The 55,673-nt window shown below is 68.8% G+C and carries 51 protein-coding genes (2 of these 51 only partly in view); 23 read left to right on the top strand and 28 right to left on the bottom strand.

The window, feature by feature from the left end; translation table 11 throughout:
• The 9 genes from BYZ73_RS08875 to argE all read right to left on the bottom strand — a co-directional run.
• Positions 1–180 carry the 5' end (the start) of an ABC transporter ATP-binding protein gene (locus BYZ73_RS08875; RefSeq protein WP_112315690.1) on the bottom strand. 1,491 nt of this gene lie to the left of the window's left edge, so only the first 180 of its 1,671 coding nucleotides appear in the window; it begins with the start codon at positions 178–180; its stop codon lies off the left edge, out of view.
• A complete protein-coding gene (locus BYZ73_RS08870) occupies positions 180–1,025 on the bottom strand; it encodes an ABC transporter permease (protein WP_112315689.1) in 846 nt (281 codons plus the stop codon). The genes BYZ73_RS08875 and BYZ73_RS08870 overlap by 1 nt, the downstream gene beginning before the upstream one ends.
• A complete protein-coding gene (locus BYZ73_RS08865) occupies positions 1,025–1,984 on the bottom strand; it encodes an ABC transporter permease (protein WP_112315688.1) in 960 nt (319 codons plus the stop codon). The genes BYZ73_RS08870 and BYZ73_RS08865 overlap by 1 nt, the downstream gene beginning before the upstream one ends.
• Before the next feature lie 82 nt (positions 1,985–2,066).
• The gene (locus tag BYZ73_RS08860; protein ID WP_112315687.1) at positions 2,067–3,677 is read right to left on the bottom strand and encodes an ABC transporter substrate-binding protein; all 1,611 of its coding nucleotides are present in this window, start codon (positions 3,675–3,677) and stop codon (positions 2,067–2,069) included.
• A 99-nt stretch (positions 3,678–3,776) separates the two neighbouring features.
• Positions 3,777–4,517: an HAD-IA family hydrolase gene (locus BYZ73_RS08855; RefSeq protein ID WP_112315686.1), complete on the bottom strand. Its 741-nt coding sequence runs from the start codon at positions 4,515–4,517 to the stop codon at positions 3,777–3,779.
• Positions 4,518–4,791: 274 nt separating this feature from the next.
• Positions 4,792–5,700: a 2-hydroxyacid dehydrogenase gene (locus BYZ73_RS08850; protein ID WP_112315685.1), complete on the bottom strand. Its 909-nt coding sequence runs from the start codon at positions 5,698–5,700 to the stop codon at positions 4,792–4,794.
• The gene (locus BYZ73_RS08845) at positions 5,700–7,076 is read right to left on the bottom strand and encodes an aspartate aminotransferase family protein (RefSeq protein WP_112315684.1); all 1,377 of its coding nucleotides are present in this window, start codon (positions 7,074–7,076) and stop codon (positions 5,700–5,702) included. Before BYZ73_RS08845 ends, BYZ73_RS08850 begins: the two co-directional genes overlap by 1 nt.
• Positions 7,077–7,094: 18 nt before the next feature.
• The gene (locus BYZ73_RS08840; protein WP_112315683.1) at positions 7,095–7,907 is read right to left on the bottom strand and encodes a GNAT family N-acetyltransferase; all 813 of its coding nucleotides are present in this window, start codon (positions 7,905–7,907) and stop codon (positions 7,095–7,097) included.
• A gap of 164 nt (positions 7,908–8,071) precedes the next feature.
• Complete coding sequence (gene argE, locus BYZ73_RS08835) at positions 8,072–9,181, bottom strand: acetylornithine deacetylase (protein WP_112315682.1); 1,110 nt, start codon at positions 9,179–9,181, stop codon at positions 8,072–8,074.
• 225 nt (positions 9,182–9,406) lie between these two features.
• On the opposite strand from argE, the gene BYZ73_RS08830 reads away from it, so the two are divergent.
• Complete coding sequence (locus tag BYZ73_RS08830) at positions 9,407–10,072, top strand: haloacid dehalogenase type II (RefSeq protein ID WP_112315681.1); 666 nt, start codon at positions 9,407–9,409, stop codon at positions 10,070–10,072.
• 13 nt (positions 10,073–10,085) lie between these two features.
• Positions 10,086–11,363: an NAD(P)/FAD-dependent oxidoreductase gene (locus BYZ73_RS08825; RefSeq protein ID WP_112315680.1), complete on the top strand. Its 1,278-nt coding sequence runs from the start codon at positions 10,086–10,088 to the stop codon at positions 11,361–11,363.
• Here the strand turns inward: BYZ73_RS08825 and BYZ73_RS08820 are convergent.
• Positions 11,333–12,523, bottom strand: a complete 1,191-nt coding sequence (locus BYZ73_RS08820) for an MFS transporter (protein ID WP_112315679.1) — start codon at positions 12,521–12,523, stop codon at positions 11,333–11,335. The two genes, BYZ73_RS08825 and BYZ73_RS08820, sit on opposite strands and share 31 nt — an antisense overlap.
• Before the next feature lie 286 nt (positions 12,524–12,809).
• On the opposite strand from BYZ73_RS08820, the gene BYZ73_RS08815 reads away from it, so the two are divergent.
• From BYZ73_RS08815 to BYZ73_RS08805, 3 genes are all read left to right on the top strand, one after another.
• Positions 12,810–13,814, top strand: a complete 1,005-nt coding sequence (locus BYZ73_RS08815) for a DctP family TRAP transporter solute-binding subunit (protein WP_112315678.1) — start codon at positions 12,810–12,812, stop codon at positions 13,812–13,814.
• Between the two features lie 87 nt (positions 13,815–13,901).
• Positions 13,902–14,396 (top strand): TRAP transporter small permease, encoded by a 495-nt coding sequence (locus BYZ73_RS08810; RefSeq protein ID WP_108027594.1) that lies wholly within the window; start codon positions 13,902–13,904, stop codon positions 14,394–14,396.
• The gene (locus tag BYZ73_RS08805; RefSeq protein WP_108027593.1) at positions 14,389–15,717 is read left to right on the top strand and encodes a TRAP transporter large permease; all 1,329 of its coding nucleotides are present in this window, start codon (positions 14,389–14,391) and stop codon (positions 15,715–15,717) included. Before BYZ73_RS08810 ends, BYZ73_RS08805 begins: the two co-directional genes overlap by 8 nt.
• A 90-nt stretch (positions 15,718–15,807) precedes the next feature.
• On the opposite strand, the gene BYZ73_RS08800 is transcribed toward BYZ73_RS08805, so the two are convergent.
• The gene (locus BYZ73_RS08800) at positions 15,808–16,134 is read right to left on the bottom strand and encodes a hypothetical protein (RefSeq protein WP_245943098.1); all 327 of its coding nucleotides are present in this window, start codon (positions 16,132–16,134) and stop codon (positions 15,808–15,810) included.
• The gene (dapD, locus tag BYZ73_RS08795) at positions 16,127–16,954 is read right to left on the bottom strand and encodes a 2,3,4,5-tetrahydropyridine-2,6-dicarboxylate N-succinyltransferase (RefSeq protein ID WP_108027592.1); all 828 of its coding nucleotides are present in this window, start codon (positions 16,952–16,954) and stop codon (positions 16,127–16,129) included. The genes BYZ73_RS08800 and dapD overlap by 8 nt, the downstream gene beginning before the upstream one ends.
• A gap of 91 nt (positions 16,955–17,045) precedes the next feature.
• On the opposite strand from dapD, the gene BYZ73_RS08790 reads away from it, so the two are divergent.
• The gene (locus BYZ73_RS08790) at positions 17,046–17,864 is read left to right on the top strand and encodes an LOG family protein (RefSeq protein ID WP_112315677.1); all 819 of its coding nucleotides are present in this window, start codon (positions 17,046–17,048) and stop codon (positions 17,862–17,864) included.
• On the opposite strand, the gene BYZ73_RS08785 is transcribed toward BYZ73_RS08790, so the two are convergent.
• Complete coding sequence (locus tag BYZ73_RS08785) at positions 17,861–18,781, bottom strand: DMT family transporter (protein ID WP_245943097.1); 921 nt, start codon at positions 18,779–18,781, stop codon at positions 17,861–17,863. The two genes, BYZ73_RS08790 and BYZ73_RS08785, sit on opposite strands and share 4 nt — an antisense overlap.
• 104 nt (positions 18,782–18,885) lie before the next feature.
• The gene (rlmN, locus tag BYZ73_RS08780; protein ID WP_112315676.1) at positions 18,886–20,109 is read right to left on the bottom strand and encodes a dual-specificity RNA methyltransferase RlmN; all 1,224 of its coding nucleotides are present in this window, start codon (positions 20,107–20,109) and stop codon (positions 18,886–18,888) included.
• A 200-nt stretch (positions 20,110–20,309) separates the two neighbouring features.
• Between rlmN and BYZ73_RS08775 the strand changes: the two genes are divergently transcribed.
• On the top strand, positions 20,310–21,278 hold the full coding sequence (locus BYZ73_RS08775) for a VPLPA-CTERM sorting domain-containing protein (RefSeq protein WP_112315675.1): 969 nt from the start codon (positions 20,310–20,312) through the stop codon (positions 21,276–21,278).
• 60 nt (positions 21,279–21,338) lie between these two features.
• Here BYZ73_RS08775 and BYZ73_RS08770 read toward each other — a convergent pair whose 3' ends face one another.
• Positions 21,339–21,872, bottom strand: coding sequence for an invasion associated locus B family protein (locus BYZ73_RS08770; protein ID WP_108027588.1), 534 nt, complete (start codon positions 21,870–21,872; stop codon positions 21,339–21,341).
• A 200-nt stretch (positions 21,873–22,072) separates the two neighbouring features.
• On the opposite strand from BYZ73_RS08770, the gene BYZ73_RS08765 reads away from it, so the two are divergent.
• The 3 genes from BYZ73_RS08765 to BYZ73_RS08755 all read left to right on the top strand — a co-directional run bounded on the left by BYZ73_RS08765 (position 22,073) and on the right by BYZ73_RS08755 (position 25,392).
• Positions 22,073–23,068, top strand: coding sequence for an asparaginase (locus tag BYZ73_RS08765; RefSeq protein ID WP_112315674.1), 996 nt, complete (start codon positions 22,073–22,075; stop codon positions 23,066–23,068).
• A gap of 66 nt (positions 23,069–23,134) precedes the next feature.
• On the top strand, positions 23,135–24,409 hold the full coding sequence (locus tag BYZ73_RS08760; RefSeq protein WP_112315673.1) for an aspartate aminotransferase family protein: 1,275 nt from the start codon (positions 23,135–23,137) through the stop codon (positions 24,407–24,409).
• A complete protein-coding gene (locus BYZ73_RS08755; protein ID WP_112315672.1) occupies positions 24,406–25,392 on the top strand; it encodes a phosphotransferase enzyme family protein in 987 nt (328 codons plus the stop codon). Before BYZ73_RS08760 ends, BYZ73_RS08755 begins: the two co-directional genes overlap by 4 nt.
• Positions 25,393–25,526: 134 nt before the next feature.
• Here BYZ73_RS08755 and pncB read toward each other — a convergent pair whose 3' ends face one another.
• Both pncB and pncA read right to left on the bottom strand, forming a co-directional pair.
• Positions 25,527–26,819 (bottom strand): nicotinate phosphoribosyltransferase, encoded by a 1,293-nt coding sequence (pncB, locus tag BYZ73_RS08750; RefSeq protein ID WP_112315671.1) that lies wholly within the window; start codon positions 26,817–26,819, stop codon positions 25,527–25,529.
• Positions 26,820–26,822: 3 nt separating this feature from the next.
• A complete protein-coding gene (gene pncA / locus BYZ73_RS08745; protein ID WP_112315670.1) occupies positions 26,823–27,431 on the bottom strand; it encodes a bifunctional nicotinamidase/pyrazinamidase in 609 nt (202 codons plus the stop codon).
• A 228-nt stretch (positions 27,432–27,659) separates the two neighbouring features.
• Here pncA and BYZ73_RS08740 point away from each other — a divergent pair, with 228 nt between their 5' ends.
• Complete coding sequence (locus BYZ73_RS08740) at positions 27,660–28,346, top strand: hypothetical protein (RefSeq protein WP_112315669.1); 687 nt, start codon at positions 27,660–27,662, stop codon at positions 28,344–28,346.
• A 72-nt stretch (positions 28,347–28,418) separates the two neighbouring features.
• On the opposite strand, the gene BYZ73_RS08735 is transcribed toward BYZ73_RS08740, so the two are convergent.
• On the bottom strand, positions 28,419–29,744 hold the full coding sequence (locus tag BYZ73_RS08735; RefSeq protein WP_108027581.1) for a UDP-glucose dehydrogenase family protein: 1,326 nt from the start codon (positions 29,742–29,744) through the stop codon (positions 28,419–28,421).
• A 195-nt stretch (positions 29,745–29,939) separates the two neighbouring features.
• On the opposite strand from BYZ73_RS08735, the gene BYZ73_RS08730 reads away from it, so the two are divergent.
• A complete protein-coding gene (locus BYZ73_RS08730) occupies positions 29,940–31,016 on the top strand; it encodes an AbrB family transcriptional regulator (RefSeq protein WP_112315668.1) in 1,077 nt (358 codons plus the stop codon).
• Between the two features lie 16 nt (positions 31,017–31,032).
• On the opposite strand, the gene BYZ73_RS08725 is transcribed toward BYZ73_RS08730, so the two are convergent.
• Both BYZ73_RS08725 and BYZ73_RS08720 read right to left on the bottom strand, forming a co-directional pair.
• Positions 31,033–33,555 carry an ABC transporter permease gene (locus BYZ73_RS08725; RefSeq protein ID WP_112315667.1) on the bottom strand — a complete coding sequence of 841 codons (2,523 nt, stop codon included), beginning with the start codon at positions 33,553–33,555 and terminating at the stop codon, positions 31,033–31,035.
• A complete protein-coding gene (locus tag BYZ73_RS08720) occupies positions 33,552–34,247 on the bottom strand; it encodes an ABC transporter ATP-binding protein (protein ID WP_112315666.1) in 696 nt (231 codons plus the stop codon). Before BYZ73_RS08720 ends, BYZ73_RS08725 begins: the two co-directional genes overlap by 4 nt.
• Positions 34,248–34,323: 76 nt before the next feature.
• On the opposite strand from BYZ73_RS08720, the gene BYZ73_RS08715 reads away from it, so the two are divergent.
• Both BYZ73_RS08715 and BYZ73_RS08710 read left to right on the top strand, forming a co-directional pair.
• On the top strand, positions 34,324–34,944 hold the full coding sequence (locus BYZ73_RS08715) for an arylesterase (protein ID WP_245943096.1): 621 nt from the start codon (positions 34,324–34,326) through the stop codon (positions 34,942–34,944).
• Between the two features lie 187 nt (positions 34,945–35,131).
• On the top strand, positions 35,132–36,550 hold the full coding sequence (locus BYZ73_RS08710; protein WP_245943095.1) for an FAD-binding oxidoreductase: 1,419 nt from the start codon (positions 35,132–35,134) through the stop codon (positions 36,548–36,550).
• 119 nt (positions 36,551–36,669) lie between these two features.
• Here the strand turns inward: BYZ73_RS08710 and hemC are convergent, their stop codons facing one another.
• A complete protein-coding gene (hemC, locus tag BYZ73_RS08705; protein ID WP_112315664.1) occupies positions 36,670–37,614 on the bottom strand; it encodes a hydroxymethylbilane synthase in 945 nt (314 codons plus the stop codon).
• A gap of 104 nt (positions 37,615–37,718) precedes the next feature.
• Here hemC and hemE point away from each other — a divergent pair, with 104 nt between their 5' ends.
• Positions 37,719–38,750: a uroporphyrinogen decarboxylase gene (hemE, locus tag BYZ73_RS08700; protein ID WP_112315663.1), complete on the top strand. Its 1,032-nt coding sequence runs from the start codon at positions 37,719–37,721 to the stop codon at positions 38,748–38,750.
• Positions 38,751–38,903: 153 nt separating this feature from the next.
• Complete coding sequence (locus tag BYZ73_RS08695) at positions 38,904–39,521, top strand: TetR/AcrR family transcriptional regulator (protein WP_112315662.1); 618 nt, start codon at positions 38,904–38,906, stop codon at positions 39,519–39,521.
• 21 nt (positions 39,522–39,542) lie between these two features.
• Here BYZ73_RS08695 and hemF read toward each other — a convergent pair whose 3' ends face one another.
• Positions 39,543–40,427 (bottom strand): oxygen-dependent coproporphyrinogen oxidase, encoded by an 885-nt coding sequence (gene hemF / locus BYZ73_RS08690; RefSeq protein ID WP_112315732.1) that lies wholly within the window; start codon positions 40,425–40,427, stop codon positions 39,543–39,545.
• A gap of 131 nt (positions 40,428–40,558) precedes the next feature.
• Here hemF and BYZ73_RS08685 point away from each other — a divergent pair, with 131 nt between their 5' ends.
• Complete coding sequence (locus tag BYZ73_RS08685; protein WP_146176274.1) at positions 40,559–40,972, top strand: hypothetical protein; 414 nt, start codon at positions 40,559–40,561, stop codon at positions 40,970–40,972.
• Between the two features lie 17 nt (positions 40,973–40,989).
• Here BYZ73_RS08685 and BYZ73_RS08680 read toward each other — a convergent pair whose 3' ends face one another.
• The 3 genes from BYZ73_RS08680 to clpS are packed head-to-tail and all read right to left on the bottom strand — an operon-like array spanning position 40,990 to position 43,181.
• The gene (locus BYZ73_RS08680) at positions 40,990–41,799 is read right to left on the bottom strand and encodes an SDR family NAD(P)-dependent oxidoreductase (RefSeq protein ID WP_108027571.1); all 810 of its coding nucleotides are present in this window, start codon (positions 41,797–41,799) and stop codon (positions 40,990–40,992) included.
• 39 nt (positions 41,800–41,838) lie between these two features.
• Positions 41,839–42,840, bottom strand: a complete 1,002-nt coding sequence (locus tag BYZ73_RS08675; RefSeq protein WP_112315661.1) for a class I SAM-dependent methyltransferase — start codon at positions 42,838–42,840, stop codon at positions 41,839–41,841.
• Positions 42,841–42,860: 20 nt separating this feature from the next.
• Positions 42,861–43,181, bottom strand: coding sequence for an ATP-dependent Clp protease adapter ClpS (gene clpS / locus BYZ73_RS08670; protein ID WP_075787469.1), 321 nt, complete (start codon positions 43,179–43,181; stop codon positions 42,861–42,863).
• Positions 43,182–43,321: 140 nt separating this feature from the next.
• Between clpS and BYZ73_RS08665 the strand changes: the two genes are divergently transcribed.
• The 6 genes from BYZ73_RS08665 to BYZ73_RS08640 all read left to right on the top strand — a co-directional run bounded on the left by BYZ73_RS08665 (position 43,322) and on the right by BYZ73_RS08640 (position 51,540).
• Positions 43,322–44,023: an HAD family hydrolase gene (locus BYZ73_RS08665; protein ID WP_112315660.1), complete on the top strand. Its 702-nt coding sequence runs from the start codon at positions 43,322–43,324 to the stop codon at positions 44,021–44,023.
• Positions 44,024–44,198: 175 nt separating this feature from the next.
• A complete protein-coding gene (locus BYZ73_RS08660) occupies positions 44,199–45,785 on the top strand; it encodes a D-alanyl-D-alanine carboxypeptidase family protein (RefSeq protein WP_181498004.1) in 1,587 nt (528 codons plus the stop codon).
• 7 nt (positions 45,786–45,792) lie between these two features.
• Positions 45,793–46,479 carry a fumarylacetoacetate hydrolase family protein gene (locus BYZ73_RS08655; RefSeq protein WP_112315659.1) on the top strand — a complete coding sequence of 229 codons (687 nt, stop codon included), beginning with the start codon at positions 45,793–45,795 and terminating at the stop codon, positions 46,477–46,479.
• A gap of 135 nt (positions 46,480–46,614) precedes the next feature.
• Positions 46,615–47,754, top strand: coding sequence for a succinyl-diaminopimelate desuccinylase (gene dapE / locus BYZ73_RS08650; RefSeq protein ID WP_112315658.1), 1,140 nt, complete (start codon positions 46,615–46,617; stop codon positions 47,752–47,754).
• 66 nt (positions 47,755–47,820) lie between these two features.
• Positions 47,821–50,076 carry a ribonuclease R gene (rnr, locus tag BYZ73_RS08645; protein ID WP_112315657.1) on the top strand — a complete coding sequence of 752 codons (2,256 nt, stop codon included), beginning with the start codon at positions 47,821–47,823 and terminating at the stop codon, positions 50,074–50,076.
• A gap of 117 nt (positions 50,077–50,193) precedes the next feature.
• Positions 50,194–51,540, top strand: coding sequence for a lytic murein transglycosylase (locus tag BYZ73_RS08640; RefSeq protein ID WP_425451072.1), 1,347 nt, complete (start codon positions 50,194–50,196; stop codon positions 51,538–51,540).
• 22 nt (positions 51,541–51,562) lie between these two features.
• On the opposite strand, the gene BYZ73_RS08635 is transcribed toward BYZ73_RS08640, so the two are convergent.
• From BYZ73_RS08635 to BYZ73_RS08625, 3 genes are all read right to left on the bottom strand, one after another.
• Complete coding sequence (locus BYZ73_RS08635; RefSeq protein WP_112315655.1) at positions 51,563–52,561, bottom strand: hypothetical protein; 999 nt, start codon at positions 52,559–52,561, stop codon at positions 51,563–51,565.
• Positions 52,562–52,689: 128 nt separating this feature from the next.
• The gene (locus BYZ73_RS08630) at positions 52,690–55,551 is read right to left on the bottom strand and encodes an error-prone DNA polymerase (protein ID WP_112315654.1); all 2,862 of its coding nucleotides are present in this window, start codon (positions 55,549–55,551) and stop codon (positions 52,690–52,692) included.
• A gap of 57 nt (positions 55,552–55,608) precedes the next feature.
• Positions 55,609–55,673, bottom strand: partial view of a LysR family transcriptional regulator gene (locus tag BYZ73_RS08625; RefSeq protein ID WP_220086815.1) — the final stretch only. Its footprint extends 823 nt past the window's final position; the window shows 65 of its 888 coding nt (coding positions 824–888); its start codon lies off the right edge, out of view; the stop codon is at positions 55,609–55,611.

The raw sequence follows: 55,673 nt of genomic DNA, 5'->3' as shown, positions 1-55,673 counted from the left end.
CATCAGCGACAGCGCGATGGTGGTCTTGCCCGACCCGGATTCGCCGATCAGCGCGACGAATTCGCCGGGCTGGATGTCGAAGGACACGCCCTTGATGATCTCGACCTGTCGGCCGGAATCGGTGACCGCGCCGATATGCAGGTCGCGGACGGTGACAAGAGGCTGGCTGGCGTCGGGCATCAGGCGCTCCTGTCGCGGATACGGGTGGGCAGGTTGTCGATGAAGAGGTTCATCGAGATCGTCAGCGAGGCGATGGCCAGCGACGGGAACACCACCGCAGGCGCCCCGAAGCTAAGCGCGCCGATATTCTCGCGCACCAGCGCGCCCCAGTCGGCATTGGGCGGCTGCACCCCGAGCCCGAGGAACGACAGGCCCGACAGCACCAGCACGATGAAGACGAAGCGCACGCCCAGATCGGCCAGCACCGGGCCGAGGATGTTGGGAAAGATCTCGCGCGCGATCAGATAGGGGGTCCGCTCGCCCCGCGCCCGGGCGACCGTGACGAAATCCATGGTGTTGACGTTCACCGCAAGCGACCGGGCAAAGCGGTAGGCTCCGGGCATGTAGATCGTAGCCAGCGTCAGGATCAGCACGGTCAGCGACGAGCCGACGGCGGCGGCGACCACCAGCCCGAAAAGAAGCCCCGGAATGCCGTTGATCGCATCCAGCAGCCGCGACAGTCCCATGTCGAAGATCCCGCCGACCACGGCGGCGATCATCCCCAGCACCACGCCCACCGAACAGGCGATGGTGACGGCCGCCAGCGAGATGCCCACCGTATAGCGCGCGCCCATCAGGATGCGCGAAAGCATGTCGCGGCCCAGATAATCGGTGCCCAGCAGAAATTTCTGCGACATCGGACCGAAATAGTCCCAGTCGACGATCTCGCCCACCGGATAGGGGGTGATCAGCGGCCCGACCAGCGCCACCGCCCCCCAGAGCAGCACGATGGCCAGGCCGATCCGGCCGGCCCAGTTGAAGCGGAAGCCATGGCGGGCGGGCGACAGGAACATCGGTTTGGGCATCAGCGGCGGAGCCTCGGATTGGACAGGATCGCGACCAGGTCGGCCAGGGTGATGAGCGTCAGGTAGCTGACGCAGAAGATCATCGCGCAGGACTGGATCAGCGGCAGGTCGCGGGTCGCGACCGCGTCGACCATCAGCTTGGCGACGCCCGGATAGTTGAAGATCGTCTCGACGATGATGACCCCGCCGACGAGGTAGGACAGCGACAGCGCCATCGCATTGGCGATGGGCCCCAGCGCGTTCGGCAGCGCGTGGCGCAGCACCTGGCGGATGCGGCCCGCCCCCTTCAGCCGCGCCATCTCGACATAGGGGGTGTCGATGGTCTCGATCAGGGCCGCGCGGGTCATGCGGATCATCTGGGCCGAAACCACGAAGGTCAGGGTGATGACCGGCATGGTATAGGCTTTCAGCAGCGCCCAGAAGGTGCCGACCTCGGCCCCGAAGCTGAGCGCGGGCAGCCATTTCAGCCAGACCGCGAAGATCAGAACGGCCAGCGTCGCGACCATGAATTCGGGCACCGAGATCACGGTGATGGTCAGCGCGGTCACCATCCGGTCATAGACCGAGCCGCGCCACATCGCCGCGGTGATCCCGAGAAACAGCGCCAGCGGCACCGAGACGGCCGTGGTGACGCCTGCCAGTTTCAGCGAATTCGCCAGCCGGCCGCCGATCAGGTCGGCCACGGGCATCTGGTTGACATAGGAGGTGCCCAGATCGCCGGTAAAAAGCCCGCCGAGCCAGCCCAGGAAGCGCAGGAAGGCGGGCTGGTTCAGCCCCATCGCCTCGCGCAGCCCCGCGACCGCCTCGGGGGTGGCGGCCTGCCCCATCAGGATCTCGGCCACGTCGCCGGGCAGAAGGTCGGTGGCGAAGAAGACGGCGAAGGACACGATGATCAGGGTGATCAGCGCGATGCCCAGCCGCCGGGCGACGAGGATATAGGGGATCAGGGATGCCTGCACGGACGTGGCTCTCCTCCTGCGTGGGGCGTCGACGAGGGGCGCGGGAGGGATCGCCTCCCGCGCCCGCGTTCAGGGGCGGCTCCTAGGCGTCGAGCCAGACATATTCGGCGAAGGCATAGCCCATCATCCCGCCCAGCGGGTTCGGCCTGAGCCCCTTCACCTTTTCCGACAGCCCGTCGACGTTCGAGATATAGGCGGGGATCAGCGTGCCCGCCTGGGTCGCGACCATCTCCTGCATGTCCCAGTAGATCTCGGTCCGCCGCTCTTCGTCCAGCGACCCGCGGGCCTCGACCAGCAGGCTGTCGAATTTCTCGGACGCATAGTGGCTTTCGTTCCAGGGCGCGTCCGAAGCGTAAAGCAGAGAGAACAGGATGTCGGGGGTCGGGCGCGGGTTGATGTTGCCGAAATGGACCGGCGCCTTCAGCCAGTAATTCGACCAGTAGCCGTCCGAGGGCACGCGCTGCACGTCGAGCTTCATGCCGATTTCGGCGCCCGCCTGCTGGACGACAGTCGCCATGTCGACCGACGACATGGCCGCGTCCGAGGCCACGACCAGGATCGAGGTGCCCAGAAGCCCGGCCTTGTCGAAGATGTGCTTCGCCTTGTCGGGGTCGAATTCGGCCGGCTTGAGGTTGGGGTTGTGATAGCGGTTCGCGCTGGACACGGGCTGGTCGTTGCCGATCTCGCCCAGGCCCCGCAGCACCGCCTTGACGATCTGTTCGCGGTTGATGAGGTGGCGCATCCCCTCGATGAAGCCGGCCTTGGTGCCGGGGTCCATGTCGAGCCGGATGTTCAGATCGGTGTAGTTGCCCGCGGTGGTGACCGACTTGACCACATGGGGCTGGCTGTCGATCAGCCGGATCGACCGCGGGTTGAGCTGGGCCGCCAGCTGGATGTCGCCCGACAAAAGCGCGTTGACCCGCGCGCTGTCGTCCGAGATCGCGAAGAACTCGAAACTGTCCAGATAGGGGCCTTCGGCCTTGAAGTAGTTGGGGTTCTTCGTGCCGATCGAGCGCACGCCCGGCTCGAACACCTCGCAGAGGAAGGCGCCGGTGCCGTTGGCCTTGGTGAAATCGGTGGTGCCCTCGGCCAGGATCATGAAGTGGTGCAGCGACAGGATGGTCGGCAGGTCGGCATTGGGGGCTGCCAGCTCGATCCGGACGGTCAGGTCGTCGACCGCCGAGATGCCGGTCATCTGCTTTGCGATCGAGTTGGCCTTGGAGCCCACGCTGTCGTCGAGATGGCGGTTCAGCGAATAGACCACGTCGGCCGCGGTCAGGGTCTTGCCGTCATGGAAGGTGACGCCGGATTTGAGCTTGACCTGCCAGACCCTGGCGTCGTCGGTCTCGATGCTCTCGGCCAGCTCCATCTGCGCCTGTCCGGCCTCGTCGAGGAAGGTCAGGCGGTTGTAGAAGGCGCAGCAGCGCACGTAGTCGGTAGACAGCGACGCCTTGGCCGGGTCGAGCGTGTCGGCGGTCGAGGCCGACCAGCCCGCCGCGCGGAGCGTGCCGCCCGTCACCGGCGTGGCGGCCACCGCTGCCCCGGCGCGCAGCAGGATCGAGGACCCGGCCGTCGCGGCCACGCCCGAGGCCATCAGCATCTTCAGAAGCTCGCGACGCGAGGCGCCGCGCCGGATCGCATGTTCGACCGCCGCGTCGTCGCGTCCGGTCCAGTTGGTGGGCTTGAAGGTCATGGGCTTGTCGTCTCCCTGTTGGAGGGGGGCCGGACGCCTTTGCCATGCGCTTGCGGCCCGGATGTGCCGTGTCCGGGATTGCCTGTCCCGGAGGGCGGATCAGTCCGCGAAGGCCCGGTCGACGGCGTCGGCAAGGTCCGCGAGGCTGTGGAAGTGGTAGTCGGGCCTGGTGAATTCGGCGGGCTCGATGGTCCCGCCATAGCCCTTCTGGGCGTGGCGCCGCTGGATCCAGCAATTGGTCATGCCCAGCGCGCGCGAGATGCCGATGTCGTGATACTGGCTTTGCGCGGTGTGCAGGATCCGGTCCTTGCTGCCGCCGGTCGCCGCGACATGGGCGAAGACCTGTTCGAAGAAGGCCGCATCGGGCTTTTCGGTCCCGGTCTCGTCGGTGGTGAACCCGGCCCAGAACGGTTCGCCCAGCTTGGCGGCGTATTTCTCGTAGGCCCAGCGGCGGGCATTGGTCATCGCGATCAGCTTGTAGCGTCTTGCCAGCCTCGCCAGCGCCTCGGTGCTGTCGGGGAAGGGCTGTGCCTCGCCCACCGCGTCGATCATGCTCTGGCGCGCTTCGGGGGTGTCGGGCAGGCCGAATTCGGCGGCGATGCGCCCGTAGCAGCGGCCCAGGTCGTCGGGAAACTTCAGCGCGCCGGGTTCGTAGCGCGCGGCGCGGTAGACGCTCAGCGCGGCCTCGCCGTCCAGATCGATGCCCGCGGCCGTCGCGATGGCGTCGAGCCCGGCCTTGATGGCGCCCTCGAAGTCGATCAGCGTGCCGACCACGTCGAAGCTGACATAATCGAAACGGGTGAGGGGCGGCGCCTGCGTCTCGGCGGTTTGCTCGTCCATGATCGGCCTTTCCTTCACGCGGCCATGGCACCTGCCATGGAACATTCTTCTGTATGTCGCACCCGGGCACCGGGGGCGTTTTGCAAGGGCGCGTCCGGAAGGTCCGGGCCGTTTCGCCCTTGTATTTCAGGGCTTCCGCGGTCCCGGAGCGCCTGTGCCTTTCCCGAGTGTGCCGTTCGGGGGGCGAGAGGAATATTCGAAAGATCCGGACGCCGCGGCAGAAACTACCGAATCCGCCCCCCACGCGGCATATCCGGTTGCGACCCGGTCCGGCTCAGTATCCGGCCTCGGGATCGACGAGTCCCGGCAGGGTCCGGCCCGCGCGCCAGGCGCTCAGCACCGCCAGCGCATGGCGGGCGCCTTCCTCGGGATCGGTGTTGGCCGCGACATGGGGGGTGATGACGATCCGTGGATCGGCCCAGGCGGGATGGTCGGCGGGCAGCGGCTCGGGGTCGGTCACGTCGAGCATGGCCGAGGCCAGACGGCCTGCATCGAGCGCGTCCGACAGCGCCGCCATGTCAAGTTGCGCCCCGCGCCCGGCATGGACCAGATGCGCCCCCCGGGGCAGTTTCGCGAAGAGACCGGCGTTCAGCAGGCCGCGGGTGCTGCCGGTCAGCGGCAGCAGGCAGATCAGGATGTCGGTGCGCGCAAGAAAGGCGTCGAGCCCGGCCGCGCCATGGGTCTCGATCCCCGGCAGGGGCGTACCGGACCGGCTCCAGCCCGCGACCTCGAAGCCGAGGCCCGCGAGAGTTTCCGCGGCCAGCCGGCCGATCCGGCCCAGTCCCAGGATGCCGACCCGGCGCGAGGCGGCCAGCCGCACCGGGTGCTGTTGCCAGCGGCCCTGCCGGGCGCCTTCCAGATAGGTGGGCATATCGCGATGCAGCATCAGCGTGGCCATCACCACCCAGTCGCGCACCATCCGGTCGATCCCCGGCGCGACGGTGCGGACCAGCGCCACGCCCGGCGGCAGCGGTGGCATGTGGTCGACGCCCGCGCCCACCGACAGAAGCACCCTCAGGCTGGGATAGGCGGACAAGTCCGGCGGCTGCCAGCAGGCCAGATGGGTGACGGCGGCCGCGTCCCGGACCTCGTCCGTGCCGACCCACAGATCCTCGCCCGCCTCATGAAAAACGCGGCGCCAGACGGCACCGCGTTCGGGGTAGGACAGCAGAAGAAAGGCCATCAGGCCATCGCCTGCCGGATCTCGGGATCGTCCAGCGTCAGGTCCAGCACCTTGCGGGTGCGCTCGACGATGGCGTCTATCTCGGCCTCGGTGCAGCAGAGCGGCGGCGCATAGCCGAAGATCCCGTTGGCGAAGGCGCGGATTACCAGGCCCTGCTCCCAGGCGCGGTCGAAAAGCCTGGTCGCGGCGTTCAACTCGGCCGGAACCGGGGTCTTCTTGGCCTTGTCGGTCACCATCTCGATGGCGGCCAGCATGCCCCGGCCGCGCACGTCGCCGACCAGCGGGTGATCGGCAAGGCCCTGCAGCCCCGCCATCAGTCGCGCCCCCATCTTGCGGCCGTTTTCCAGCAGGCCGCCGTCCTCGTAGAGCCTGAGCACCTCGAGCGCGACGGCGGCCGAGACTGGATGCGCCGAATAGGTGAAGCCATGGCCCACGGCGGCCGCGCCCGCGCCCTCGGCGATGGTCTCGTAGACATGATCGGCCATGAAGACCGCGCCCATCGGCACATAGCCCGAGGTCAGCCCCTTGGCGGTGGTCATCAGGTCGGGGACGATCCCTTCGTCCTCGCAGGCGAACAGCGGGCCGGTGCGGCCGAAGCCGGTGATGACCTCGTCGGCGACGAACAGCACGCCATAGTCGCGGCAGGTCTGGCGCATCGCCTTGACCCAGCCCGGCGGCGGCACCAGCACGCCCCCCGAGCCCTGGATCGGTTCGACATAGAAGGCGGCGACACGCTCGGGGCCGATTTCCTCGATCTTGGCCTTCAGTTCGGCGACCGAGGCGGCGGTGATGGCCTCGGGGTCGTCGCCCACCGGGTTGCGGTAGCTGTAATGGGACGAAATCTTGTGCTGCCACTCATAGGGCACGCCAAAGCCGGTATGGAAGGACGGCAGGGCGGTCAGGCCCGCGCCCATCGTGGTCGAGCCGTGATAGCCCTGGGCGACCGAGATGAACTGGTCGCGGCCCGGCTGGCCCTTCGCATGCCAGTAGTAGCGGACGAAGCGGATCGTGCTGTCGACCGAATCCGACCCGCCGAGGGCAAAGTAGATATGGTTCAGATCGCCCGGGGCGCGCTCGGCCAGGGCGGCGGCCAGCCGGATCGGGGCCTCGGCGCCGAGGTCGAAATAGCCCGTCGCATAGGGCAGGCGGCGCATCTGCTCGGCGGCGGCCTCGACGATGCTTTCATGGCCGTAACCGGCGTTCACGCACCAGAGCCCGGCAAAGCCGTCGATCAGCTCGCGGCCTTCGGCATCGGTGACGGTGGCGCCCTTGGCCGATTGCAGCAGACGCACGCCGCGCGCCTCGTGGCCCTGCCATGAGGCGACCGGGTGGACAAGATGCGCGCGATCGAGCTCGATCAGCGAATTCGACAACATGGCTGCGGTCTCCGAAATTCAGCCCAGCGCCTGCGAGGCGAGGGCATAGGTTGTGAAACTGTCGTCGCGCCGGGGGGCGGGGCCCCGGTGCATTTCGGTCCCGCCGCCCACATGCGGCAGGCCGATTTCGTTCAGACGCGGCCCGAGGCCAAGGCCGGGCCGGGTGTCGACCCGCAAGAACCGTCCGGGCATCCCCTGGGCGGCGGCCGCGATCAGCGCCCGGGCGGTCAGCGGGCTGTCGGCCGCAAGAGGTCCCAGAACGGTGCCCCGGCCGAACGCGCGCAGCATCGCGAAGCCGCCCTCGGCCATCAGGACCTGTCCCGAGGCGGCGATCTTCGTCAGCAGCGTGCGCCGGTCGGCGCCAGTCGCGGCCCGGTCCATCGCGGCGATCCGGTCGAGGTCGTCGGCCCCGCCGGTCCGCACCGGCAGGCCCGGCGACGGCAGATGGCGAACCACCTCGCCCTGATGCTGCACGATCTCGCCCGCGGCGGCAAAGCCCAGCTTTTCGTAAAGCGGGCGGCCCTCGGGGGTTGCGACCAGCGACAGCGCGCGGTCGCCGGCAAGCGCGATCACCGCTTCCATCAGACGGCGGCCGAGCCCCTGTCCGCGCAACGCCGCATCGACGATGATCATGTTCAGCGCGGCGCGGTCCCCGAAGGCGGAGCAGAAGGCGGTGCCCACGACGCGGCCCTCGGCGTCGAGCGCAGCCACGCCGGTCGAGACCGACAGGACCAGCGCCCAGTCCTCGCGCCGATGCGGCCAGCCCGCCTGCTGCGAGAGCCGCACGCCATCCGCCAGATGGCTGTCGTCGAAAGGCACGATCGGGATCATTGAACCTCCATCCGTTCGGGCGCCGGGTCGGGTGCCGGGTCGGTCGCCGGGGCGCCCCCTGTCCCGAAGGCTAGGAGCGCGATCCCGGCAGAAGCCACCGGATCGCCGGACCGGGCGGCATTTTCCTGTCATGCGCTCGGCCCGCGCGACACGATATGCTGCGTTCAGACGGCGCCAAGCCGGTCGCCAAGCCGCAGCACCATCGCCCGCGCGGCGTGAAGTTCATCCACCGTCAGATATTCCTCGGGCTTGTGGGCACGGGCGATGTCGCCGGGGCCGCAGACGACCGATGGCACCCCCGCCGCCTGGAAAAGCCCGGCCTCGGTCCCGAAACTGACCGCGGAAAGCGGCGCATTTTCCGAGAGTTCGGCGGCGAGCACGGCCAGCGGGCTTGTTTCGTCAAGCGAGAGCGCAGGGTAGGCGGACTGAACCTCGACCGTCACGCCCTCGCCCGCGGCCGCGACGACCGGGCCCAGCAACCCCTGCGGATCGACGCCGGCGATGGCGCGCGCCTCGATCATGGCCTCGGCCGCAGCCGGCAGGATATTGACCGCCTGCCCGCCCGAAACGGTGCCGACCTGCAGCGTCGACCAGGGCGGGGCGAAATGCGCGTCCTGCGCCCCGGACTCAAGTGCGGCCGACTGCGCGCGGGCCGCGGTCAGGACCGGGATCAGCCGGTGGATCGCGTTGCAGCCCAGATCGGGGCGCGAGCTGTGCCCCGAGATGCCTTCGGCCGAGACCCGGATCGTCGCCTTGCCCTTGTGGCGCAGCACCGGCACCAGCCCGGTCGGCTCGCCGACGATACAGCCCAGAGGTGCCGCGCAAAGCGTCGGCAGTCGCTTGATCAGATGCGGCACGCCAAGGCAGCCGGCCTCTTCGTCATAGGAAAGCGCGATGTGGATCGGCGCGGCCAGCTCGCGCCGGGCCAGATCGGGCACCGCCGACAGCACGGCGGCGACGAACCCCTTCATGTCGCAGGCGCCGCGCCCGATCAGCCGTCCGGCCTCTTCGCGCAGGGTGAAGGGATCGGCCTTCCAGTCCGGCTCGCCCGCGGGGACGACATCGACATGGCCCGACAGGATATAGCCCGGCACGCCCACGGGGCCGATGCTGGCGAAGAGGTTGAACCGGTCGCCCTCGGGTCCCGCGATCACCGAAAACGGCACGCCGTTCTCGATCAGATAGTCGCGGACGAAGTCGATCAGCGCCCCGTTCGGCCGTCCGACGACGGTGCGGAAGGCGACGAGATGGGCAAGCATCAGTTCGGGGGGCATGGGGTCTTTGATCCGGTTCCGGGGTGGGGCGGGGCAGGGGCTCCGCGGCGCTGTCCCCAGAATGCCCGCAGCGCCCCGCGCGATGCGGCCGTTCTCGGCGCTCTGGCGGCACGACCTGCCGCAGCCCGGGGGTGATACGCAATTTCATGCGCCCCTGCGGGCAAAGGCGGCAAGGTCTTCCGCGGCGGCGGGCGCATGCTCTGGCCGAACTCACCGGAGACCCCCATGACCTTCCGCCCGAAATACATCACCTTCGATTGCCACGGCACACTGATCCATTTCGCGATGGCCGAGGCCGCCACCGACATCTGGGGCCCCCGCCTGTCGCCCGAGAAACTGGCGAAATTCATCAGGAATTTCGCGGCTTACCGGCTGGACGAGGTGCTGGGCGCCTGGAAGCCCTATGCCGAGGTCGTCCATAATGCGGTCGAGCGGACCTGCAAGGCCAACGGTCTGCCCTTCGACCCGGCCGAGGCCGCCAGGATCTACGATCTGGTGCCGAGCTGGGGGCCGCATCCCGACGTGCCGGCGGGGCTTTCGAAGGTGGCGCAGGAAATTCCGCTGGTGATCCTGTCGAATGCCGACAATGCGCAGATCCACCAGAACGTGGCCCGGCTGGGCGCGCCCTTCGCCCATGTCTTCACCGCCGAGGACGCCCGGTCCTACAAGCCTCGGATGCGCGGGTTCGAATACATGCTCGACAGCCTCGGCGTCGGGCCCGAGGACATCCTGCATGTGTCCTCGTCTTTCCGCTACGACCTGATGACGGCGCATGATCTGGGCATCGTCAACAAGGTCTGGGTCAATCGCGGCCATGAACCGGCGAACCCCTATTACGGCTATACCGAGATCAAGGACATCTCGGGGCTGGCCGGCGTCGTCGGGCTTTAGGCGGAGTCGGGCGATGGACTATTCCTCGTACTGGCACGAGACCGCGCCGCGCTTTGCGGGCGCCTGCCCCGACAAGGTCTCGGGGCGTTTCGACGTGGCGGTGATCGGCGGCGGCTTCACCGGGCTGAACGCGGCGCGGCAGCTGGCCAAGGCGGGCGTCAAGGTCGCTCTGCTCGAGGCCGCCCATGTCGGCGCGGGCGGGTCGGGGCGCAATGGCGGGCATCTCAACAACGGCGTTGCCCATGGCTATGCCGAGGCCAAGGCGGCGCTGGGCGCCGAGGCCGCGCACCGGCTTTACAAGGCCTATGATGCCTCGATCCGGATGATCGAGGCGATCACGCAGGAAGAGGGCATCGACTGCGATTTCCGCTGGTCGGGCAAGCTGAAGCTTGCCTCGAAACCCGGCCATGTGGACGGGCTGAAGGCGAATTACGAGCTGATCAACCGCGAGGTCGACCCCGAGACGCGATGGCTGGAACGCGCCGATCTGGCGGGCGAGGTCGGGTCCGAGGCATTTCACGGCGCGGTGCTTTATCCGAAATCGGCGATGATGCACATGGGCCGCTATGTGACCGGGCTGGCCGAGGCCGCCCGGCGCCACGGCGCGGTGATCTGGGAAGGCGCGCCGGTGACGGCACGCGAAAAGGGCGTGACGGGCTGGGCCGTGACGACGCCCAAGGGCACGCTGACCGCCGACCGGGTGATCCTCGCGACCGGCGCCTACACGCCCCGGACCTTCGGCTATTTCCGGCGCCGCATCCTGTCGGTCGGGTCCTTCATCGTCGCGACCCGGCCGCTGAGCGCCGAGGAAGCCGCGCGGGCCATGCCCGGCAACCGGACCTGCGTGACCTCGATGAATGTCGGCAACTATTTCCGGCTGTCGCCCGACAACCGGCTGATCTTCGGCGGACGGGCGCGGTTCTCGGCGGTGTCGGACCAGCGCTCGGACGCGAAATCGGGCAAGATCCTGCGCGCCTCGATGGCGGCGATCTTCCCCGATCTGGCCCGGGTCGAGATCGACCATTGCTGGGGCGGGCTCGTGGGCATGACCAAGGACCGCTTCCCGCGGGCGGGGCAGGCCGACGGCATGATCTACGGCATGGGCTATTCCGGCCATGGCGCGCAGATGTCGACGCTGATCGGCGCGGCGCTGGCCGACATCGCGATGGGGCGGGACGACACCAACCCGCTGACCGGGCTCGACTGGCCGCCGATCCCGTTCAATTCGGGCAAGCCCTGGTTCCTGCCGGTGGTGGGCGCCTATTTCCGGCTGAAGGACATGATGTCCTGACCGGCCGCCGCCACCGACCGCGGCCCCTTGCGGCCGAGCACCGGTGCAAGGGCTGCGGCCAGCAGCGCGCAAAGCCCCAGCAGCATGAAGGCCAGCCGCAGCGAGGTCGCCTCGGCGATCAGCCCGATCAGGGCCGGCCCCATCAGAACCGACCCGTAGCCCATGGTCGCGACCGAGGCGATGGCCTGACCGGGCGGGATCTCGGGGTCGGCGGCGGCGCGGCTGAAGGCCAAAGGCACCAGCACCGCAAGCCCCAGCCCCATCAGCGCGAACCCGGCCAGCGCCAGCGGTAAGCTCATCGGCCCGGTGACGAGCGTCACGCCCAGCGCCGCCGTCAGCCCGCCCGCCCGCGCGACCGGTCCCGGCCCGAGCCGGACCACCAGACGGTCGGCGCAAAGCCGCATCGCCACCATGCTGGCCGAATAAACCGTATAGCCCAGGGCCGCGCGCGCCTCGGTGGCGCCGATGCCCTCGCGCAGCAGGATCGCGCTCCAGTCGACCATGGCGCCCTCGCCGAAGCCCGAGGACAGCGCGATCAGCCCGACCAGGATCAGCGGCCCGCGCGGCAGCGCGAACACCGGCGCCCGGCCCCGGCGCGGGGCGATACGCGAGGTCCAGGGCACCGACAGGAAGGGACCCATCGCGGCTCCGACCGCCAGGGCGGCCAGCGCGAAATGCAGCCCGACCGACAGGCCGAGGCCCACCGCCGCGAGCCCCGATGCCGCGCCGATCCCGGCGCCGAAGCTCCACATCGCGTGAATCGAGGACATGACCGAGCGGCCCATCTGGCGTTCGACCTCGGCGGCCCAGCCGTTCATGGCCACATCCATCGCGCCATGGGCCGCACCGAACAGGAACAGCGCCGCGCCCAGCGTCAAGGGGTCCGGGGCCAGCCCGGCCAGTCCCAGGCTCAGCAGGTAGAGCACGGCCAGCCGCCGGGTCAGGCGCACCGCGCCGACGGCGTCGCTGAGCCGGCCGGCCAGCGGGAAGGAGACCAGTGCCCCGAGCCCCATCAGCAGGATCAGAAGGCCTAGCCCGGCCTCGGACAGGCCATGACGCTCGGCCACGGCGGGCACGCGCGAGGCCCAGGCGCCGAGAAGGAAGCCGTTCAGCGCGAAGGCCGCCGCAGCGCCGCGCCAGGGGGTGCGGAATGTGGGCATGCCGATCCTCCGGATGCGTGGGGCGCGCGGGGACCCGCGTCGTCCTTGCCCCCTCGATTGCAGGAAATGCCGCCCGAGGCAATCGGTGCCGCGCCGTCCGGGCAAGCTCTCGTCGAGGCGCTGCCCGGGCGTCCTGCGCTGACATGATGCAAGGCCCCGCACCGTGACGGGACGTCTGACGGCTTGTGCCATGGTCCGGCTTCTGGTCTTGATGTTGCCCGCGGGTCCGTGCGGTCCGCCATCGAGCACCGCGCCACAGGGCCGGGCAAAAAGACGGAGGAGAACCATGAAGGCTGCGAAACTGGGAGGGCGGGCGCTGGCCGCCCTGATTGCGGGGGCGCTGATGCTGGGAACGGCCTCGGCCGAGACCCTGCGCCTGTCGCACAATGTCGGCGACACCACGACCTGGCACAAGGGCGCCGAGAAGTTCGGCGAGCTGCTGTCCGAGGCGACGGATGGCGAGATGACCGTCCGGGTCTTCCCCAATGCGCAGCTTTCGGGCGGCGACCAGATGAAACAGGCCGAGATGGTCGGGCGCGGGGCGCTCGATCTCGTGGTGACCTCGGCGATCAACGTGACGCCGCTGGTGCCCGAGATGGCGATCTTCTCGCTGCCCTATCTGTACAGCTCCTATGACGAGGTCGACGCCACGACCCAGGGCGCGCCCGGCGAGATGATGGCGAGGATCCTGCTGGAGAAGGGGATCGTCGTGTTGGCCTGGGGCGAGAACGGCTTTCGCGAGCTGACCAACAACGTCCGCCTGGTGAAATCGCCCGAGGACATGAAGGGGCTCAACATGCGGGTTTCGGGACCGATGTATATCGACGTGATGAACGCGCTCGGCGCGAACCCGACCCAGATGCAATGGTCCGAGACGCTGACCGCGCTGCAGCAGGGCGTCGTTGACGGGCAGGAAAACCCGATCGGCGCGGTGATCATCCCGCAGCAGGTCTACGAGATGCAGAAATACCTGACCGCCTGGCATTATTCCTACGATCCGGTCTTCCTGGGCGTGTCGAAGGCGAAATGGGACAGTCTCGACGCCGAGACCCAGGAGAAGATGCGCAAGGCCGCGGTGGAGGCGATGGCCTGGCAACGCCAGATCTCGCGCGAGGCGACCGCGTCGGGCATCGCGTTCCTGCGCGAGAAGGGCATGGAGGTCTACGAACCGACCGCCGAGGAACTGCAGGCGTTCCGCGCCGCGACCAAGCCCGCCTTCGACAAATGGGCCGGGAAGGTCGGGTCCGAGATCGTCGAGGCGTTCCAGTCGGCCATCGTCGGCACCAACTGAGCCCGCTGGCGCCGGGAATCGGGGTCGCCGACAGGCGGCCCCACCCCGGCGCCTGACCGCGTTTCGTCCATTCCGGTAGGCCCGCCCATGCGCTTCCTGCTTCGAGAGGCCGAGAAGATCGTCTGCGCCCTGCTGTTTCTGGGCATGACGGCGATCGGCTTTGCCAATGTCGTGGTGCGCTACGGCACCCATTATTCGCTGGCCGCCAGCGAAGAGCTGCTGACCAACGGCTTTCTGCTGCTGACCGTCTTCGGCGCGGCCATCGCCGCGCGGCGGGGCGAGCATCTGGCGGTCACGCTGGTGCAGGACCTCTTGCCGCCCGTGCTGCGCAAGCCGATGTTTTTGCTGGCAGCCGCGCTGTCGGCGCTGCTGCTGGCGCTGTCGGCCTGGGTGTCCTGGGATGTGCTGGTCAATCTGCACGGCAACGGGATGCGGTCCTATGCGCTGGGCGTCCCGGCCTGGTACTATCAGGCGGCGGTGCCCTTCGGCTTTGCGCTGATCCTGATCCGCTATCTGCAGCATGTCCGCGAGGCGCTGGGCGGCGCCTCGGGCACGGTGTCGCCGGAGACGCCCCATGTTTGATCTCTTTCCCGGTCTCGGCGCGGGCACCGAGATGGTGATCCTGTTCTTTGTGCTGATGGCGCTGCGGGTCCCGGTCGCCTTCTCGCTGGGGCTGTCGGCCTTCTACGCGATGGGACAGATGGGCTTCGGCTTCGATCTGGCGGGCGATCTGATCGCGGCCGGCGTCACCAAGTTCTCGCTGCTGGCGATCCCGTTCTTCATCCTGGCGGGCACGCTGATGGGCACACTCGGCATCGCCGAGCGGATGATCCGCTTCTTCCGGGTGTTGATCGGGTCGATGCCGGGCGGCATGGGGGTCGTCGGCACCGTGGTCTGCCTGTTCTGGGGCGCGGTCAGCGGTTCGGGCCCGGCCTCGGTCGCGGCCATCGGGCCGATGATCGTCAAGGGGATGGAGGAAGACGGCTATGACCGCGCCTATGCGGCGGGGCTTGTCTGCACCGGGGCGGCGCTGTCCATCGTCATCCCGCCCTCGATCGGGCTTGTGATCTACGGGGTGATCGCCGAGACCTCGATCTCGCAGCTTTTCATCGCCGCCGTGCTGCCGGGGCTGTTCATGGGGCTGGTGATGCTGGCGACGCTGCCCTTCGCCGGGCGGCGCGGGGGCGGACGCGAGGCGCTTGATGCGCTGAGCCCCACGCCCCATGCCGGGCTGCCTTACCGCCAGAGGCTGGCCGCCGCCTTCCGCGAGGCGTTCTGGGGCCTTCTGACGCCTCTTGTCATTCTTGGCGGCATCTATTCGGGCGTCTTCACCCCGACCGAGGCCGCGCTTGTCGCTACCGTCTATGCGCTGGGCGTCGGCGCGCTGGCCTACCGGACCCTGACCCTTCGCGGGCTTTACGAGGCGCTGGCCGACGCCGCCGCGTCCTCGGCGGTGGTGATGCTGGTCGTGGCCTATGCCGGGCTCTTCGGCTGGGTGGTGACGGTCGAGGATCTGGTCGGCACCTATTCCGGCGCGCTTTTGGGGCTGAGCGACAACCAGTGGGTCATCCTGCTGGCGATCATGGTGATCCTGCTGGTCGCGGGCATGTTCATGGATGCGATCACGGTGATGTTCATCTCGCTGCCGATCTTTCTGCCGGTGATGCGCGAGATGGGCTGGGACCCGGTCTGGTTCGGGGTGGTAGTGATGGTCAACCTCGCCATCGGGCTTTTCACCCCGCCGGTCGGCATCAACCTTTATGTGGCGGCCAACGTGACCCGGCTTTCCATCGAGCAGATCGCGCGGGGGGCGGCGCCCTTCCTGCTGACGAGTCTTCTGGGTCTTGCCGTGGTGGCGGGCCTGCCGCAGCTGTCGCTTTTCCTGGTCGAGGCGCTGCGCTGAGGCGGGAGGGGCGGGGGCTCTGCCCCCGCACCCCCGGGGTATTTCGACCAAGAAGAAACGGGGCGCCGGGCGGTTCGGGGATCGGCGGCTCTAGTCGAAGAAAGGGTCCATCTGGGCCACGATGACCGCGTTCTCGGCCAGGGCGCGGGCCATCAGGGCCTCTTCCTCGGGGCCGATCTCGTGGCCCTCGTCGCGGCGTTCGGCCAGGGTGCCGTAGCCGGTGACGTCGAGCGGGGCGAGGCCCGCCTGTTTCAGCACGGCCACCGTTTCGCGCACCGCCTCGGCCTCGTCGACGCCCGAGGCATAGCACATCAGCCCGGCCCCGGTGGCGCCGTCGGGCAGGCCGTCATCAGGCTTGCGCCCGACCTCGACCAGCAGGGTGTAGACCTGCTGGCGGCTGCTGGGTTTCTCAGTCACGCAGAAGCTCGTTGATACCGGTCTTGGACCGCGTTTGCGCATCGACGCGTTTCACGATCACCGCGCAATAGAGGCTGACGCCGCCCTTCGAGGGCATCGAGCCCGCGACCACGACCGAATAGGGCGGCACCTCGCCATACATCACCTCGCCGGTCTCGCGGTCGACGATCTTGGTCGACTTGCCAATGAAGACGCCCATGCCGAGGACCGAGCCCTCGCGCACGATGCAGCCCTCGACCACTTCGGAGCGGGCGCCGATGAAGCAGTTGTCCTCGATGATGGTGGGGCCCGCCTGCATCGGTTCGAGTACGCCGCCGATGCCGACGCCGCCCGAGAGATGGACGCCCTTGCCGATCTGGGCGCAGGACCCGACCGTGGCCCAGGTATCGACCATCGTGCCCTCGTCGACATAGGCGCCGAGGTTCACGAAGGAGGGCATCAGGACCACGCCGGGCGCGATATAGGCCGATTTGCGCACCACGCAGTTCGGCACCGCGCGAAAGCCCGCGGCGCGCCAGTCGGCCTGACCCCAGCCCTTGAACTTGCTGTCGACCTTGTCCCACCAGCCACCGTCCTGCGGGCCGCCCTCGTGGCACTCCATGTCCTTGATCCGGAAGCCCAGAAGCACCGCCTTCTTGGCCCATTGGTTGACATGCCAGTCGCCCGAGGCCTGCTTTTCGGCGACGCGGAGCGTGCCCTTGTCCAGCGCCTCCAGCGTGGCCTCGATGGCCTCGCGGGTCTCGCCCCGGGTGGCGGACGTGATCGTGTCGCGGGCCTCCCAGGCGGCCTCGATGGCCGTTTCGAGCTGGGCGTTGGACATGGGGGTAACCTCCCGTCAAAAGGTTTCTGGTCTCGTTGGCGGTCAGGCTATAGACGCTAGTTGCTTAACGCGCAATCCAAGCGAGACCCCCATGCATGACGAAGCCCGCCGCCCGCTCCGCGACGCCCTCCGCGATATCGAAAGCGCAAGGGACAGCCCGGATACGGCGCAGGCCCGGTCGGCCTCGTACCGGCTGGCCTTTGCCGATCCCGAGTTTCTGTGCCGCGACGAGATGCGCGCGGTCCGGGTGCAGCTGGAATTGCTGAAGCCCGAGCTGATGATGCGGGATTACGGCATCGAAAGCACCATCGTGCTGTTCGGCGGAGCGCGCATCCCAGACCCCGCGCATCGCGACACCGCCCGGACCGAAACCCTGGCCGATCTGTCGAAATACTACGACGAGGCGCGGGAATTCGCCCGGCGCATGACCTTGCGGGGGCAGCAGGGCGACCGGCTTGACCATGTCATCGTGACCGGCGGCGGGCCGGGGGTGATGGAGGCCGGCAATCGTGGCGCGGCCGATGCGGGGGGCGTGTCGATCGGGCTGAACATCGTGCTGCCGCATGAACAGGTGCCGAACCCCTATGTGACGCCCGAGCTGTGCTTCAACTTCCACTATTTCGCGATGCGCAAGATGCACTTCCTGCTGCGCGCGGCGGCGATCGCGATCTTTCCCGGCGGCTTCGGCACGCTTGACGAGATGTTCGAGGCGCTGACCCTGATCCAGACCCGGCGCATGGACCCGGTGCCGTTCCTGCTGTTCGGGCGCAGCTTCTGGGAGACGGTCATCAACTGGGAGGCCCTGGCCGAGGCCGGGACCATCAGCCATGAGGACCTGCGGTTGTTCTCCTTCGTCGAGACCGCCGAAGAGGCGGTCGCAATAATCGAGGCCTGGACGCTGCCCCGCTAGCGCCGGAACAGCCGGCCGTCGACCGCCGCAAGCCCGAGCGCGATGCAGGCCATGCCGGCGAAATCGGTGGGGGCCAGCCGCTCGCCCAGAACCAGCCCGCCCAGCAGGATCGCCGAGACCGGGATCAGGAAGGTCACCAGCGACAGGCTGGTGGCCCCGGCGCGGGCGAGGATGCGGAAGTAAAGCAGATAGGCCAGCGCGGTCGACAGCACCGCCAGCCCCAGCACGGCGGCGCAGGTGGCAGTGCCCGGCATCGGCAGCGTCCAGGGCCGGTCGGCGATCAGCATCGCCGGGCTTAGCAACAGCGTCGCGGCGCCGACCTGCCCGGCCGCCGTCACCAGTGGATCGACACCCATCCGCCGAAACCGCCGCCCGAACACCGCCGCGCAGGCATAGGACAGCGCGCCGCCCAGCACCGCCAGCTGGGCCAGCGCATTCGTGCCCAGACCGGCCAGCGCGTCGGGGCCGATCATCACCGCCACACCGGCCAGCCCCGCCGCGACCCCGCATAGCTTCAGCCCGCCCGGCCGCTCATCAGCCAGCAGAAGACCTGCCACCACCACGGTGAAAAGCGGCGTGGTGGCATTGAGGATCGAGGCCAGCCCCGAGGCGATGCTGTGCTGTCCGGCCACGATTAGGCTGAACGGGATGACATTGTTCAGAAGCCCCATGCCGAGGAAGGCTGCCCAGACCCGGGGCGCGCGGGGCAACGGCCGTCCGGTCACCGCGACGGCGGCCCATAGCACGAGTGCGGCCAGTGCCACCCTCAGCCAGACCAGCGTCAGGGTCGGCAGTTCGGCCACGGCGATGCCCACGAACAGGAACGACCCGCCCCACAGCACGGACAGGGCCAGAAGCATGGCCCATTCGGCCCGCCCCATGGTCAGACGCTCCGCCGGGTCCGCGATGGTTGTCATGTTGCCCTCCTGCCACTTTCCGGCAGATTGGCGCGGCGGGCCGGGGCGCGCGACCCGAAAGCTGCGCAAACCGGCGGCCCGCGCAGGCGATCAGGTCCTCGCGCTCAGTGAACGTCGGGGGCGTCGGGGCGGCGGACGATGCGTTCGGGCTCGGGCAGGCCGGCCTCGGCCGCGATCTGGAAGCGGTTCTTGCGGGCGCGTTCAGTCGCCGATTTCAGCTGTCCGCAGGCCGCCATGATGTCCTCGCCCCGCGGGGTGCGGATCGGGCTGGCATAGCCCGCCTTGTAGACGATGTTGGCGAAGGCCTCGATCCGGTCCCAGTCCGACCGCTGATAGGGCGCGCCGGGCCATTCATTGAACGGGATGAGGTTGATCTTGGCCGGAATGCCCGAAATCAGCTTCACCAGCCGCCGCGCATCGGCATCGCTGTCGTTCACGCCTTTCAGCATCACGTATTCGAACGTGATCCGTTCCGAATTCGACAGCTTCGGATAGGCCCGGAGCGCCTCGAACAGCTGGGCGATGGGGTATTTTCGGTTGATCGGCACGATCTTGTTGCGCAGCTCGTCGGTGGTCGCGTGCAGGCTGATCGCCAGCATGCAGCCGATCTCGCGGCCCGCGCGCTCGATTTCCGGCACCACGCCCGAGGTCGACAGGGTGATCCGGCGGCGCGACAGCGAAATCCCCTCGCCATCCATCGCGATCAGCATCGCGTCGCGCACCGCCTCGAAATTGTAAAGCGGCTCGCCCATGCCCATCAGGACGAGGTTCGAGATCAGCCGGGTTTCGTCCTTCGGATTGCGGCCGGGCTTCGGCCATTCGCCCAGATCGTCGCGCGCCAGCATGACCTGACCCACGATCTCGGCCGCGGTCAGGTTGCGCACCAGCCGCTGGGTGCCGGTGTGGCAGAAGGTACAGGTCAGGGTGCAGCCCACCTGCGACGAGATGCAGAGTGTGCCGCGCCCGTCCTCGGGAATGTAGACCACCTCGACCTCATGCCCGCCCGCGATCCGCACCAGATATTTGCGGGTGCCGTCGGCCGAGACCGAGCGGGTGACGATCTCGGGTACTTCGATCGCGAAATGGTCCTTCAGCAGCGCGCGGTAGTCCTTGGCCAGATTGGTCATCGCGTCGAAATCGCGCACGCCCTTCTGGTAGATCCACTGCCACAGCTGGTTCGCCCGCATCTTGGCCTGCGCCTCGGGCGTGCCGGCAGCGATCAGCGCCTCGCGCAGACGCGGGCGGGTCAGGCCGACCAGATTGACCCGGTCGGTTTCCGGCAGCTTGCGGGGCAGCGGCAGCACATCCTGGACGATGGGCGCGGACATCGGAGGACTCCTGTTCGGAAAGCGGTACCCCTTAGCAGAGTCGCGCCCGTTTTGAAAGGGTCGCGCTTGCCTCGGGGGGCGCCGCCGCGAAACGGCATCGCGTCACAATCCGGTTAACAAAACGTTACCAGATTGTCAGGCGCCGCGCCTAACGCTGGCGGCGCCCGCACTCGGGCAGGGCTCACATTTTGGAGAGACGAATGCGTCTTCTGTTCATCACCGCCGCCGGCGTTCTGGCGGCCGGTTCGGTTCATGCCGCAAGCTGGACCCTCGACAGCTTTGCCGATTATGCCTTCCTCGACGAGAACCAGACCGGGCTTCAGATGACCCAGGGCATCGCCTGGAACGCCGCGGCCAACGAATGGGTCACCTCCTGGCAATACGGGCTCGCCCGGTTCACCGAAGACTGGCAGTTCATCGAGGCCAGCGGGCATTACGATCTTGAAACCGGTCAGGTCGTCAGCGGCATTCCGGCCGCGCTTGCCGATCGGGGCTTCGACCATATCGGCGATTTCGACATCAGGGACGGGGTCGTTCACGCGTCTCTCGACAGTGCCGAGGGCGACTATCAGAACGGGCATGTGGCCTTCTTCGATGCCACGACGCTTGCCTATGCCGGCGAGCTTCACGAAATGCTGGGCGATCCGACCAACCGGCGCGACGATGTCGCGAGCTGGACGGCGATCGATCATGCGACCGGGCTGGGTTATGGCAAGGAATGGGCGCTGGGCGACACGCTCAACGTCTACGACCTCACCGACTGGAGCTTTCTCGGCACGCTGCAGATGGATCAGGAGCTGAAGCGCGTTCAGGGGGCCAAGGTTCTGGACGGGATGATGTACCTGTCCACCGATATCGGCACGAAATCGGTCTACAGCCTCGATCTGGCGACCGGCCATGTCGAAGAGCTGTTCCAGCTGCCGATCTTCGAGGGCGACATCCGGTTCGAAACCGAGGGGCTTGCGCTCCGCGAGCTGGCCGATGGCGGCCTTGAGATGTATGTCGAGATGGTGATCGACCCGCAGGCGGTCGAGGGCGAATTCGACGCCTATACGCGGCTTTATCGCTATGTCCTGGCGGACGATCCGGCGCCCGTGCCGGTGCCGGCGACCCTGCCGCTGGTCCTGTCCGGACTGGCGGCCTTCGGCCTCATCCGCCGCCGCGCCTGACACGCGAACGCCAAGGCATCGGGGCGATGCCTTGGCGGCCTGCGATCCGGCGCGTCCGGCTCAGTTGCCCGAGCAGCGGCGCGCGGCCTCGTCCATCGCGGCAGTGAAGCCGTAAAGCGAGAAAGTGTCGGTGGTCTTCGTCCCCCGCGACGAGAAACCGACCAGTTCGGCCTCGGCGCCGCGTTTCATCGCCTCGATGATCTTGGCATCGTCGGCCTTCGAGGCCGGCCAGGCCCATTCTCCCTCGGTGAAGAGGTCGAAATTGCTGTCGCCCACGCTGAGCGCCACGGTCGAGCCGGGTTTGAACGGATAGCCGCCCGAGAACGAAACTTCGCCCGCGATACCGTCGCCGGGGCGGAAGGTCACGAACAGAAGGATCTCGCCCCGCCGCACGGACACGACCTGACCGTCGCGGGTGTTGACCGTCTTCTTGGGGGGCGACACGCTCCAGCATTCGGTGGGATCGGTCTCGACGAACACGTTCCAGTCGGTCTTGACCGCCACGTTGTTGGTCGATTCTTCCTGCGCATGCGCCGCTGTCACCGCCAACGCCAAAGCGCCGCCCGCGATGGCCGCTCGGAAAAGGGATGTCATCGTCTTACAGCCTCCAGCTGTCTTTGCCTCTCGGCCCGCCTTTTGGGGAAGCGTTTCCAGTGGCGTGGCAGGTCCGAACTCGATATGCGCAGCCTAGCCTAGGCACGCGGGGATATGAAAGTCTTCATGGCACAAAGTCAATCGGACTTGAAGGGGAGCAGGGACACGATGCCGGACCCGGACCGGATGGGAGGCAGGGAATGACCGGTGCCGTCGCCATGGTCGAGCTGCTGCGTGGGGGCATGGTCGAATCCTGCCATCGCGGCCATGCGGCGATTTGCGATGCCTCGGGTCTTGTGGCCGCCTGGGGCGATCCCGAGGCGCTGATCCTGCCCCGGTCGTCCTGCAAGATGGTGCAGGCGCTGCCGCTGGTCGAAAGCGGCGCAGCCGACGCGGCCGGTCTCGGATCCGAGCATCTGGCGCTGGCCTGCGCCTCGCATCAGGGGGCGCCGCTCCATGTGGGCAAGGTCGCGGCCTGGCTGGACGGGCTGGGTCTGGACGAAGCCGACCTGCTTTGCGGCGTGCAACCGACCCGCGACCGCGACGAGCGCGACCGGATGATCCGCGCGGGCGAACACGCCTGCCAGTTGCACAACAACTGTTCGGGCAAGCATGCGGGCTTTCTGACCCTATCCCGGCACCTGCACGCGGGACCCGACTATGTCGATCCCGCCCATCCGGTGCAGCGCGCGGTCCGCGCGGCCTTCGAAGAGGTCACCGGGAGGGCGAGCCCCGGCTTCGGCATCGACGGCTGTTCGGCGCCGAACTTCGCCACCACGGTCGCAGGGCTTGCCCGCGCGATGGCGATCTTTGCCGCCGCCCGGCCCGATGCGGGCGACGCCCGCGCCCGCGCCGCCGGACGGCTGAGCGAGGCGATGCGCCGTCATCCCGATCTGGTCGCGGGCGAGGGCCGGGCCTGCACCGAGCTGATGCGCGCGATGGAGGGCCGGGTCGCGGTCAAGACCGGGGCCGAGGGCGTCTTCGTGGCCTTCCTGCCCGGGCGCGGCCTTGGCGTCGCGCTCAAGATCGAGGACGGCGCCACCCGCGCGGCCGAGGCCGCCATTGCCGGGCTTCTGGTCCATCTGGGGGCGCTCGACCCCGCCCATCCGGCCGCGCGGAAGCGGATGGTCGGCCCGATCCTCAACTGGCGCGGGATCGAGACCGGCGCGATGCGGCTGGCGCCCGGCTTCGCCTGAAGTCGGCCTTGCATGCGCCTCGGCGCTGCGCTCTGATTGGAGCGCAGACGCCCGAGGTGCCCTTCCATGACCGACCCCCTGATCGACCGGCGCGCGCGGCTGCTCGGTCCGAACGTGCCGACCTTCTACGACGAGCCCGTCCATATCGTCCGGGGCGAGGGCGTCTGGCTTTGGGACGCCGCCGGACGGCGCTACCTGGATGCCTATAACAACGTCCCCCATGTCGGCCATTGCCACCCGAAGGTGGTCGAAGCGATCGCCGCCCAGGCCGCAAGGCTGAATACCCATACCCGCTACCTGCACGAGACCATCCTCGATTATGTCGAGCGGCTGACGGCGACCCTCGGCCATGACCTGAGCCAGGCGGTGATGGTCTGCACCGGGTCCGAGGCCAATGACGTCGCGCTTCGCATGGCCCAGGCGGCGACCGGAAAGACCGGGCTGATCGCGACAGACAACACCTATCACGGCAATACCGCCGCGGTCAGCGCGCTCTCGACCCGGCGCCCGCCGATCGGCGGCTACCCGCCCCATGTGCGGCTGGTGCCCGCCCCTGACAGCCTCGCCCCGCTTGGCGGCAGCGCCGAGGCCCAGCCCGAAGCCTTCGCCGCCAATGTCGCCCGCGCCATCGCCGAACTGGAAGAGGCAGGCCACGGCTTTGCAGGCTTCATGCTGTGCCCGTTCTTCGCCAATGAAGGTTTCCCGACGCTGGCCCCGGGCTTTCTCGATCCCACCGTCGAGGTGGTGCGGCAGGCGGGCGGGCTTATCCTCGCCGACGAGGTTCAGCCGGGCTTCGGACGGCTCGGCACCGCCTTCTGGGGCCACGAGGTGCTGGGCTTTGCTCCCGATGTCGTCACGCTGGGCAAGCCGATGGCCAATGGCCATCCGGTCGGCGCCGCCGTCACCCGGCCCGAGATCATGGCCGCCTTCCGCGGCGCCTTCGGCTATTTCAACACCTTTGGCGGCAATCCGGTCTCGATGGCCGCGGCGCTGGCGACGCTTGAGGTCATCGAGGAGGAGGGGCTGATGGAAAACGCCCGCACGGTCGGTGCCTACGCTCTGGACCGGCTTGGGGGGCTCCGCCATCCCTGGCTGGCCGAGGTCCGGGGCAGGGGGCTTTTCTTCGGCGCCGAGTTCGTCGACGAGACCGGCGCACCTGCTACCGGTTTCGCCATCCGGCTGGTCGAGGGGCTCCGCGCCGAGGGCATCCTTGCGGGGCGGATCGGGCGCGCGATGAACACGCTCAAGTTCCGCCCGCCGATGCCGTTTTCGCGCGAGCATGCCGATCTTGTGCTCGATAGTGTTGACCGGGTCCTGGCCCGTACGGAGGTGCCGAGATGACCGAGGCCGAAACCCTGTGCCTGGCCGAGGAGGCCGCCACCCATTGGGAGGGCTGCACCGCCCCCCGGCTGTTGTCGCATCGCGAGAACGCGGTTTTCGCGATCGCCTTGCCCGAGGGCCGGCGCGGCGTGCTGCGCCTGCACCGTCGCGGCTATCAAAGCGTCGACGCCATCCGCTCGGAACTGTGGTGGATGGCCGCCTTGGCACAGGCCGGAATTCCGGTGCCCGGTCCCGAGACCACCCGCGACGGCGCCCTGCTGGCCCATCTTGACGACGGGCGCGTGGCCTCGGTGCTGGGCTGGGTCGAGGGGGCGCCGCTCGGCCTCGGCGCACGGCCGCTCGACGGCTCCCCGGCCGAGCAGATGACGCGGTTCGCCGGGCTCGGGCGGGCCATCGGGCGGCTTCACGTGGCGACCGACCGGCTGACCCTGCCCCAGGGCTTTGTCCGGCTCCGGTGGGACGCCGACAGCCTCCTCGGTCCCGCGCCGTTCTGGGGCCGGTTCTGGGATCATCCCGCCGCCAGCGACGCCGAGGCGATCCTGCTGCAGGAAGCCCGCCGCTTCGCCCGCGAAAAGCTGTCGGCCTATGCCGCGGCGGGGGGCGACATGGGGCTGATCCATGCCGATCTGATGCGGGAAAACGTGCTGTTCGACGGGGCCCAGGCGCATCTGATCGACTTCGACGATTGCGGCTTCGGCTTCCGGATCTACGATCTCGGGACCGCGCTCGTGCCCAATCTCGAGGAACCCGGCCTAGACGCCATCGCGACAGGGCTCATCGAGGGCTATGCCACCGAACGGGGGCTGAGCGCGGCCGATCTGGCGATGCTTCCGGTCTTCGTCATGCTGCGGTCGCTGGCCTCGGTGGGCTGGACCATGCCGCGGCTCGACCCCCACGACCCGCGGATCCGCGCCTATCTGAACCGGGCCGTGCGCACCGCCCATGCGGTGATGGAAGGCCGCCCGCTGTTCCGGATCGGGTGAGCCGACCGGGCGGCCGCCCTGTGGCCGACGGCGCGCCTTGGGTATTTCTGCCAAGAAGAAGGAGCGCAGGTCTCTCTTCTTCTTGGCTGAAATACCCATGACGCAAGGCTTGCCACAGACGTGCCGCCGGGGTGTCAGACCACGACGTCCATCGGCGCCTGGGCGCCGACCGAGAACACCCGCTTGTAGCGCTCGATCTCGTCGGCCGGCCCCATCGCCTTGTTCGGGTTGTCGCTGAGCTTGACCGTGGGGCGCCCGTTGGCGCTGACCGCCTTGCAGACCAGGCTGAACGGCGCGAGCCCGTCGCCGGGCACGAGGCCGCGGAAATCGTTGGTCAGCAGCGTGCCCCAGCCGAAGCTGATCTTGGCCCGGCCCGCGAAACGGTGGTGCAGCTCGACGATCTTGTCGACGTCGAGCCCGTCGGAAAAGATGATGAGCTTGCGCGTCGGGTCCTCGCCGCGCGCCGTCCACCAGGCGATGGCGGCCTCGGCGCCTTCGGCCGGGTCGCCGGAATCGATGCGGATGCCGGTCCAGCCCGCCAGCCAGTCGGGGGCGTTTTCCAGGAACCCGCGCGAGCCGAAGGTGTCGGGCAGGATGATCCGCAGGTTGCCGTCATGCTCTTCGTGCCAGTCGGCCAGCACCTTGTAGGGCGCGCGGCGCAGTTCGGCATCGGTTTCGGCCAGCGCGGCCTGCACCATCGGCAGTTCATGGGCGTTGGTGCCGATCGCCTCGATGTCGTGGCGCATCGCGATCAGGCAGTTCGAGGTGCCGGTAAAGCGGGTGCCGAGCCCCTCGATCATCGCCTGCACGCACCAGTCCTGCCACAGGAAGGAATGGCGCCGCCGGGTGCCGAAATCGGCGACCTTCACGTCCTCGAGCCCGCGCAGCCGCTCGATCTTTTCCCAGAGCTTGGTCATGGCGCGCGCATAAAGCACCTGCAGCTCGAACTTGCCGAGCCGTTCCAGCACCGCGCGCGAACGCAGCTCCATCAGCACCGACAGTGCCGGGATTTCCCACATCATGACCTCGGGCCAGCGGCCCTCGAAGGTCAGCTCGTACTGGCCGTTGCGCTTTTCCAGCGTGTAGGGCGGCAGGCGAAGCTCTTCGAACCATTCCATGAATTCGGGGCGGAACATCTGGCGCTTGCCGTAGAAGGTGTTGCCACGGAGCCAGGTCGATTCGCCCCGCGTCAGCCGGAGCGTGCGGATATGGTCCAGCTGCTGGCGCAATTCGCCCTCGTCGATCAGCTCGGCCAGCCGGATATCGGTCGACCGGTTGATCAGCGAGAACCGCACCTTGGTGTCGGGATGGTTGCGGAACACCGACTGGCACATCAGAAGCTTGTAGAAGTCCGTATCCAGCAGGGACCGGACAATCGGGTCGATCTTCCATTTGTGATTGTAGACCCGGGTCGCGATGTCGGCCATCGCTCAGGGCTCCAGGACGATGTTGGCATCCAGCAGCGTAGTGCGCGCATCCTCGAGCGACCCGTTCAGGTCGATCCCGCGGCAGGCGCCTTCCAGCACCGTCACCGCATAGCCCAGCCGGTTGGCGTCGAGCGCCGAATAGAGCACGCAGAAATCGGTGGCGAGCCCGACCAGGGTCACCTTCTCGATCCCCTTGGACGACAGGTAGTCGTCGAGCCCGGTGGGGGTCTCGTGGTCGTTCTCGAAGAAGGCCGAATAGCTGTCGATGGCCGGGTTCGTGCCCTTGCGCACGACGTGATCGGCCTTCGCGACGTCGAGATCGGGATGAAACGCGGCGCCGCCGGTCTCGGCCACGCAATGCACCGGCCAGAGGATCTGCGACCCGTAGGGCATGTCGATCACCTCGTAGGGCTTGCGGCCCTCGTGGTTGTCGGCGAACGAGCCGTGATCGGCCGGATGCCAGTCCTGGGTGAAGACGCGAAGCTGGAACTCGTCGAGCAGGGCGTTGACGCGGGCAATGATCTCTTCGCCGCCCGGCACGGCAAGGGCGCCCCCGGTGCAGAAATCGTTCTGGATGTCGACGACGATCAGGGCTTCGTTGGCGGGTCGCATTGGCCTTCCTCCGGTCACTGTCGATCAGGGGTAAGGGGCTGGTCGGGTCAGGTCAATGCCCCGCTCTTGCCGCAGTCTTTCCGCGCCTCGCGGCGCGCGGCTGCCGCACCGCGCCCCGTTGGCAGCCTAACAGGCCCGTCCCGTGCCTGTCGATGGGGGGCGTCAGGCTGGACGCGGGGCCGCAGGTGGTTAGATCTAATGGAGTGACAACCTTGCGGAGTCCTGCCGATGCTTCATGTCGTGACGCCGTCGACCGTGACCAACCGGGCCGTCATGCGGATCCGGAAAGTGCCGCGCCAGCTGATCGGGCACGGGATGGGGCTGTTGCCCCACGGCTCGTTCGGGCGCGCGATCTTCTGGCGCATGGCGACCGAGATCTCGTTCCTGCGCTATTGCGCCGCGCTGACGCCGTTTCCGGTGGCGATGCTGCTGTTTCCCGAGGCGGCGCTGCCGATCGGGCAGTTTCCGGCCTTCATGTTCCTTGTCGTCTATCTGGTCGAGTCGCGGGTGCTGTCGGTCGACAATGCCGACCGGCGTCACCGGCTGATGCCCGAGGAAGAGGCCGAGCGCGGCGCCGACATCGCCCGGGTCCGGGGGCGCGAGATCCTGACCCGGATCGCCGCCCGACGGGGCATGCGGGCGGGCGATCTGCATCTGGTGATCGAACAGTCCTCGCTGGCGCGGATTCCGCCGATCACGATCGTTTCGTTGCAGACCGCGACGCCCAAGCCGCAGATCCTCGAGATGGACGAGGAGGAACGCCAGCTGATCCGCGACACGCTGTTCGACACCGAGTTCACCGAACAGCGGATGCACATCACCAGCCTCGCGCTGGGCCGCTTCCTGCATGACGTGACGCTGGATGCGCGCAGCGTCTCGGCCCATGCCCGGCTGGAGGCGCTGGCAACCGCCTGACGCATCGCGCGACCTTGCGCATCGGCGCCCCCGCCCGCCGGGCAGGGAGCGCGGAACCGGGCGGTCGGGCCGTCAGGCGTCTAGGCCGAAGCCCCGGCGGCCGACCGCGACATAGGCCTCGAACCCGGCGGCGCGCACATCCTCGGGCGGGTAGATGTTGCGCAGATCGGCCAGGCGCGGCGTCGCCATCGACCGGGCCATCTGGCCGAGGTCGAGCGCGCGGAACTCGTTCCATTCGGTCAGGATCACCAGCGCATCGGCCTCGCGGGCCGCGGCATAGGGGTCCTCGACCCAGTCGACGCCGGGCAGCAGGTGTTCACCCTCGCGCCGGCCCTGCGGATCGACCACGCGGACCTTGGCCCCGCCGCCGACGAGCGCAGGCACGATGGTCAGCGCGGGCGCCTCGCGCATGTCGTCGGTATTGGGCTTGAAGGTCACCCCCAGCACCGCGACGGTCTTGCCGTTGACCGATCCGCCGCAGAGATCGACCAGCTTGTCGATCATCCGCCGCTTGACCCGGTCATTGACCTCGATCACCGTCTCGGTGATGGCGCAGGGCGAGGCATGGTCCTGCCCGATCCGGGCCAGGGCATTGGTATCCTTGGGGAAACACGACCCGCCATAGCCGGGGCCGGCATGCAGGAACTTGTTGCCGATCCGGCCATCGAGCCCCATGCCCTTGGACACGGCCTTGATGTCGGCGCCGACCCGTTCGCACAGCATCGCCATCTCGTTGATGAAGGTGATCTTGGTCGCGAGGAAGGCGTTGGCGGCGTATTTGATCATCTCGGCCGATTCCAGATCGGTGTAGACGATTGGGAATTCGCGCAGGAAAAGCGGCCGGTAGATGTCGGACATCACCGCCCGGGCACGGTCGGACTCGACCCCCACCACGACCCGGTCGGGCCGCATGAAGTCGTCGATGGCCGCGCCCTCGCGCAGGAATTCGGGGTTCGAGGCGACGTCGAACTCGGCCGCCGGATTGGCCTTCGACACGACCTCGGCGACCTGCCGGTTGGTGCCGACGGGGACCGTCGACTTGGTGACGATGACGCAATAGCCGGTCAGCGCCTTGGCGATTTCTTCCGCCGCGGCCATCACGTAGCTTAGATCGGCATGGCCGTCGCCGCGCCGGGTGGGAGTACCCACCGCGATGAAGACGGCATCGGCCCCGGCCACGGCCCCGGCCAGATCGCCGGTAAAGGAAAGCCGTCCCGCCGCGACGTTGCGCGCCATCACCGTCTCGAGCCCGGGCTCATAGATCGGCACCTCGCCCCGCATCAGCATCTCGATCTTGCGGGGGTCCTTGTCGATGCAGACGACCTCGTGCCCGAAATCGGAAAAGCATACCCCGGAGACCAGCCCGACATAGCCCGTTCCCACCATCGCGATCTTCATGCAAAGTCTCCTCGAAACCTGTCACGGAGCCGCATGCGACGGCGCGCGGCGCAAGTCAACCGTGCTTTGCCTGCCGCTCCTGCGGCGGGGTCATGCCTGTGGTCGGCGGGGTACGAAGCGTCCGCCCGGAATTGACAATCCGGTGCCAGACAGGTTTCTGGACCCGGCAGGCGGACAACGTCTGCGGAAGCGCGCATGATATCGACCGACTCTTCGCTGAGCCCCGCTCTTCTGACCCTCGCCATTGGCGCCGCGGGCGCGGCTTTTGCCGCGCTTTTGCACATGCCCGCGCCGTTCCTGACCGGCCCGGCGCTGAGCGTGACGCTGGCCGCGCTGGCCGGCCTGCAGGCCCGGCTTCCCGACCGGTTCCGCGATGCCTGTTTCGTGCTGGTGGGCGTCAATCTCGGGGCCAGCGTCACCCCCGAGGCGATCGACACCGCGATCCGCTGGCCGCTGAGCCTGGTGGTGCTGGCGCTATCGGTGCTGGCGATCATCCTGCTGGGATCGCGCCTGCTGCGGCGCCTGTTCGGCTTCGACCGGATGAGCGCGCTGCTGACCGCGACGCCGGGGCATCTCAGCTTCGTGCTGAGCCTGTCGACCGATGTCCGGGCCGACCTGCTTCAGGTCACGATGATCCAGACGATCCGGGTGCTGGCGCTGACCCTTCTGGTGCCGTTTTTGGCGCCGCTGCTGGGCCATGGCGACCTGCCGGTGCTGCCGCCGCAAGGGGCGCCGCCGATGCCGCTCTGGATCCTGCTGCCGCTTCTGGCGCTGTCGGCCCTGGCGGGGCTTGCGCTGCAGCGGTTCAGGGTTCCGGCGGCGCTGCTGCTGGGTGGGATGGGGCTTTCGGCGCTGGGCCATGCCACCGGCACGATCTCGGGCTCGGTCCCGGCATGGCTGTCAGTGCCGGCCTTCGTGACCATGGGCACCCTGATCGGCACCCGCTTTTCCGGCGTGACGCCAAGCATGCTGTGGAAGGCGCTGGGGGCTGCGAGCCTGCTGACCGTTTTCGCGACGCTGGTCTCGCTGGCGGCGGCGGCGCTGGTGTCCAAGCTGCTGGGCCTGCCGATCCTGAGCGCGCTGATCGCCTTCGCTCCGGGCGGGCTTGAAACGATGATTGCCATGTCTTTGCTGCTGAACGCCGATCCGGCCTATGTGACCACGCATCACGTCTTTCGCCTGCTGATGCTGACGGTCGTGGTGCCGGTGCTGGTCGCGCGGACCCGCAGGGTAATGGCGCGCGAGGCGGCGGCCCGGCCGCCCCGGGACTGACCCCGCGCGTCAGCCCCTATTCCCGTGCCCGCAGCACCCGCGCCGGGCGCGCCGCCAGCGGGCGCCAGGCGAAGACGAGCCCCGCGATCAGCGTGGCGAGCGCGCCGCCGAGGACGATGGCCAGCGCCGAGACCGGCTCGAACCGGTAGCTGCCCTCCATCACGAAGCGCATCACCGCCCAGCCCGCGATCCCGCCCGCGAAAATCGCGACCACGCCCGCCGCCGCGCCCAGCATCGCCGACCGAAGCGCGAAATAGGCCAGGATCTGGCCCCGGACCGCGCCCACGGTCTTCAGCACCGCCGCCTCGAAGATCCGCGTCCGCTGGCCTGCCGCGGCGGCGCCGATCAGCACGATCACCCCGGTCACCAGCGTGGCCGACGCACCATAGGCGATGGCCGCGGCAAGGCCCGCCAGCACCTCGGCCACCCGGTCGATGGCGTCCTTGACCCGGATCGCGGTGATGTTGGGATAGGCCGAGGCCAGATCGCGCAGGATCGCCGCCTCGGCCGAAGGCTCGGCATAGATCGTCGCGATATGGGTATGCGGCGCGCCCTGCACCGCGGCCGGGTCCATCGTCATCACGAAGCCGATGCCCGCGGTCGAGAAATCGACCTCGCGAAAGCTCGTGACCGTTGCAGTGATGTCGCGGCCGAGAATGTTCACGGTGATCTCGTCGCCCAGCTTCAGCCCGATTTCCTCGGCTTCCTCGCGGGCAAAGCTGATCTGCGGCGGCCCGTCATAGTCGGAAGGCCACCAGAGCCCGTCGGTGACCACGGTGTTCGCGGGCGGCTCGGCGGCGTAGGTCACGCCCCGGTCGCCCGTGACCACCCAGTGATCGCCCGCCACCTCGCGCGCGGGGCGGCCGTTGATGCGGGTGATGACGCCGCGCATCATTGGCGCCGTCTCGACCCGGCTGACGCCCGGGTCCCGGTTCAGTCTGTTCAGGAAGCCGTCAAGCTGGTCGGGCTGGATGTCGACGACGAAATAGGAGGGCGCGCGGTCGGGCAGCTCCTGCTGGATCGCGCTGCGCAGGTTCCAGTCGATCTGGCCGACCGCCGCGAGGATCGATAGGCCGAGCCCCAGCGACAGCACCACCGATTGGGTCTCGCCCCCGGGACCCCCGACCGCGCCCATCGCCAGCCGAAGCGCGGTGCGCCCGCGCAAGGCGCGCGCCCGGGCCGAACGCCGGGCGATCAGTTGCAGCGCGGCGGCCGCCAGCACCAGAAGGCCCAGCGCGCCCAGAATGCCCGCCGCCGCCCAGAGTGCCAGCTTCGGCACCCCCGAGAAGACGGCCGCGACCCCGATCAGCAAGAACGCGAGCCCCGCGGTCGCCGCCACGTAGCGCGGCCGGGGCCAGGCCCTGACCCGGCCCGAGGCGTCGCGGAACAGCGCTGCCGCCCGCACCTCTTCGGTCCGGGCCAGCGGCCAGAGCGTGAAGAGAAGCGCCGTCAGCACGCCATAGATGGCGGCCTCGATCAGCGGGCGGGCATGGACGGTGAAATCGGCCGGGACCGGCAGCCGGGGTTCGATCAGCGGCCCCGCCGCCAGCGGCAGTACGGCGCCCAGCGCAAGCCCCAGCCCGATGCCCAGCCCGGCCAGCACCCCGATCTGAATCAGATAGGCGGCAAGGATCGTGCGGCCCTCGGCGCCCAGCGTCTTTAACGTGGCGATGACCTCGGTCTTGCCGTCGATATAGGACCGCACCGCCGCCGAGACGCCGACGCCGCCCACCGCAAGCCCGGCCAGCCCCACCAGCACGAGGAAAGACGCCATCCGGTCGACGAAGCGGGTCATGCCGGGCGCGCCGTTCCGGGCATCGCGCCAGCGCACGCCCCGGTCGGCAAAGCGCGTCTCGGCCTCGCGTTCCAGCGCCGCGATGTCATGGCCGGGCGGCAGTTTCAGCCGGTACTTGACCTCGTAAAGCGTGCCCGGGGCCAACAGCCCCGAGGGCTCCAGAGCCGCCGTGCGCAGGATCAGCCGCGGCCCCAGCCCGAAGCCGTCGCCCGCCCCGTCGGGTTCGCGCGCCAGCACCGCCGACAGCGTGTAGTCGGCGGTTCCCAGCCGTAAGCTGTCGCCCGGCCTCAGCCCCAGCCGGTCGGCCAGCACCCGCTCCATCACCGCGCCATTGCCGGCGATGGCCTGATCCAGCGGCAGCGGCGGGTCGAGCGCGACCGCGCCGTAAAGCGGATAGGCGTCGTCCACGGCCTTGACCTGGGTCAGGCCGCGTTCGGTCTCGCCGTCGCGCGTCACCGCGATCATCGACCGGAAATCGACCACTTCGGACAGCGCGTCCGACACGCCCTCCATCCAGGCGCGTTCCTCCTCCGAGGCAAAGCGGTAGGTCAGCGTCATCTCGGCATCGCCGCCCAGAAGCACCGCGCCCTCGCGCGTCAGCCCGCCTTCGATGCTCTCGCGTACAGACCCGACAGCGGCGATGGCGGCGACGCCGAGCGCGAGGCAGGCGAGAAAGACGTAAAACCCGCGCAGGCCGCCCCGCAACTCGCGCCGGGCGATCCGCGCCGCGACCGGCAGGCTCATTCCGCCGCCCTCCGCGCGGCTTCGCCCGCGATCCGTCCGTCGGCCAGCTCGATTACCCGGTCGCAGCGCGCGGCCAGATCGGGGGCATGGGTCACCAGCACCAGCGTCGCGCCATGGCGGTCGCGGAGCCCGAACAGAAGATCCATGATCGCGGCCCCGTTGGCGCCATCGAGATTGCCCGTCGGCTCGTCGGCCAGCAGCAGATGCGGGCGCGGCGCGGCGGCGCGGGCCAGCGCGACGCGCTGCTGTTCGCCGCCCGACATCTGGCTGGGGTAATGGTCCATCCGGGCGCCAAGCCCGACCGTGCGCAATTCGTCGGCGGCGCGCTCGAAGGCGTCGCGATGCCCGGCCAGTTCCAGCGGCGTCGCCACGTTTTCCAGTGCGGTCATGGTCGGGATCAGGTGGAAAGACTGGAAGACCACGCCCATATGTTCCCTGCGAAACCGGGCAAGCTGGTCCTCGTTCATGGCCGTCAGATCGCGGCCCAGCGCCAGCACGCGGCCCGATGTCGCCCGTTCGAGCCCGCCCATCAGCATGAGGAGAGACGACTTGCCCGACCCAGACGGACCGACCAGCCCCAGCGTCTCGCCCGGCGTCACGTCGAGCGAGATGCCATGCAGGATCTCGACCGGCCCGGCATTGCCGTCGAGCGTCAGCGTGACGTCGCTGAGCGAAAGAATCGGGTCTGCCATCGCGTGCTGCCTCCGTTGCCTGCCTCTCTTTCGATATGGGGCCGCGCGCCGCCCGCTCAAGCTCGCCGCAGCCCTGGTGCTGGCGGGCGGCGCGGCTGCGGCCGAACCGGTGACCATTGCCGCGCTGGGCGACAGCCTGACCCAGGGCTACGGGTTGCCGCAGGAAGAGGGTTTCGTGCCCCAGCTCGAAGCCTGGCTGGACGCGCAGGGGGCCGAGGTCACGGTGCTGAATGCCGGGGTCTCGGGCGACACCACCGCCGGGGGGCTCTCGCGGATCGGCTGGACGCTCACGCCCGAGGTCGACGGACTGATCGTTGCGCTTGGCGGTAACGATTTGTTGCGCGGCATCGACCCGGCCGCCTCGCGCGCCAATCTCGACGCGATCCTGACCCGGGCCGATGCCGCCCATGTGCCGGTCCTGCTGGTCGGGCTCGACGCGCCGGGCAATTACGGGCCCGAGTTCGAGGCGGCCTTCGATGCGATGTATCCCGAACTCGCCAAGGCCCATGACGCGCTCTATTTTCCGAACTTCCTAAAGGGGCTGACCGACCTGCCCGACCGGGACAAGGCGATGGCGCGCTACATGCAGGCCGATGGCATCCACCCCTCGGCCGAAGGCGTCGCGCTGGTCGTCAAGGCGATGGGGCCGAGCGTGCTCGACCTTGTCGCCCGGGCCGAGGCCGCGGCGGGGGGCTGACCCGGCGCAGCCCCTCCGAAGGTCCGGCCCGAAGGCCGGGCCCGAGACAGGGATCTGGCGCCGCAAGGCGCGCCTTTGTGACAGGACGATCACGACAGGATCGCGGCACGTGCGGCGGCGATGCCCCAAGCCTCTGGCCAAGACCGCCCGGCTGGCGTTAGGTGCGTCTCGACAGACGGAGGCACCCTTGGACCCGATCCCGCAGCTTACCGACCTTCTCGGCCCCGCCCATGTGCTGACCGGCGAAGACACCCAGCGCTATGCCCATGACTGGACAGGCAAATACAAGGGCACGCCCCGCGCCGTGCTGCGACCGGCCGACCGCGACCAGCTGGCCGCCGTGGTGACCCTGGCCGCGCGGCACCGCATTCCGGTGGTGCCGGTTGCGGGCAATACCGGGCTGGCGGGCGGCGCCTATGCCGATGGCGCGCTGATGATCTCGGTCGAACGGCTGAACCGGATCCGCGAGATCAATCCGCGCGCCCGGACCGCGACGGTCGAGGCGGGCGTGATCCTGTCGCAGCTGCACGACGCGGCCGCGGCCCAGGACATGGTCTTTCCGCTGACCTTCGGCGCGCGCGGCTCGGCGCGGATCGGCGGGGTGCTGTCGACCAATGCGGGCGGCTCGAACGTGCTGCGTTACGGCACCACCCGGGCGCTTTGCCTCGGGCTCGAGGCGGTGCTGCCCGACGGCCGGGTGATGGACGTCATGAGCCCGCTTTACAAGGACAATACCGGGCTCGACCTCAAGGACCTGATGATCGGGGCCGAGGGCACGCTGGGGATCATCACCGCCGCCGTGGTGCGGCTTTTCCCCAGGCCGCGCGCCTATGCCACGGCGATGGCCGCGGTCGAAAGCCTGCCCGCCGCGCTCGATCTGCTGAACCGGTTGCAGGAAACCACCGGCGGCGCGGTCGAGGCCTTCGAATACATGCCCGGCAACTTCATGCGTCATCTCTTTCGCTGCCGCCGCGAGCTGCGTCCGCCCTTCGCCGAGCCGCACGAGATCAACATCATGGTCGAGATCGGCGCCACCGCGCCGCGCGACGCGACCCCGGGCCCGGACGGCCGCCTGCCGGTCGTGGCGATCCTCGAAGAGGCGCTGGCCGAGGCGATGGAGCGGGGCGAGGTGCTGGACGCGGTCGTCGCCCAGAACGAGGCCCAGCGGGCCGAGATCTGGCACCGGCGCGAATTGTCGGCCGAGATCTGCTTTTCGCGCCAGCCGGTGATCGACAATGACGTGGCCCTGCCGCTCGATCTGGTGGGGACCTTCCTCGACCGGATGGAGGCGCGGCTGCAAGAGATCGACCCCGGCGCCGAAACGGTCAATGTCGGCCATCTGGGCGACGGCAACCTGCATTATACCGTCTGGCCCACGACCGACCGCCCCGAGATGAAGGAGATCATCCGCGAGGCCGTCGAGGACGAGGTCGCGGCGCTCAGGGGCAGTTTCTCGGCCGAACACGGGATCGGGCTTTCGAAGCTTTCGACCATGACCCGCCGCAAGGACCCGGTGGCGCTCGATGTGATGCGCCGGATCAAGGCGGCCATCGACCCGCAGAACATCATGAACCCCGGCAAGCTGATCCCGTCGGGCGAGGACTGATCCTCCGTTTCCCGGACCGGAAGGCCCCGAATACGCAAACGCCCGGCCGAAAAGCCGGGCGTCTGACGATTGGTCCCGATGGCTGCGGGCCCGATCTCTGGGGGCGCGCCCCGGATGGGTCACTCCCAGTCGAAGAAGCCTTCGCCCGCCTGCTCGCGCAGTTTCTTGCCCAGCGCAAAGCCCATCTCGGCCGCGTCCTCGATGGTCGCGCGATCCTCGCCCGCGATCCGTTCGGACCCGTCGGGGCGCAGGATCTCGCCGCGCAGCCACAGGCTGCCACCCTCGTGCAGCGCAAGCCCGCCGATGGGGGTCTCGCAGGACCCGTCCAGCGCGTCGAGGAAGGCGCGTTCGCAGGCCATCATCTCGCCGGTGGCCTTGTCGTGCAGCGCTTCCAGCAGGTGACCGGCCAGCGCGTCGTCCTTGCGCCGCTCGATCCCGATGGCGCCCTGCGCCACGGCGGGCAGCATCTCTTCGGGCTCGATGGTCGATTGCGCGACCTCTTCCAGCCCCAGACGGTTCAGCCCGGCCATGGCGAGGAAGGTCGCCTCGGCCACGCCGTCTTCCAGCTTTTTCAGCCGGGTCTGCACGTTGCCGCGGAATTCGACCACCTTCAGGTCGGGGCGGTAGTTCAGCAGCTGGGCCCGGCGGCGCAGCGACGAGGTGCCGACCACCGCGCCCTCGGCCAGATCCTTCAGCCCCTTGACGCTTTTCGAGATGAAGGCGTCGCGATAGTTCTCGCGCGGCAGGAAGGTGTCCAGCACCAGCCCCTCGGGCTGCTCGACCGCCATGTCCTTGGTCGAATGGACCGCGATGTCGATCTTGCCGCCCAGCATGGCGTCCTCGATCTCCTTGGTGAAGAGACCCTTGCCGCCGATCTCCTTCAGCGCGCGGTCCAGCACCCGGTCAGCGATCGTGTTGATCACCACGATCTCGAAGGCGTCCTCCGGCAGATCGAACGCCTTCATCAGCCGTTCGCGGGTTTCATAAGCCTGAGCCAGCGCGAGCGGCGAGCCGCGCGTGCCGATCTTGAGGGGTGAAGCGGGGGAAGGAAGTGTGATAGCCATGCGCCAAACCTCTAATCGCGTCACGTCGTCCTGACAACTCGGCCTGTCTTGACATGCTGACGCAAGCAGGGGACGACAGGCCGCACACATAAACGGGGACGACGATGGCGGAAACTAAAAAACTGCTGCGGGCACTTTCCGGAGAGACGATGGACGTGCCCCCGGTCTGGCTGATGCGGCAAGCGGGGCGATATCTGCCCGAATACAGGGCCACCCGGGCCGAAGCCGGCGACTTTCTGTCGCTCTGCTACAACTCGGAACTTGCGGCCGAAGTGACGCTGCAGCCGATCCGCCGCTACGGGTTCGACGCCGCCATCCTGTTCGCCGATATCCTGCTGCTGCCCCAGGCGCTGGGCGCCGAGCTGTGGTTCGAGACGGGCGAAGGCCCGCGCATGTCCACGATCACCGGCCCCGAGGGTCTGAAGGCGCTGAAGGGCAAGGACGACATCCACGACCACATGGCCCCGGTCTATGAAACCTGCCGGATCCTGGCGCGCGAGCTGCCCAAGGAAACCACGCTGATCGGCTTCGCGGGCGCCCCTTGGACGGTCGCGACCTACATGATCGCGGGCCGCGGCACCAAGGACCAGGCCCCGGCCCATGCGCTGCGCACCGAGGACGAGGCGACCTTTGCGGCGCTGATCGACCTCTTGACCGACGCGACCATCGAATACCTGTCGAAACAGGTCGAGGCGGGCTGCGAAGTCGTCAAGATCTTCGACAGCTGGGCCGGGTCGCTGAAGGGCGAGGCCTTCGACAAATACGCGATGGAGCCCGCCCGGCGGATCATCGCCGAGATGAAGGCGCGCCATCCGGGCCTGCCCTGCATCGCCTTCCCGCGCGAGGCGGGCGACAAGTATATCGGTTTCGCCAAGGCGACCGGCGCCGATTGCGTCGCTCTCGACAATTCGGTGTCGGCCGAATGGGCCGTCGAGAACGTCCAGAAGGATGGCTGCGTCCAGGGCAACATGGACCCGAAACTGATGGTGACCGGCGGCCAGGCGCTGATCGACGAGACCAGGCGCATCAAGGAAGCCTTCTCGAAAGGGCCGCATATCTTCAATCTCGGCCATGGCATCACCCCCGATGCCGATCCCGAGAATGTGACTGTGATGCTCGAGGCCCTGCGCGCCTAGGGCGCACCCTTCGGGACGGAATCCGGCAAACGCCCGCGCGGATCGCTTCGCGCGGGCGTTTTCCTGCCGAGGCCCGCCTTTTGGTCAGGTTGAAGCCGTCGGTTGCGGTCGCTAGCTATAGTTGAATTTGCCGCATGCCTTGACCGGGGACCCATGGCCCAACCGTCCGAACTCTTTGCCGCGTCCGGCTTTCGCGTCAGGGTCGTCGATGCCCTGATCGTGCTGCTGCGCGAGCGCGGAACCGCGCGGTTCTCGCTTGGCGAGGTGGCCGAGGCCGCAGGGGTTCCCGAGGGCCGGGTGCGGGCCGCCTTTCCCGACCGGGATGCGCTGGTCTCGGAATTGCGGCGGGTCTGTTACGACCGGCTCGCGGCCCGGCTGACCGCCCGCTATTTCGACCCGGACGGGCATCCGCCGACACGCCTGCGCGAGGGCGGCCGCGCCCATCTTGAGTTCGCCCGGACGAACCCCGCGCTTTATCGCCTTCTTTATTGCGATCCGGGCGATGGCGGGATCGCCCATATCATCGATGTCATCGTTCCGCCCGACTCGCTCGAGGCGCTGACCGAGGGCGTGCGGCGCTGTCGTGCGTATCGGGGACGGAGCACCGGCAAGGCGCGCGAGCTTGCCTTTCTGCTCTGGACCACGATCCATGGCGTCGCGGTTCTGGCGCTGGATGCCGATGGCCCGAACCGGTCGGGCGGCAAATGGGACCAGGCCGCGCAGACCCTCGACCTGCTGATCGACCTGATCTGCGCGTCCGGCGACGACTGAAACCCGGCCTCTGGCGCGGGCTCAGGGCCAGCTGGCCAGCGGCGGCATGCTCATCAGTACGGCTTCCGGGTCATGCCCGGTCTCGAGCCCGAAGCGCGTGCCGCGGTCGTAAAGCAGGTTGTATTCGGCATAAAGCCCTCGATGCGCCAGCTGCGCCTCGCGGTCGCGCTCGGTCCAGGCGGTGCCCGCGCGCCGCTCGACCAGCGGCAGGAAGGCCGGTAGGAAGGCGCGGCCGACATCCTGGGTGAAGGCGAAATCCGCCGACCAGTCGCCCGAATTCAGGTCGTCGAAGAAGATGCCGCCGACGCCCCGGACCCGGCCGCGATGCGGCACATAGAAATACTCGTCGGCCCAGGCCTTGAAGCGCGGATAATGGCTGAGGTCGTGCCGGTCGCAATGCGCCTTCAGCACCCCGTGGAAATCGGCCGTGTCCGCGTCGTGGGGCAGGCAGGGATTGAGATCGGTGCCGCCGCCGAACCACCAGTCATGCGGGGTCCAGAACATCCGGGTGTTGAGGTGGACGGCGGGGGTATGCGGATTGCGCATATGGGCCACCAGGCTCAGCCCCGAGGCCCAGAACCGGGGGTCGTCCTTCATCCCCTCAAGCCCCTTGCGCGCGGCCATCGCCGCCTGCGCCCGCGGGTTCAGCGTGCCATAGACGGTCGAGACATTGACGCCCACCTTCTCGAAGATCCGGCCGCCGCGCATCACGCTCATCAAGCCGCCGCCGGCATCAGATCCGTCCTCGGACTGGCGCCGCGTCTCGGTCACGTTGAACCGGCCCGGCGCGAGATCGGCCACCGGCGCCGGGGGCGGGGCCTCTTCCAGCGCCTCGAAGGCGGCCACGATCTCGTCGCGAAGGCTGCGGAACCAGGCCGAGGCCTGCGCCTTTCGGTCGTCGAACATTTCGGTCATCGCGCGGGTCTCCCAGTTTTGTTAACCGGTTATCAGCTTATCCGCGCCCGCGCCACCATGCCGCACGGTTCCGTTGCCCCGCGCCGCGGCGTAGGATAGGCCATCCGACCGGGAGTCCCTCGATGCGAAAGCTAGCCCTCTTGTTGCTTCTGCCGCTTGCCGCCTGCGCCACGCCGCGCCAGTCCTGCGAACGCGCGGCGCTTTACGACCTGCGCGTGCTCGACACGCTGATCCGCGAGTCCGAGCAGACCATCGCGCGCGGATACGGCTATCGCCGCGAACCCTATGAACGCACCCGGTTCGATTTCTGCTATGGGTCGCGTTTCGGGCGCAGCCCGGCGATGGGGTTCACCTTCTGCGACTATCCGGACGTGGGGATCCGCGAGGTGCCGGTGGCGGTCGATCTGGATGCGGAACGGCGCAACCTCGCCGAACTGAAGGCCAAGCGGTCCGAGGCCGCGCGGCGCGCGGCGCGCGCGCTGTCCGCTTGCGATGCCCGCTATCCGGCCAGCGGGACGGTCACCGGCAAGCAATAGGCGAGGCGGCGCGCCGGTCAGTGCGCGGGCGCGGCCACCGGGTCGATCAGGGTGCGCCCGCCATCGACGGCAAGGATCTGGCCGGTCATGAACTGCGCCGCGTCCGCGGACAGGAACTGAACGGTCTCGCTGAGTTCCGAAGCCTTGGCGATGCGCCCGAGGGGCGTGTGGGAGCGGATCTCGTTGCGGTAGTCGGGCTGGTCCTTGAGGATGTTCTGCAGGCTCGCAGACATCACCGAACCGAAGGCCACGCCGTTGACCCGGATCCGGTGCGGCGCCAGCGCCACCGCCATCGAGCGGGTCAGCTGTTCCAGCGCCGCGCAGCTGACCGAATAGGCCAGAAGCTCGCCATGGGTGCGGGTCGCTGCGATCGACGAGATGTTGACGATGGCGCCGGCCTGCCCCTCGGTCTGGCCCGCCTCCTCGGCCTGACGGATCATCCGCCGCGACACGATCTGGCTGAGCCGGAGCGAGGTCATCACGTTCTGCTCCATCATCACGTCGAACCCATCATTGTCTGGGTCCAGCGGATCGGACAGCACCATCTGGCGGCTGGCATTAACCAGGATGTCGATGCGGTCGAAAGCGTCGATGGTGGCCGACAGCAGGTTGGCGATGGTCAGCCGCTCGCGCAGGTCGCCCGCGAAGTAGCGCACCGTGCTTTCGGTCTCGGGATTCTTGCCGCATTCGTCGACCAGCCGCGGCTCGTCCCGGTCGGCGAACATCACGTTCGCGCCGCGGTCGCTGAAATGCCGGGCGATGGCCAGCCCCAGCCCGTTGGCCGCGCCGGTGACGATGGCAGTCTTGCCCTGGATGGAGAAAGACATGGCGGAGCCTCCTGATTCGGTTGGTCAGACTATGCGATTTCACCGGGGGCGGCGAGACGGCCGCCGCGCCAGCAGCAGCTTGAACCCCGCATCGCCGCCGATTTCATGGGTTTCCCCGAACAGCGCAGCCAGGTCGCGTTCATAGGGCAGGTGCCGGTTGGCGACGATCAGCGCCTGTCCGTGCGGCGCCAGCAGCCGCGCCGCCGCCGCCAGAAACGCCCGCCCGAGCCCCGGATCGGCGGCGCGCGAGACGTGGAAGGGCGGGTTCGTCAGCACCGTGTCGAAGCCCTTCTCGACGGTGAAGGCGGTGGCGTCCGCCCAGTGGAACCGGGCGCGCGGGTCGGTGACGTTGGCCCGGGCACAGGCAAGCGCGGCGTGATCGGCCTCGATCAGATGCATCTCGGCGATGCCGGGATAGGCGGCCAGCGCCTCGGCGGCGACATAGCCCCAGCCCGCGCCCAGATCGGCGACCCGGCCCTTCAGCGACGTCTGCAGCGCGCCCACCAGAAGCGCCGAGCCGCGGTCGACGCCATCGGCCGAGAAGACGCCGGGCAGGGTGCGGTAGCGCCCCGCCACCAGCTCGCCCGCGCCGGGGCGCCAGGCATCGAAGTCCGCAGGGTCGGCCCGGACCGCGAAGGTCTTGCCATGGGCCTTGGCGAAGGGGGCCGAGACCTCGGCGCCGCCCTGGCGCAGCGCCTTCAGAAGGCTGTCGACCCCGTCGGTCTTGGCGCCGTCGACCAGCACCGGCCCGCCGCCGGTCAGCCCCAGCGCCTCGACCAGCCGGGCCTGGGCCGCGGCCTTGGCGCGTGGCAGCAGGACAAGGGCGGCCGAGAACGCGCCCGAGGGTGCGACCGCGACCTCCCAGCCGCGCGCGGCCCAGGCGGCATGATCGGGGGCGAAGCCCTGCACGATCTGCACCCGGTCCTTTGGCAGGGCCGACAGGTCGGCCGTGGCCGGGGCGTCGAAGACGGCGATCCGCCCCTCGGGCGGCAATGAAACGGCGCCGCCTTGCAGCGCCAGGGTCAGTCTGGAAACGGTCATGGACGGGCGGGCCTTGGGCCCTACTCCTTTTCCATCGTGCATTGCAGGGGGTGCTGGTGGCGGCGGGCGAAATCCATCACCTGGGCGACCTTGGTCTCGGCCACCTCGAAGCTGAACACGCCGACCACGGCGACGCCCTTCTTGTGCACGACCAGCATGATCTCGAAGGCCTGGGCGTGGCTCATGCCGAAGAAACGCTCCAGCACATGCACGACGAATTCCATCGGCGTGTAGTCGTCGTTCAGCAGCAGCACCTTGTAAAGCGGCGGCCGCTGGGTCTTTGGCTTGGTCTTGGTGATGACCCCGGTTTCGCCTTCGGGGTCGCCACTCTTGTCGGCCATCATGCGAAGGTCGTTCGTCACGGGGTCCGGGCTCCGGCGAAGGTTGTGGTGTTCAGCTCAAGTGGTTTTATATATGCGGACGCCCCGGTCTGAAAAGGGCCGGTCTGAAAAGGGACGCGGAACCGCGCGAGGGGACGGGAATGGCCGGAAACCTGACAACCATCGGTTTCGATGCCGACGATACGCTTTGGCAGAACGAACGCTTCTTCCGCCTGACGCAGGCGCGATTCGCCGATCTCTTGGCGGATTACGTCCCGTCCGAGGCGCTGATGGACCGGCTGCTGGCGGCCGAGCGCCGCAATGTCGGGCAGTACGGGTTCGGCATCAAGGGCTTCGTGCTGTCGATGATCGAGACCGCCATCGAGGTCACCGAAGAGCGGGTTCCCGCCGCCGTGATCCGCGAACTGCTGGCGGCCGGGCAGGAGATGCTGCGCCACCCAATCGAGCTGATGCCCGAGGCCCGCGACGCCATTCTGGCGCTGGCGGGAACGCATCGCATCCTTTTGATAACAAAAGGCGATCTTCTCGATCAGGAGCGCAAGCTGGCGCAGTCGGGGCTGGGCGACCTGTTCGACGGTGTCGAGATCGTCAGCGACAAGACGGCGCCCCGCTACGGCGCCATCTTCGCCCGTCACGGCGACGGTGCCGAACGCGCGATGATGGTTGGCAACTCGCTGAAATCCGACGTGATTCCGGCTATCGAGGCGGGCGCCTGGGGGGTCTTCGTGCCGCATGACCTGACCTGGGAGCTGGAACATGCCGAGCCGCCCCGGGCCCATGCGCGCTTTGCCGAGCTGTGCCATCTGGGCGAATTGCCGGACCTGATCGCCCGGCTGGACTGACATGTTGTAGCCGGTCCCCGCGCGACCGCGACATGTTGCAGTGTCGCAAGAACGTGGCCAATGCCATTGAAACACGGGTGTTTTCCCTCGTTGCGCAACGTGGTAAGGTTACCACGAAACAGGACCGCCCGGCACGACAATCGGGTGGCGAGAGGCAGTGAAAAGGCAGGTCCCCGTGAGACGAGCGAGTCTGTGCGTTCGGCACGCGCTTCTATTCGCAATCCTTGCATTTGGCATTTCGGTTGCCGCGACCGGCCTTCGGGCCGCGCCCTCGGCCTCGTTCGTGGTCGATGCCCGGACCGGGGAAGTGCTGCATGCCGAGAACGCCGATACGAGGCTGCACCCGGCCTCCCTGACCAAGATGATGACGCTGTATCTCGCCTTCGAGGCGATCGAGCACGGCGAGATTTCCCCTGAAACCGTGGTGACGATCTCGGCCCATGCGGCCTCCGAGCCGCCCTCCAAGCTGGGCCTGCGTGCCGGTCAGAAGATCCGGTTCAAGTACCTGATCCGGGCCGCCGCCATCAAGTCGGCGAACGACGCGGCCACCGCCATCGGCGAGGCGCTGGAAGGGTCCGAGGCCGCCTTCGCGCGGCGGATGAACCGCACCGCCCGGGCGATGGGCATGAACCGCACCACCTTCCGCAATGCCAACGGGCTGACCGAGGAGGGCCATCTGTCGACCGCGCGCGACCTGACCATCCTCGCGCGGCACATCGTCTACGACTATCCGGGCTATTATAACATCTTTTCGCGGGTGACCGACGATGCCGGCGGCCGTCAGGTCTACAGCACCAACCGCCGCTTTCTCGGAAGCTATTCCGGCGCCGACGGGATCAAGACCGGCTATACCAATGCGGCGGGCTACAACCTCGTGGGCTCTGCCAAGCGCGGGCAGGAACGCATCATCGCCACGGTCCTCGGCGGGCGCAGCACCGCCGCGCGCAACGCCGAGGTCGCCAAGCTCCTGGATCTGGGCTTCCGCAAGGCGCCCAGCCGCGTCGCCCTGCGCAGCCCGCAAAAGCCGCCCTATCTGACCGGAGCCGCCCGCCTTGCGGCGGTGCCGCCGGTCGAGGCCGCGCCAGCCCAGGCGCTTCTGGCGCGCTCGGTGCGGCCGCGGGCCCGCCCCGGCTCGCATGCTCCGACCGAGGCGCTGATCGCGGCTCTCGCCGCCGATGTCAGCAGCTCGGTCAACGCGGCCAAGGCCGAACTGACCGCTCCCGCAGCCGAAGTCGCGTCCGAAGCCCCTGCATCCCGCGCGGCTCTTGCGGTCTCGATCCCGCCGCGGGCCCGGCCCGACGGTCTGGCGCCGGAAACCGCTGCGCCGGTGGCGCCCGCCCCCGGCACGGACTCCGTGGCCGTCGCCGCGGCGGCTCCCGAACCCGCCGCCACCGATCTTGCCGCCGTCGCGGCCGCGGCCGCCGCAGCGGCCTCTGCCCCGCCCGCCGCGCCCGATGCGGTCGAACTGGCGCTGGCCGAGGACGAGCCACAGATCGTCTCGCGGATGTCGTCTTCGGGCGGGCGCTACTGGGGCATCAATGTCGGCAACTACAATTCGCGCTATCAGGCCGAGCGTGTGTTGCTGCGCACCGCCCTGCAGGAGATGGGCATTCTCGACAACGCCCTGCGCAAGGTGGTGCAGGGCCGCCGCGGGTTCGAGGCCAATTTCGTCGGCATGACCGAGCTTGAGGCCGATCAGGCCTGCCGCCGCCTGCAATCGCACGGCTCGACCTGCAGCACCTTCGGCCAGCCCCCGTCGTGATCCGCCGATGACCGCCTACGCCCTGCCGCTTCCGCCGGTCCCGGCGCTGACCATCGCCGGAGACGCGGCGCGCTTTCCGGTGCGGCGGATCTTCTGCGTCGGCCGGAACTATGCCGAACATGCCCGCGAGATGGGGGCGGACGACCGCGAGCCGCCCTTCTTCTTCACCAAGCCCGGCGATGCGCTGGTCACGGGCGATGCCGATATCGCCTATCCGCCCGCCACGGCCGATCTGCATCACGAGGCCGAACTTGTGGTCGCCCTGGGCCGCGGCGGCGCCGATATCCCGACGGCGGCCGCGCTTGACCATGTCTGGGGCTATGCGGCGGGCAACGATCTGACCCGGCGCGACCTGCAGGCGGCGGCCAAGGCCGCGCGTCGGCCCTGGGACATGGCCAAGGGCTTCGATGCCTCGGCGGTCTGCGGTGCGCTGCAGCCTGCCGCCCGGATCGACCATCCCGCCCGGGGCCGGATCGTCTGCCATGTTGACGGCGTGCTGCGGCAGGAGGGCGATCTTCGCGACATGATCTGGTCCGTGCCCGAGATCGTCTCGCACCTGTCGCGGCTGGTCGCGCTGGCCCCGGGCGACCTGATCTATACCGGCACTCCGGCGGGCGTGGACGCTATTGCCCGCGGACAGACTTGCAGCGTCGAGATCGAGGGCGTCGGCCGGGTCTCGACCCGCGTGCTCTAGGCCCAGCGGAGGCTCGCCCGCCGCGCGCGGACGGCACCGGCACGGCACCGGGGCCGCGCCGACATGTCCACGCCGCCTTGCAGCATGGCTTTCGCAGGGGTATCGGTCTGACCGAACGCCACGCCGGAGCCGCCGATGACCGATCCCGTCGCCCTCACTGCCGAGCTGATCCGCTGCCGCTCGGTCACGCCCACCGAAGGCGGCGCCCTGGTCCTGCTGGCCGACCGGCTGTCGGCGGCCGGGTTCGACTGCCGCCGGGTCGACCGGAACGGCACCTCGAATCTCTTCGCGCGCTGGGGCGGGCGGGGGCACGAGCGGACCTTCGGCTTCAACGGCCATACCGATGTGGTGCCCGCGGGCGACACCGGCGCCTGGACCGCCGACCCGTTCGGGGCCGAGATCCGCGACGGCCAGCTTTGGGGCAGGGGCGCCACCGACATGAAGTCGGGCGTCGCGGCCTTCGTCGCCGCCGCCATCGACTTCGTGACCGACACCCCGCCCGATGGCGCCATCGTGCTGACCCTGACCGGCGACGAGGAGGGCGACGCGACCGATGGCACCATCGCATTGCTGGACTGGATGCAGACCGAGGGCGAGCATATGGCGGTCTGTCTGGTCGGCGAGCCCACCTGCCGCGAGGCCATGGGCGACATGATGAAGATCGGGCGGCGCGGGTCGATGACGGCCTTTTTCACCGCGCGGGGTGTGCAGGGGCATTCGGCCTATCCGCAGCGCGCCCGCAACCCGATCCCGGCGCTGGCGCGGCTGGTGCAGCGGCTTGATGCCTACAGCCTCGATCAGGGCACCCGGCATTTCGACCCCTCTACGCTGGCCGTGACCACCTTCGATACCGGCAATCCGGCGACCAATGTCATTCCGGGCCAGTGCCGGGCCACCGTCAACATCCGCTTCAACGAGGCGCACAGCTCGGAGAGCCTGGCCGACTGGATGGCCGCCGAGGCCGCCCGCGTCACCGAAGAGACCGGCATCGAGATCGAGATGGAAATCAAGGTCTCGGGCGAGAGCTTCGTCACGCCCCCGGGCCCGCTGTCGGCGCTGGTGGCCGATGCGGTCGAGGCCGAGACCGGGCGGCAGCCCGAGCTGTCGACCTCGGGCGGCACGTCGGATGCCCGCTTCGTCAAGGATCTGTGCCCGGTGGTCGAATTCGGGCTGGTCGGCAAGACCATGCATCAGGTCGACGAACGGGTCGAAACCGCCCAGATCGACGAGCTGAAGCGGATCTACACACGCATCCTGAGCGGCTATTTCGGCTGATCCGTTTCGCCGACGCACCCGCGCTTTCCGGCTGACGGCGAAGGGGCCGCGTGCTAGGTCTCGGCCATGACCCGCATCCCCGCCAAGACCGAGATCCTCGACTGGATCGCCGCCCATCCCGGCCAGACCAACAAGCGCGACATCGCCAAGGCGTTCGGGCTGAAGGGGGCCGACCGGATCGACCTCAAGCGCCTGCTGAAGGAGCTTGAAGACGAGGGCCATCTGGAAAAGCGCAAACGCACCTACCGCGACCCCGAAAAGCTGCCGCCGGTGACGGTGCTCACGATCCTCGCGCCCAATGCCGATGGCGATCTCTTCGCCCGGCCGCTGGAATGGCATGGCGAGGGCGCGGCGCCGAAGGTGCTGTTCCTGCCCCGGCAAAGCGATGCGGCGCTGGGCGAGGGCGACCGGATCCTTGCCAAGCTGCAGGAGGTCCGCGCCGAGGATCACCAGTACGAGGCGCGGCTGATCCGCAAGATCGGCTCGAACCCGAAACGCATCCTCGGGATTTTCCGCAAGGCCACCGAGGGCGGGCGGATCGTGCCCATCGACAAGGGCGCCGACAAGGAATGGACGGTCGCCGCCAGCCTGACCCATGGCGCGAAGGATGGCGAACTGGTCGAGGCCGAACTGGCGGGGCCGCGCGGCCGCATGGGTCTTCCGCGCGCCCGCATCGTCGAGCGGCTGGGCGACCCGACCGCGCCGAAGGCGGTCAGCCTGATCGCGATCCATCAGCATGGCATCCCCGACGACTTCCCCGACGAGGTGATCGCCGAGGCCGACCGCGCCAAGCCCGCCGGGCTGGGCACGCGCGAGGATCTGCGGGCGCTGCCGCTGGTCACCATCGACCCCGCGGACGCGCGCGACCGCGACGACGCGGTGCTGGCAATACCCGATGACGACCCGGCCAATCCGGGCGGGCATGTCCTTTGGGTCGCCATCGCCGATGTCGCCCATTACGTGACTCCGGGCTCGCGGCTTGACCGCGAGGCGCGGCGGCGGGGCAATTCGACCTATTTCCCCGACCGGGTGGTGCCGATGCTGCCCGACCGGCTGTCGGGCGATCTGTGCTCGCTGCACGAAGGCGTCCCGCGGGCCTGCATAGCGGTCCGGATGACCATCGACGCCGAGGGCCGCAAGATCGCGCACCGCTTCACCCGCGGGCTGATGCAATCGGCCGGGGCCTTCGCCTATGAAGAGGTGCAGGCGGCCGAGGAGGGCAAGCCCTCTGACCGCATCGCGCCGCTGCTCGACGAGGTGATCCACCCGCTTTACGCGGCCTACCGTGCGCTGATCCGGGCGCGGGAGGCGCGCCAGCCGCTGGATCTCGACCTGCCCGAGCGGCGGATCGAGCTGTCCGACGAGGGCAAGGTGGCCTCGGTCAGGTTCCGCGATCGGCTGGATGCGCACCGGCTGATCGAGGAATTCATGGTGCTGGCCAATGTCGCGGCCGCCGAGGAGCTGACCCGGCTGCGGCGCCCGCTGCTGTTCCGGGTCCATGAAGAGCCGAGCGCCGAGAAACTCGATGCGCTGCGCGAGGTGGCGGGCGCGTCGGGATTTACCCTGGCCAAGGGGCAGGTGCTGCATACCCGCCAGCTGAACGACCTGCTCGATCAGGCGATGGGGACCGAGTTCTCAGAACTCATCAACCTCTCGACCCTGCGCTCGATGACCCAGGCCTATTACTTCCCCGAGAATTTCGGCCATTTCGGTCTGGCGCTGAAATCCTATGCCCATTTCACCTCGCCGATCCGGCGTTATGCCGACCTGATCGTGCACCGGGCGCTGATCTCGGCCCATGGCTGGGGCAAGGACGGGCTCAGTCCCGAGGATGTGGACGAACTGGAAGCAACGGCCAAGCATATCAGCGAGACCGAGCGGCGCTCGATGGCGGCCGAGCGCGACACCACCGACCGCTACCTTGCGGCCTATCTGTCGGAACGGGTGGGCAACGAATTTGGCGGCCGGATCTCGGGAATCGCCCGGTTCGGTGTCTTCGTCTCTCTCGACGAGACCGGGGCGGACGGGCTCATTCCGATCCGCGAGCTCGGGAACGAGTATTTCCACCACGACCGCGACGCCCAGACCCTGATGGGGTCCAATAGCGGGCTGGTGATCGGCATCGGCCAGCGGGTGACGGTGCGGCTTGCCGAGGCAGTGCCGGTAACAGGCGGGCTGACCTTCGAGCTTCTGTCGATCGAGGACCGGGCGGTGCCGCGCGGTGCCGTGCGCGGGCGCGGCAAGCCGGTGCGGCGCAAGGTGGTGGGCGCCAAGGCGAAATCCGACAAGGTCAAGCGCAAGGTCAAGCGGACCCGCCGCTGAGCGATGCGCGGTCCGGCGCCTGCGACCGGCTGGGCGAAAGCCGCCCCCGAAACCCCGCTTTGCGGTTGAACGGACCTGCGCTACACTGGCTCAAAGCCTGACAAAAGGTGCGAGCAGATGACCCGACACAGATCCTTGGCCCCCGGCCTCGGGGTTGCCCTTGGGGTTGCCCTTGGCCTGGGCAGTCCCGCGGATGCGGTTCTCGACCGCGCGCCCCGGCCCTTGCCCCGTCCGGAGACGCCGGAAATGAGCCGGAGCCTGCGCCCCGAAACCCGCCCTGACCTGCGCCCTGCCGTCGCCGCTGCCCTGGCCGAAGCCGTCGCGCCCGACACCATCGCCGACGAGGCGCGCGGCTTTCCGGGCTGGATCGGGGGTTTCCGCGGCCGGGCGCTGGCGCAGGGCATCGCGCCCGGCGTCTTCGACCGGGCCTTCGAGGGCGTGACCTTCCAGGCCGACGTGATCCGGCGCGACCGCAACCAGTCGGAATTCGTCAAGCCGATCTGGGACTATCTCGACAGCGCAGTGTCCGAGACCCGGGTGCAGAACGGCCGCGCGGCGCTGGCGCGATACGGTTCGGTGCTGGCTCGGATCGAGGCGCGCTATGGCGTCGACAAGGAAATCGTCGCCGCCATCTGGGGCATGGAGACCTCTTACGGCAGCTATCGCGGGTCGTCCCCGATCGTCGACTCGCTGGCGACGCTGGCCTATGACGGCCGCCGCGCCGCGTTCTTCGAGACCCAGCTGGTCGACGCGCTGAAGATCATTCAGGCGGGCGATACCGATGCCCGGCACATGACCGGAAGCTGGGCTGGGGCGATGGGCCATACCCAGTTCATGCCAAGCTCTTACCTCGCGCATGCGGTCGATTTCACGGGCGACGGGCGGCGCGACATCTGGTCGGACGACCCGACCGACGCGCTGGCCTCGACCGCGGCCTATCTGGCGCATTTCGGCTGGACCAAAGGGCAGCCCTGGGGCGTCGAGGTGCAACTGCCGCGGGGCTTCGATCACCGGCTGGCCGACCGCTCGGTCAAGCGGATGCCCTCGGACTGGGCGCGTCTCGGGGTGCGCGACATGGGCGGCCGGGCGGTGCGCGACTATGGCCGTGCGGCGATCCTGCTGCCTGCGGGCGCGCGAGGCGCGGCCTTCATGGTCTTCGACAATTTCCGGGTGATCGAACGCTACAACCCCGCCGATGCCTATGTGATCGGGGTCGGGCATCTGGCCGACCGGCTGAAGGGCGGCGGGCCGATCCGGGGCGGCTGGCCGCGCGACGACCGGGCGCTGGCCTCGGCCGAGCGCAAGGAGTTGCAGGAGCGTCTGACCCGCGCAGGCTTCGACACCAATGGTGTCGACGGACGGATCGGGCCTGACACGGTCTCGGCGCTTCGGGCCTATCAAAGCGCGGTCGGGCTGATCCCCGACGGCTATGCCAGCATGGCGGTGCTGCGGCGGCTGAGATAAGGCCGCCGGGTCCGGGACGCGCCTAGAACTGCGTGACGCCCATCGGAAGATCGAGGCTTTGCACCAGGCCCTGCAGCGTGTCCGCAGACGTGCCCAGTGCGATCCCCTCCAGGGCTGGGGCGTTGCTGCCCCAGTACATCGTGACGGTCTCGTGCGCGTCGTATTCGATGTACTTGTCGGCAGAGCGCTCCTCCTTGGGATCGCGCGCGGTGATGATCTTCGAGAAGGTGTCGACCGACTCGACGCTCGGCTCCCATTTGAGACCGATCACGGCGGGGTTGTTCGTGACGCGCAGGGTGATGGTGACGTCGAGCATGTAGACGTCGGTATCGACCGTGTTATCGAGACTTCCGACAAATTCGCGCAGGTAGGTCTGGCGGGCGCCGTTATTGGTGAGCGCCTGAAACTCCTCGTCTTCCATACGGTTGCCGACGGTCTTGGCGGTGTCTTTCATGATCTGGCGGATGTCGTCCAGGACATGCTTGCGCAGGTGGTCGACATAGTTCTGGTATTTCTGGACTTCGTAGGTTCTGGGGTCGAGCCGTGTGACCTGGTCGAGATTGGGCGTTCTTCGCAACCGGTCTTCCTGAAATGCGCGGTCCACCGTCAGATGGCGGCCCATCATGTGGCCGCGATCGCCCGAGAGGTCGCTGTCGCGCATGCTGGCGGCCCGTTCCTCGAGCCCCGAGATCAGGCCGCGAACCGCCTTTGCAGAGTTTCCGGCCTGCTTGGCCTGGCCCACCAGCCAGTCATAGGGGATCGTGACCTTTGCGTCCTTGGCGGCCGTGTAAAGCTGGCGCAGCGCCGTATCGAGGTCCTTGTTCTGCTTGGGGTTCCGTCCGCGGATCTCGGTCTTGAAGATGTCGAAACTGTTGCCGGTGTCCAGCAGCCGCTGAATGGGCGCGGGGCTGGCGGCCGGGGCGGCGGCAAGGCGTTGAAGCGCGACCAGGGCCCGGACGGGGGTGCTTCGGTCTGCGGTTTCGGTGAGGCTGTCGAGCGCCGTATCGGGCGGGGCCTGCATCCGGCTTTGCGTCGGGGCTGTCCTGGCGGAAGTGGGGCGGGCCGTCCGTACCGCCCGCGGTCGCGCTGTCTGCATCATTCGCCCTCGGTCCACGGCCGCCATGGGCGAGCTTGCCCCGACCGGTACAATCACAGGGGAAGCCTAGCAAGGGAATGGGGCGGCGTCAGCCGCTTTCTCAGCAGCGCAACCGGATGGGCGCGCAGCGTCAGGTGGAGGGCCAGGTAGTCCTCGACGATCTCCTCGCCCTCGGTCATGGCGGGCAGGGCGACGGCGGGTTCGGCGCGGCCTTCGCCGTCGAGGTCGCGGGCGAAAAGCGGCAGGGGGGCGGCGACGCGTTCGGGGCCGCCCAGCGCCCGGGCCGCCCACAGCGCCTCGCGTCGGGATAGCCCCAGCGCGGCGAAGGCGTCGGCCTCGGCCAGTACCGTCAGCAGCCCGGGGCCAAGCCCGGCCCGGCGCCAGAGATCCTCGACCGAGGCATAGCCGTTGCCGCGCGCGGCCGCGATCCAGGCGGCCTCGTCCTCGGGCAGGCCGCGCACCTGGCGAAAGCCCAGCCGCAGCGCCAGCCCGCCACGGCCGTCGGGTTCCAGCGCGTTGTCCCAGCGGCTGGCATTGACGCAGACCGGGCGCACCTCGACCCCGTGCGCGCGGGCGTCGCGCACGATCTGGGCGGGGGCGTAGAACCCCATCGGCTGGGAATTCAGCAGCGCGCAGGCAAAGACCGCCGGGTGGTGGCGCTTGATCCAGGCCGAGGCATAGACCAGAAGCGCGAAGCTGGCGGCATGGCTTTCGGGAAAGCCGTAGCTGCCGAAGCCCTCGATCTGGGAAAAGCAGCGTTCGGCGAACTCGGCCTCATAGCCGTTCGCCGCCATTCCGGCCAGGAACCGGTCGCGGAACGCGCTGACATTGCCGTGTTTCTTGAAGGTGGCGAGCGAGCGGCGCAGCCGGTCGGCCTCTTCGGGCGAGAAGCCCGCGCCGAGGATCGCGATCTGCATCGCCTGTTCCTGGAACAGCGGCACGCCCAGGGTCTTGCCCAGAACCTGGCCCAGCGCGTCCGAGGGAAAGCGCACCTCTTCCTCGCGGTTGCGGCGCCGCAGATAGGGGTGGACCATATCGCCCTGGATCGGCCCGGGCCGGATGATCGCGACCTGGATCACCAGATCGTAGAAGCTGCGCGGCCGCATCCGGGGCAGAAAGTTCATCTGCGCCCGGCTTTCGACCTGAAACACGCCAAGGCTGTCGGCCTTGCAGAGCATGTCATAGGTGGCCGGGTCCTCGGCGGGCAGGGTGGCGAGGTCGAAGCGCCGGCCATGGTGGCCGTCGATCAGGTCGAAGGCCTTGCGCAGGCAGGTCAGCATCCCCAGCGCCAGCACGTCGACCTTGAGGATGCCCAGCGCGTCGATGTCGTCCTTGTCCCAGCAGATGACGGTGCGGCCTTCCATGGTGGCGTTCTCGATCGGCACCAGTTCGTCAAGCCGGCCTTCGGTGATGACGAAGCCGCCGACATGCTGCGAGAGGTGGCGCGGAAAGCCCTGGATTTCCTCGATCAGCTCGAGGGTGCGGCGGAGCCGCAGGTCGGCGGGGTCGAGCCCGATCTCGGTCAGCCGCTCGGGCGCGATCCGGCCCGAGCCCCAGCCCCAGACCTGGCTGGAGAGGGCTGCCAGCGTGTCCTCGCTGAGCCCCATGGCGCGACCGACCTCGCGGATCGCGCGTTTGCCGCGGTAATGGATGACGGTGGCGCAAAGCCCGGCGCGGTGGCGGCCGTAGCGGTCGTAGATATGCTGGATCACCTCTTCGCGGCGTTCGTGTTCGAAATCGACGTCGATGTCGGGGGGCTCGTCGCGGGCCTCGGAGACGAAGCGTTCGAAGACCATGGTGCCGATCTCGGGCGAGACCGAGGTGATGCCGAGCGCGTAGCAGGTGACCGAATTGGCGGCCGAGCCGCGGCCCTGGCAGAGGATGCCGCGGCTGCGGGCGAAGGCCACGATGTCGTTGACAGTGAGGAAGTAGGGTTCGTAGCCGAGCTTGCCGATCAGCGCGAGTTCGTGATCCATCATCGCCCGGACCCGGGCGGGCGCACCCTGCGGATAGCGCCAGGCCAGCCCGGCCTCGGCCAGCCGGGCGAGGCGCCGGGGGGCGGTTTCGCCATCGCTGCATTCCGAGGGGTACTCGTAGCGCAACTCGTCGAGCGAGAAGCCGCAGCGCCGGGCGATTTCGCCCGCGCGGTGGACGGCGGCCTCGTGGCCGCGGAAGAGCCGCAGCATCTCGGGTTCGCTGCGCAGGCGGCATTCGGCATTGGCGAGTGCTGCCCGGCCCAGCGCGTCGACCCGGGTGCCGGTCCGGATCGCGGTCAGCACATCGGCCAGCCTGCGGCGGCGGCCGTGATGCAGGATCGGACTGGCGGTGGCGACGGGGTCGAGCCCCAGATCTGCGGCGAGCGCGGCCAGCCGGTCGAAGCGGGCGGCGTCGTCGCCGTCATAGGCCGGGGCCATCGCAAGCGCGACGGCGCCGGGGAAGCGGCGCGTCAGCCGGTCCGCCTGTGGCCGCCATGCGCCCGCGCCGCGCTGCAGGCGTGGCGCCTGTGGCGGGTGGAGCAGGAGTTCGGCGCCATCGCCCCAGTCCATGAGGTCGTCGAGGCCGAGCTGGCAGGCGCCCTTGGCGGCCCGGAGCCGTCCGGCCGAGAGCATCCGGCAGAGCCGCCCCCAGGCGGCGCGGTCGCGCGGCAGCAAGGTGAGGCTGAGCCCGTCGGTCAGCACCAGCCGCGTGGCCGGGATCAGGCGGGGCAGGGCCTTGGGCGCGGCCTCGCCCCGGCCTGCGGCCCGGGCAATCTCGCGCGCGGCGACATGGGCGCGGACGATGCCCGCCACCGTGTTCTCGTCGGCGATGGCCAGGGCCTCAAGCCCCAGCTCGGCGGCGCGCGCCATGTATTCCTCGGGATGCGAGGCCCCGGTGAGGAAGGTGAAATTCGAGGTGGCGTCGAGTTCGGCGAACATGGCGAGTCGGGAGTATATTCCCGTTTTGTTCTTTCCGGGAGTCCGCTTCGCCCCCGGCTAGTCGGGGCGGCTGGCCGCGATCTCGAGCCAGGCGCGGGCGGCCTGGGGCAGATAGGCGCCGC

The sequence above is a fragment of the Rhodovulum viride genome, from assembly GCF_003265965.1.
GTDB lineage: Bacteria > Pseudomonadota > Alphaproteobacteria > Rhodobacterales > Rhodobacteraceae > Rhodovulum > Rhodovulum kholense.
The sequence above is the reverse complement of the archived record's forward strand: the minus strand, read 5'-3'. Positions and strand labels throughout refer to the sequence as shown.

What these genes read in the sequence shown, in the direction of transcription:
- BYZ73_RS08815 (WP_112315678.1), top strand. Translation starts at nt 12,810, where the DNA reads ATGAAGGCTGCGAAACTGGGAGGGCGGGCGCTGGCCGCCCTGATTGCG.
- BYZ73_RS08675 (WP_112315661.1), bottom strand. Translation starts at nt 42,840, where the DNA reads ATGACCGTTTCCAGACTGACCCTGGCGCTGCAAGGCGGCGCCGTTTCA.
- BYZ73_RS08785 (WP_245943097.1), bottom strand. Translation starts at nt 18,781, where the DNA reads ATGACAACCATCGCGGACCCGGCGGAGCGTCTGACCATGGGGCGGGCC.
- BYZ73_RS08760 (WP_112315673.1), top strand. Translation starts at nt 23,135, where the DNA reads ATGACCGACCCCCTGATCGACCGGCGCGCGCGGCTGCTCGGTCCGAAC.
- argE (WP_112315682.1), bottom strand. Translation starts at nt 9,181, where the DNA reads ATGCCCCCCGAACTGATGCTTGCCCATCTCGTCGCCTTCCGCACCGTC.
- BYZ73_RS08830 (WP_112315681.1), top strand. Translation starts at nt 9,407, where the DNA reads ATGACCTTCCGCCCGAAATACATCACCTTCGATTGCCACGGCACACTG.
- BYZ73_RS08685 (WP_146176274.1), top strand. Translation starts at nt 40,559, where the DNA reads ATGCGAAAGCTAGCCCTCTTGTTGCTTCTGCCGCTTGCCGCCTGCGCC.
- BYZ73_RS08720 (WP_112315666.1), bottom strand. Translation starts at nt 34,247, where the DNA reads ATGGCAGACCCGATTCTTTCGCTCAGCGACGTCACGCTGACGCTCGAC.
- BYZ73_RS08655 (WP_112315659.1), top strand. Translation starts at nt 45,793, where the DNA reads ATGACCGCCTACGCCCTGCCGCTTCCGCCGGTCCCGGCGCTGACCATC.
- BYZ73_RS08845 (WP_112315684.1), bottom strand. Translation starts at nt 7,076, where the DNA reads ATGTTGTCGAATTCGCTGATCGAGCTCGATCGCGCGCATCTTGTCCAC.
- clpS (WP_075787469.1), bottom strand. Translation starts at nt 43,181, where the DNA reads ATGGCCGACAAGAGTGGCGACCCCGAAGGCGAAACCGGGGTCATCACC.
- BYZ73_RS08740 (WP_112315669.1), top strand. Translation starts at nt 27,660, where the DNA reads ATGCTTCATGTCGTGACGCCGTCGACCGTGACCAACCGGGCCGTCATG.
- BYZ73_RS08870 (WP_112315689.1), bottom strand. Translation starts at nt 1,025, where the DNA reads ATGCCCAAACCGATGTTCCTGTCGCCCGCCCGCCATGGCTTCCGCTTC.
- BYZ73_RS08640 (WP_425451072.1), top strand. Translation starts at nt 50,194, where the DNA reads ATGACCCGACACAGATCCTTGGCCCCCGGCCTCGGGGTTGCCCTTGGG.
- rlmN (WP_112315676.1), bottom strand. Translation starts at nt 20,109, where the DNA reads ATGTCCGCGCCCATCGTCCAGGATGTGCTGCCGCTGCCCCGCAAGCTG.
- BYZ73_RS08770 (WP_108027588.1), bottom strand. Translation starts at nt 21,872, where the DNA reads ATGACATCCCTTTTCCGAGCGGCCATCGCGGGCGGCGCTTTGGCGTTG.
- BYZ73_RS08860 (WP_112315687.1), bottom strand. Translation starts at nt 3,677, where the DNA reads ATGACCTTCAAGCCCACCAACTGGACCGGACGCGACGACGCGGCGGTC.
- dapE (WP_112315658.1), top strand. Translation starts at nt 46,615, where the DNA reads ATGACCGATCCCGTCGCCCTCACTGCCGAGCTGATCCGCTGCCGCTCG.
- rnr (WP_112315657.1), top strand. Translation starts at nt 47,821, where the DNA reads ATGACCCGCATCCCCGCCAAGACCGAGATCCTCGACTGGATCGCCGCC.
- BYZ73_RS08635 (WP_112315655.1), bottom strand. Translation starts at nt 52,561, where the DNA reads ATGCAGGCCCCGCCCGATACGGCGCTCGACAGCCTCACCGAAACCGCA.
- BYZ73_RS08735 (WP_108027581.1), bottom strand. Translation starts at nt 29,744, where the DNA reads ATGAAGATCGCGATGGTGGGAACGGGCTATGTCGGGCTGGTCTCCGGG.
- BYZ73_RS08725 (WP_112315667.1), bottom strand. Translation starts at nt 33,555, where the DNA reads ATGAGCCTGCCGGTCGCGGCGCGGATCGCCCGGCGCGAGTTGCGGGGC.
- pncA (WP_112315670.1), bottom strand. Translation starts at nt 27,431, where the DNA reads ATGCGACCCGCCAACGAAGCCCTGATCGTCGTCGACATCCAGAACGAT.
- BYZ73_RS08810 (WP_108027594.1), top strand. Translation starts at nt 13,902, where the DNA reads ATGCGCTTCCTGCTTCGAGAGGCCGAGAAGATCGTCTGCGCCCTGCTG.
- BYZ73_RS08665 (WP_112315660.1), top strand. Translation starts at nt 43,322, where the DNA reads ATGGCCGGAAACCTGACAACCATCGGTTTCGATGCCGACGATACGCTT.
- BYZ73_RS08680 (WP_108027571.1), bottom strand. Translation starts at nt 41,799, where the DNA reads ATGTCTTTCTCCATCCAGGGCAAGACTGCCATCGTCACCGGCGCGGCC.
- hemE (WP_112315663.1), top strand. Translation starts at nt 37,719, where the DNA reads ATGGCGGAAACTAAAAAACTGCTGCGGGCACTTTCCGGAGAGACGATG.
- BYZ73_RS08775 (WP_112315675.1), top strand. Translation starts at nt 20,310, where the DNA reads ATGCGTCTTCTGTTCATCACCGCCGCCGGCGTTCTGGCGGCCGGTTCG.
- BYZ73_RS08840 (WP_112315683.1), bottom strand. Translation starts at nt 7,907, where the DNA reads ATGATCCCGATCGTGCCTTTCGACGACAGCCATCTGGCGGATGGCGTG.
- hemF (WP_112315732.1), bottom strand. Translation starts at nt 40,427, where the DNA reads ATGTTCGACGACCGAAAGGCGCAGGCCTCGGCCTGGTTCCGCAGCCTT.
- BYZ73_RS08790 (WP_112315677.1), top strand. Translation starts at nt 17,046, where the DNA reads ATGCATGACGAAGCCCGCCGCCCGCTCCGCGACGCCCTCCGCGATATC.
- BYZ73_RS08630 (WP_112315654.1), bottom strand. Translation starts at nt 55,551, where the DNA reads ATGTTCGCCGAACTCGACGCCACCTCGAATTTCACCTTCCTCACCGGG.
- dapD (WP_108027592.1), bottom strand. Translation starts at nt 16,954, where the DNA reads ATGTCCAACGCCCAGCTCGAAACGGCCATCGAGGCCGCCTGGGAGGCC.
- BYZ73_RS08855 (WP_112315686.1), bottom strand. Translation starts at nt 4,517, where the DNA reads ATGGACGAGCAAACCGCCGAGACGCAGGCGCCGCCCCTCACCCGTTTC.
- BYZ73_RS08825 (WP_112315680.1), top strand. Translation starts at nt 10,086, where the DNA reads ATGGACTATTCCTCGTACTGGCACGAGACCGCGCCGCGCTTTGCGGGC.
- BYZ73_RS08850 (WP_112315685.1), bottom strand. Translation starts at nt 5,700, where the DNA reads ATGGCCTTTCTTCTGCTGTCCTACCCCGAACGCGGTGCCGTCTGGCGC.
- BYZ73_RS08765 (WP_112315674.1), top strand. Translation starts at nt 22,073, where the DNA reads ATGACCGGTGCCGTCGCCATGGTCGAGCTGCTGCGTGGGGGCATGGTC.
- BYZ73_RS08820 (WP_112315679.1), bottom strand. Translation starts at nt 12,523, where the DNA reads ATGCCCACATTCCGCACCCCCTGGCGCGGCGCTGCGGCGGCCTTCGCG.
- BYZ73_RS08695 (WP_112315662.1), top strand. Translation starts at nt 38,904, where the DNA reads ATGGCCCAACCGTCCGAACTCTTTGCCGCGTCCGGCTTTCGCGTCAGG.
- BYZ73_RS08755 (WP_112315672.1), top strand. Translation starts at nt 24,406, where the DNA reads ATGACCGAGGCCGAAACCCTGTGCCTGGCCGAGGAGGCCGCCACCCAT.
- hemC (WP_112315664.1), bottom strand. Translation starts at nt 37,614, where the DNA reads ATGGCTATCACACTTCCTTCCCCCGCTTCACCCCTCAAGATCGGCACG.
- pncB (WP_112315671.1), bottom strand. Translation starts at nt 26,819, where the DNA reads ATGGCCGACATCGCGACCCGGGTCTACAATCACAAATGGAAGATCGAC.
- BYZ73_RS08730 (WP_112315668.1), top strand. Translation starts at nt 29,940, where the DNA reads ATGATATCGACCGACTCTTCGCTGAGCCCCGCTCTTCTGACCCTCGCC.
- BYZ73_RS08805 (WP_108027593.1), top strand. Translation starts at nt 14,389, where the DNA reads ATGTTTGATCTCTTTCCCGGTCTCGGCGCGGGCACCGAGATGGTGATC.